We start from the raw sequence: 57671 nt of genomic DNA, 5'->3' as shown, positions 1-57671 counted from the left end.
AGACTTTTCTTCATTAAGTCTTTAAATAAAATATTCACTTCTTGCTCATTTCCATCAGACATAAGAGAATTTACTTTTTCTTTTAATTGTGAAGGAAGTGTATTTAGTACTACTTCGTAAAAATTTGAAAGAATATCATCTGCAATAACACGGTGCACTCGTTTTTCAAATGCAGCAGCTCTTACTGTTAAATAACCACCTAAAGATATTCCTAATAACGTTACATCATCAAGTTCAAAGTAATCCAATATTGATTTTACAGGTTTCTCCCATTCATGAGTCATTGGTATTTTATAATCCTCAAGAGCTGAACCTTGTCCTGGCCCATCGAAAAATACCACATCATATCCAGCTTCTTTAAGAAATAAAGCCATTTTAAACATTTCTTCTACGTAGCTATCGAACCCTCCGAACATTACAATTGTACCCTTTGGAGCTTCTGAAGTAAAACGATAAGCAGGGAGGAATCCATTCTCATAAGGAACTTTATATGGCTGTTCATCACTGATGTTAAAATACTCTTGCATTAGTGAAATAAACTGTTTACGGTAATTTTGCTTTTGAGGATGATCTGCCGTCATATAAAATTCCGCTGTTCTTAGATAATATGCCGCTCTTAATTTATGTCCTTCATTTAATGCTTTATTATATAGCTCTAGGAATTTCTCAATGAATTCTTCATAATTATGAATGCTTGGACTTATTTCTCTCATCTCTTTAAGCATAACATCATCATTTGTCATGGTATAGCAGCGGTTCATCTGAAAATTAACACTAAAATCTGGGTGTATATCATCATAAAATCCAACTGGGAATATATTTTTTCTTATTTCTGTATTTTTCATAAAATTCATCACCTTATCTATTTCTTAATTTATTGAGAGGCGCTCTCGTTTGTATGTTCTTATTTTATTTTTTTTTTGAGTAATTAACAACCAATAAAGTATGAGGAATCATTTGATAATATACAAATCTCATGATTTTTGTTGTTTAACAATATAAAATACATTATTTTAATGATAATTGCCTTTTATTTTGTTAAAATTAATATGTATGATTAATAATAAACCATACTGAAACTTAAAATTTATTTGTTTAAAAGTAATTGATTATAGAATGGAGAAAAAAAGTTATGCAATCTAAAATAGACTTAAGAATAATTAAAACACGCACCAATATTAAAAATACCTTTATCGATTTACTTTTTGAAAAAGAATTCAACGAAATTACCATACAAAATATATTAGATAAGGCCTTAATTAATCGTTCAACTTTTTATAACCACTACTCAGATAAATATGAATTAGCAGAACAACTTGTCGATGAAATTTTAAAAAGTGCCACTTTATTTATTAATGAACGCTTTAGTGATAAAAAAGGAAATGATCTTTTTTCTACTATTTACAAAGCCTATCTGCATTTATATGACCAAAAAAAAGCCATACTAGCTTTATGGAAGATTCGAACAGGCACTCTCCACCTATATGATGATATTGAAAATTTACTAAAGAAGAACTTCATGAAATACTTAATAGTTCATAGTAACTGTACAGACAGCTCTTTATTAGACTACTATTCAACCCTTTACTCCTCTTTAGTACTAACCTCACTAAAGTGGTTCTTAACTTCTGGAAAAGAATCAGATATTAAAAAAATTATTGAACAAATTCAAGATAGATTGGGCAGCGAAATGTTCTTTGAACACTGTAAATTGTGATAGCACAGTTTTTACATTACAATCAGTATAACGAATAATAGACTTCCTAAAATCAAAGCCTTCAATCCGATTTCTATTGCTTCTATAATCTCTACTTTATTAACTTTGTTTCTTTTAATCATATCTATTTTTGTATTTAAAAGAAAAAAGCTATAGACTAATCCACAGCTTCTTATTTATATATATGGGTTATCCACATTTAGTGAACAAAATACACTTTAAATGTGATTAACTTTTTCTTCTAAGTTTAATATTTCTATGCTTTATGAACTTCATTACAGTATAAACCATAAAAATAAAAGTATATAAAATTATCTTTATAAAATTAATCTTACCATTAAGCAGTGCCAAGATAATATGTAAGTATATAAGACAATAAAAAACATATGACCACCTATGAAGCTTCTTCCATCTAAAGCCTCCAAGCCTTTTTCTTACACTCTTAAAAGATGTTATGAATAATGGAATCATAATTATAAAAGCAATTATTCCAATGGATATGTAGATTAAATAGAGAGTAGCATTTGCTTTTCCATTGAGTATTTTAGGAAGTTTTATAATCAAAAATCTAACAAAATATATAATTCCATGTGGTAATATCAATATAGACCCTAAAATAGCAAGTTCAGCTCTTATACTCATTAACTTTTTTCCAATTACTTGTTTTGTACTTAATGCACCTGCAAACATAACTAAAATAAAAAATGCTATAGCTACATTACCTTTCATAAAGGCTTGTTCAATACTTAAAATCACACCATTAAGCTTAGGGTGTGAAACTATTCTCATTACCTCATAAATGCTTACTAATATTGAAATAAAACTCGCTAAAGCATACCATCCCTTGTAATTTTTCTTTATATTAGTTGTAAATACTACGGATAAAATTACTATAAAAATCAGTGACCAAATAAATACCATAAACTATCTCCTTTACTTTATAATTGATACTGAATATCGTTATCAATTATAAAGTAAAGGAAACCTTATGTCAATGTGTCATTATTGTATATCCCCTTCCACCTTTTTGCTGTATGAAATGTAGGCACTATAACTATATTAGTAATCTTCTATATACTTCTTCCCTAGAAATAGCCTGTAACCTAAAGTTCCAAATAATGGCTACTACAAAATTTTAATCTTTGCGTATATAAAAAAAATAATATGGTTATCATATATATTGTCAAAGGATTTAAAGTTGTTGAGCGAAGAGTAACTAGGGTTTGAAAAATAGCTCGAAATTATTCGACCTGCGATGTGTATAGGATTAAATTTAAACTTGATTACTTTTTTAGTAGTTATTTATATGTGAGGTTTTATACATGTTAATGGACGATTATTACAGGTGTCCATAAAGCTTTATATAGACTAAACTATATATGGTTCTAAGATATTTATAATAGTCAAGCGAAGATTTTTTAATGTGCCGTATGTTTTATGTGGCATAGCACCACTAATTCTAAGGGTTATATTAATTGAAATATTAATATAGTTTTTAAGGTATGTTAATAGAGTCGAATGAAGATTTATAAGTGTAATGAGATGCTTAAATAAAAGTATAAAAGGGTTATTTAGGTGTGTAACTATGTTTATGAGTTGTAATAAGATGACTTTAAGTTCTAGACAATAGTGGCTGTTGCATTGTTTTAATGTAACAGCCACTTGATTTATATAATTTTCTTTTTTATGAAACCATACTTTCTTCTTCCTCTAAGTCTTGTCTATCCATAAGTATTTTAGTATTTATAAAACCTAATCCTTTACTCAAAATTCTTGCAATTATACCAACAATTAATGCAGCAACAATAGTGCCTTCTCTTACTCCTGCAACCTTACGGAACATTAGCAATGAAATTATAATAGATAAAACAACTAAAGTTATATCAAAGCAAACTTTAATTGTTCCAAATTCCCTCTTAAATTTAGTTGAAATTGCACTTACAAATGCCTCTCCAGAAAGCATAACTACATTAGCAATTACCTCTATACTTACCCCTAGTGCAAGAATAAAACATCCTATCAATAAAAATACAAGCTTAAAAACATATGTTGTTGGATTTAGCACTGAAAGCAGTGACATAGTAAAATCAATAAAATATCCAAAAACAAGCGAAATAGGTATTTGCATTAGCTGAACTTTTTTAAAATCCTTTCCTAAAAATATTACTTGTCCAACAATTAAAAACATATTTAATATAAAAGTAAAAGTTCCCATTGTAAGTGGAAAGCCCATACTAAGTGTGTAAGGGACACTTGAAATCGGTGATGTTCCAAGCTTTGCTTTTGTTATAAAGCTAACTCCAAGGGCATTAACAAACAGTCCTATAAGAAAAAATATATATCTTTTAAGCAATTCTTTTTTTGACATATGTACAAAAATACCTCCTAATTATTTTTCTTCCGTAAGATTATTATAAATTCTAAAAAACTTTTCAATGAAATCGACTTTCTCATCCTCAGAAAATCCATCAAACGCAATTTTTTCGAGCTCATCAAACACGCTAGTAACTTTCTCTAAAGCTTCCTTACCCTTTTCAGTAAGAAACACATATAATGAGCGCCTATTTCCATTAAGCATCCTTCTCTCAATTAAACCTGACTTCTCCATTCGCAAAAGAAGACTAGTTACCGTAGATGATTCTATCTCACACGCCGCAGCAATATCCTTTTGAACACAGCCATCATGATATTTTAAATAATCAAGCACTTTAGGCTGTCCATGCGTAAGTTCTGTACTGTTTAAATTGGCAAATACCTTTTTATGAAAAGTTGAATTCGTGCTTAGTAACAAATAGTGCAATGTCTTATTCATCCTTACTCCTCTCTTTCAAATAATTCTAATTAAAATTATTAGAATTAAAACTATTTTAATTCTAATATAATTGTCCTAATGTTGTCAATGTTTGAAAAAACATAAAAAGAAGCTAGCTGAACTGCAAAATCTAAATAATTTCACAGCACTACTAGCTTCTTTTTTAAACATTATTTTTTTTAGGCATTATTTCTACTAAAAATAGCTCTTCCTGGACAAGCTTTAGACAAACCAAACCAAGCACACTTTGAACATCTTAAACACTTTCCAGTGTCCTTACCTTCCCTAGCATCATTTGCCCAGTTAGGATTTATAAGTGCTCCTCTAGCTATATCTACTAAATCCACATTTGTTTCATTTAATATTGCTTCTGCCATATCACCTGAATTGATTCCATCAACTGCAAATACAGGAACTGAAACCTCTTTTTTAATTCTTTCAGCTGCATAAACAGCATTAGAATATTTGTAATCTTCTCCTACATTAATTTCCTGTCCATTTGAAAATCCGTAAGAAACATCCAGAAAATCTATACCCTGTTGCTCAAATATTTTTGCATAATGTATTCCATCCTCTATTGCTGGTTCAAAACCACCTAATCTGATTCCAACAATAAATTCCTTTGGTGTTACTTTTCTTATTCCTTCTAATATTTCTATTACAAAGTTTTCAGGATTTTTGCCGTATTCATCATTTCTTTTGTTTACTCTTTTATTTAAAAATTGGCATATTAGATATCCATGACATCCGTGAAGTTCAATACCATCATATCCTGCTTCATAAGCTCTTCTTGCTGCTTCAATGTAGTCATTTTGTACTGACTTTATGTCTTCTAAAGTCATTTCACGTCCAACAACTTTTCTACCATATCCATTGAATTCATAAGGGCTTGGGCATAATGGCTCTTCTGATATTCCAACAACACCAGCATGATGTATTTGAACAAATATTGGACATCCTTCTTCATGAACTGCATCAACGATTTTTCTTAGTCCTTCTACTTGGTCATCGCTCCATATTCCTATTTGTTTTTCTGCCAGCTTTCCATCCTCATTAATACAAGTTGCTTCTTGAATTATTAATCCTGGTCCACCTTTAGCTAATTCCTTATAACGTTCTACATTTGATGATGTTACATATCCATCCTCTGCTACTGGTACAACCATTGGTGGAATACAGACACGATTCTTTATCTTTAAGTTTTTAATATTAATTTCAGTAAATAGCTTCTTCAAAAATACCACTCCTCTTTTACTTTTAATTTACACTTAATGTTTTATATGGTATGTTATTATTATATTTTACAAAGGAACAAAATATCAAGTACGCACATTTTTGTGCCTTAGTTTTGGAGGAATACCAATGAATGAAAACAATAAGAAACAGTCATCTATTTCTTGTGAAATATGCCCCTTAGTTCATACCTTTGATGTTATTGGAGGTAAATGGCGAATACCAATTATTTGGCAACTATCTGTTAATAAAAGTATGCGCTATAACGAGATCAAACGAAGTTTACCTAAAATTACAAATATAATGTTAACTCGTTCCTTGCAATCTTTAGAACAATATGGTCTTGTTAAAAGAGTTGAGTACAACAAAATACCACCCCATGTAGAATATTCCTTAACTGATCGATGTAATGACTTACTTCCTGCCCTTGTAATCATGAATGAGTGGAGCAAAAAGCTGCTTAAGTTACAAAAATAATAAATCACAGTATAAATCTTAAAATATATGTTAGCTATTTGTTAATAACCCTTTATTGCAAATAGCTAAACTTTTATTCCATGCTATTATATATTTAATTTTAATACCATACCTCTCCCCTTTGAAACCATATTCCTTGAGCTTATTTGTAATTAATGTTAAAATTTATAAATACGCATCCATTATTTACATATTATTAATAAATATGAAACTTAACTGACACCTAAATAAAGTAATATTGATCTTATATTACCAACTGCAATAATTAAAAGTAAACAATATCAAATATGAATGGGGTGAGGTAAATTGTATAATACGGTGGTTTATTCTATAGTGGTTCCTTTGTATAACGAAGAACTTGTCATTGATGAAAACTACATGAGATTAAAAAAAATAATGGATTCTCTTAAGGAAAATTATGAAATCATGTATGTAAATGATGGCAGTAAGGACTCCACAATGAATAAAGTTGAAAAAATATGTGAAAAGGATAAAAGAATTAAGCTTGTAAACTTTTCAAGAAATTTTGGACATCAATGCGCAATATCGGCCGGTATGGAACTCTCAGCAGGAGATGCTATTATTGTAATAGATGCAGATCTTCAAGACCCACCTGAGGTAATTCCACAAATGATTGATAAATGGAAAGATGGCTATGATGTGGTATATGGAAAGAGACTCAAAAGAAAAGGCGAATCCTTCCTAAAAAAATTTACGGCTAAAATATTTTACAGATTACTAAGAAGCATTACTAACATAGATATCCCTGTAGATACTGGAGATTTTAGATTAATCGATAGAAAGGTTTGTGACACCTTATCATCTCTTCCTGAAAGAAACAGATATGTACGTGGTCTTGTTAGTTGGGTTGGTTTTAAACAAACCTTTGTTGAATTTACACGGCAAGAAAGATTTGCTGGCGCTTCAAAGTATCCTCTTAAAAAAATGCTAAAGTTGGCCTTTGATGGTATAACTTCATTTTCATATAAGCCTCTTGTAGCTTCCACTTATTTAGGTGGATTAATGTTTTTACTCGGATTACTTGCCTTCATATATGTAACTGCCAAAAACCTTTATAGTCATAAAACAATTTTAACTCTCGGACTTATTCTAGCTATTAATCTTTGCATGTTTGGTCTAATTTTTATTATCCTTGGAATACTCGGTCAATACATTGGAAGAATTTCTGATGAAAGTAAAGCTAGACCTAACTATATAATTGCTAGCACAATAAATTATAAAGAGAACATTAAGGAAGTTGAACCAAGTGAGGTGAAGTTAAATTGAAGGATAAAATAGAATTAAGAACGGATAAGCTCTTATTATCATTAATTTTAGTTTTATCTGCAATATTAAATTTTGCAAACATTGGCATAGAAGGCTATGCCAATACCTTTTATGCCGCCGGTGTTAAGAGTATGATGATGAATTTTAAAAATTTCTTTTTCGCTTCCTACGACCCATCTGGATTTGTAACTATAGATAAGCCTCCCGTAGGCTTTTGGATACAAACCATATTCGCAAAAGTATTTGGCTTCAAAGGGTGGAGTATAATTCTGCCTCAAGCTATTGCAGGAGTCCTTTCTGTTTTGATTATATATTATCTTGTAAAAAGGTCCTTTGGAAAACCCGCAGGATTAATTGCAGCATTATGCCTTGCTATAACTCCAATATTTGTAGCTGCAAGTAGAAATAATACGATAGACAATTTACTTGTTTTATCCTTAGTGCTTTCAGCTTGGGCCTTATCTATAGCGGCTGAAAATGGAAAACTAAAATATCTTTTAATAAGCTTAGCTGTTGTGGGAATAGGTTTTAACATAAAAATGGTAGAGGCATACATGGTGGCTCCTGCCATATACATAACATATCTACTTTCTTCTACTTTACCTTTTAAAAAAAGAATAAAACATTTAGCTCTTGGTACAATTATACTTTTATTAGTATCGCTATCTTGGGCTGTAGTTACTGATTTTGTTCCTGCCAAAAATAGACCTTATATAGGTAGCAGTAACAATAATACAGTTCTTCAGCTCATAATAGGCCATAACGGTTTACAACGAATTGGAGTAAATATAAATAATGCTAGTAATCATGGTAGTAAGAGAAGCTTAAACAGAAATAATCCACCTATAAAATCTTTTAAGAATAAGTCTTTTATGTCGCGTCTATCAAAGAATAACGCTCAAATTTCACAACCTGGAATTTTAAAATTATTTTCCGGCAACAATATGTCTGATCAAATATCATGGCTGCTTCCTTTTGCTTTGATTGGTTTTGTAATAGCTTCTGTTAAAGAAAATTTCAAATTTCCTTTCAACAACAAACGAAAATTAGCATTATTGTTTTGGTTCACATGGTTACTACCTGAGTTTATATACTTTAGCTTTTCAAGGAATGTAACTCATACTTATTATTTAACCACAATGGCACCTTCAATAGCTGCTTTAACTGGAATAGGTTTAGTTACTATGTTAAAGCTATTTAAAGACCTTCCAAGATGGAAATGGATTCTTCCAGTAGCTTTCATTGTAAACGCCCTTACTGAAATCATAATATTAGGCTATAAATTCAACAGTTCAACTGGCTACAAAATTGTTATTTTAATGATTTTACTTTTAGGTATTTTACCTATGGTAATTTTAGTGTTAATTATGATTAGTCAAGGAAAAAATAATATGATATTAAATAGAAATCTTATATATACTGGCTTCGCAGGACTTTTAATTGCTCCAGTTATATGGTCTGCTACTCCAATATTCCATAAAATGAATGGAAGCAGCCCCTCTGCTGGGTTAGAGCTCTTTAATAGTAATTCTAGAAATTATGCTAATATAAGCTCAGCTAATATATCAAGGCTCATAAATTTCTTAAACACCAATAGAAAAAATGAGAAATATCTTGTTGAAGTGCCCTCAGCAACTATTTATGGTTCAGATTTAATACTTAAAACAGGTAAACCTATACTAACCTTAGGCGGTTTTAGTGGCTCAGATCCAATACTTACTCTAAAGAAATTTAAACAATTAGTTAAGAATGGATCTTTAAGATATGCTATGATTACTACTAATAAAGGTAAAGCAACAGGTTTTGCTAATTTAGGCGGTAGTAGTAATTCAAATACTGCTATAATGAATTGGATTAGGAAACATGGGAAGCTTGTTCCTAACAAAGAATGGATGACTTCATCCAAAAGCTCAAAGAAAAATAATTCATTGGGTATTCGTACATCTTCAACTTCTGTTAGATTGTATGACTTAAAATCTAAAAACAGAATTTATAAATAGAATTCAACTTTTAACTCAAATAAAGGTGTTGTCGTGTTAGTATATTCAAAGATATGAACACAACAGCATCTTTTATCTATCACATTAATTATTTATTCCTTCAATTCCAAGTCCAGGCTCATCTACTAACACTATATTACTGTTATCATACATCGCCCCACCTACTACATCGTCTCTACTACAAAGAACTGGACCATCCAAATCAATTTTTGTTATTATTCTTTTAGCTGCAGCTAAATGAACAGCTGCTGTAACACTTACCTTCCCTTCAAGCATACATCCAAGCATACATTCCATTCCGTAAACTTCAGCTAAGGCACATATCTTAAGTGCATTATGTATTCCTCCTGTTTTCATAAGCTTTATATTTATTAAATCACAAGCTCGCATCTCCATCACTCTAGCTGCATCTTTTGGGGAAAATACACTTTCATCAGCCATGACTGGAATATTAACATTATCAGTTACCATCTTAAGACCTTCTAAATTCCATGCCTTAACTGGCTGTTCTACAAGCTCTATTTTCAGACCTTCATTTTCAATTTCATTTAATGCCCTTATAGCTTCCTTAGGCTGCCATCCTTGATTAGCATCTATCCTAAGATTAACCTCATATCCAATAGCCTTTCTTATTTCACGCATTCTCTTTATATCAAGCTTGGGATTCTTGCCAACTTTTATTTTTAAAGTCTTATATCCAAGCTTTACCGCGTCTACACTATCTCTGCTCATTTCCTCTGGAGAATTTACGCTTATTGTAATATCTGTTTCAAGCTTATTTCTAAATCCACCAAGAAGTTTATATAATGGAGCCCCATATCTTTGTCCATATAAATCATAAAGAGCAATATCAACGGCTGCCTTAGCACTTGTATTTCCAACTATGCAGTTATCTAATTTTATTAAAATAGCTTCAAAGTCTTCAATATCCATTCCCACTATACTTCTTTTAATATAATTATTTATTGCTCCTTCTATAGATTCTGTGATATCGCCAGTTACAAGTCCTGTTGATGCAGCACTGCCAAAGCCAACGTTTCCTGTATCCGTTATTATTTTTACTACCACATCATTTACACTATTTACGCTTCTTACCGCAGTTTTAAATGGCTTTTTTAGTGGTACAGATAGGTGTCCTATGACTATATCTTTAATAATCATAATAATACACTTCCTTTTATTTAATTCTCTTCACCCTAGTAGACTTTCTTGTATTTTCAAGGAATTCCTTAACCTCCTCGAACATACGACCTGCAACAGAGGTGAACAGTATATCTATAACATTTAATTGAGCTATTCTTGAAGACATAGCCCCACTTCTAAACGTGATTTCTGGAGACAAGACAAATAAATTTATGTCACATAAATCGCTTATAGAATTACTTCCAAACTTAGTTACACTTATTGTAGTAGCTCCTGCTTCCTTAGCTGCCTTAATGGATTCAAAGGTATCCTTCGTTTCTCCCGTATATGATATAGCAACTGCAACATCCCCTTTTTTTAAGTTTGAGGCAAACTCCACTTGAAGATGCGTATCCGGTGTAGCCCTCACATTTTTATTTATCCTCATAAACTTTTGGAATGCATCCATAGCAACTATATAAGATGCCCCTATGCCGTAAAAATCAACTCTGTATGCCTTTGAAATGGCCTCTGAAGCTTTTTCAACTAATTCCTCTGATAATACCTCCATCGTATTATCTATTGATTTTTTATTATTGTAGCTTATATTCTTTATTATTGTATGTAAATCATCCTTTGGATTTATATCTGTATACCTATTTTCTTCTTTGTCCACATTAACCGTATCCTTAGCTATAGCTATTCTAAACTCCTTATATCCCTTATAGTTTAAAATTTTGCAAAGCCTTACTACAGCTGACTTGGAAGAACCACTTTTACCTGCAAGCTCCTTTATAGATAAATCTGATATTGCCTTAGAATTATTTAAAATGTATTCTGCTATTTTTCTTTCTGATGGATTTAAATCGTTAATTATCTCTTTTATGCGAATCAAACTACCGTACATTAATTTATCCTCACTTTGTTAAAATTATATTTCATATAAATTGTACTTTATTTGGTATTTTTATTCAATATTTACTTAATAAACCATACACGATGTATATTTCTTTACATACTATGTTTGAATTTTATTTACTATTATGGTAAATTATACTTAATGTAGAGGTGGTGATAAATTGTATAATATAAACATTCTAAAGAAGACTATTGAAAATCTTATAACTTCAAATAAGGAAGATATTTCGTTAGTCTTTTTAGATCTTAAAAAACCTTCAAATCATATTTATATAAAAGAAAATGAAGTGTTTCCTTCTGCAAGTACAATAAAAGTTCTCATAATGGCTGAAGCCTTAAATGAAGTTCTAAGCGGAAATCATGCCTTGGAGGAAAAAATCGAAATAAAGTCTTCAGACAAAGTAAACTACAGCATAGTAACCTGTCTAACAAATAAAATATATCCACTTATAGACCTTTTAACTCTCATGATAATATCCAGTGATAACACTGCTTCAAACATATTAATAGATCTTTTAACAATGGATAGCATAAATAACTACGGTAAAAAAATCGGATTAAAAACCACTCTATTAAGAAGAAAAATGATGGATTCCAATGCTGCAAAAGAAGGCAGAGAGAACATAACCACTGCTTTTGACATGTTAACACTATTCAGTAAAATATATAATAAGAAAATATTAAGCCCTGATATGTGTGATTTAATGCTAAAGATTCTAAGTAACAACACTGATTGTGAGGTTTTATTAAGATATTTATGTGACGATATTAGATGTGCTCATAAAACAGGTGATTTACCTCACTTAAACCATGATATTGGAATATTTAGAACAGAAAACGCTGAATATATACTGGGAGTATTTGTTAGGAGTGTACAATTTAATTATGAGGCAAAAGATACTATAGGTAAAATATCCAAAGAAATTCATGATTTCATAGCATAAGTTTAAATTTATTTTAAATTGGTATATACAACATGTCAATATGATGATACAATAGACTTGTAAATAAAAGTTTATTATAGGAAGGACTGAATAATTTGAAGATAGTATCAAAATCAAGTCCTCTTCCTCTTCATTATCAGCTCAAGATGATTTTACAGGAAATGATCGAAAATGAAGAATTGCTTCCTGGAGATACTATTCCTACTGAAAGAGAACTTTGTGAAATCCAGAAAATAAGTAGAATGACTGTAAATAAAGCAATTCTATCATTAGTGTCTGAAGGTATTCTCTATAGGGAGCAAGGTAAGGGAACCTTTGTAGCCAAAAAAAAGGAGAAACAACAACTGACAAAGCTAAAGAGTTTTACTGAAGAAATGAGGGAAAAGGGCCTAAACATAAGTACAAAAATACTATCCTTTGAAATAAAAACTGCCACAAAACATATAAGCACCTTATTGGAACTTCCACATAAGAAAATGAAAGTTATAGAAATAATACGTCTTAGATTAACAGATAATGATCCCTCTGCAATAGAAACTGTTGTACTTCCCTTGTATTTATTTAGTGATATGACAAAAGAAGTTATTGATGGGAAATCTCTATACAATACCTTTAGAGAGAAATATGGCTATGAGCCTACAAAGGCAAAACAAACTATTGAACCTATCATGCTAACAGACTATGAGGCAAAATTCTTAAATCAAGTAGGTAATTCCTTAGCCCTTCTTTTTCGAAGACTCACCTATAGAAAGGATGGAGTTCCTATTGAATACACAAAATCAATATATAGAAGTGAAAAATATAAATATGAAGTAATATTAACTTAGAGGAAGTGAAAGTATGAAAGCTATAATTAACGGAAAAATAATTACCGAAGATAGCATACTTGAAAATAAAGTTTTACTATTTGATGAAAAAATAATAGATATTGTAGATGAAAAAAACCTTGATAGGAAAACAACTTATGTAATAGATGCAGAAGGCAACTACGTTTCTCCTGGTTTTATAGATGTTCATATACATGGTTTCAGTGGTGCAGATACTATGGATGGAACCCTCGATGCTCTTAAAACCATAAGTAGAGATATAACAAAAAATGGTGTTACATCTTTCCTACCAACTACCATGACAATGGACAGACAAAAAATTTATACTGCCTTAGATACTATAAGAGAAGCGAGTACAAAGTGCTTAGGTGGTGCTAATATTCTAGGTGCCCATCTTGAAGGTCCTTTTATAAGCGAAAAATTTAAGGGTGCGCAAGCTAAAACTCACATATTAAAGCCTGATTATGATTTTATTAAGGACTATATAGATATTATAAAGATAATAACTTTAGCACCTGAAGAGGATGAAAATCTCGAATTCATAAAAACTGTTAAAAAGAATTCAGATATAGTTTTATCAATAGGTCACTCAAATGCCTCCTATGACGAAGCTGTAAATGCAATTAAAAATGGAATAAATCATGTTACTCATATGTTTAACGCAATGACACCTTTAACTCACAGAAATTTAGGCGTAATAGGCGCTATATTTAACAATAATATTCCATCTGAAATAATAGCAGATAAAATTCATCTTCATCCTGATATATACAAGATTCTTATAAAAACAATCGGTACTAACAATATAACCCTAATAACTGATTGTATGAGAGCGGGAGGTTTAGGTGATGGAGTTTCAGAACTTGGCGGACAGAAAGTCATAGTTAAAGATGATTCTGCAAGACTTGAGAACGGAACTTTAGCCGGAAGTATATTAACTTTAAATAAAGCCATAAAAAATGTATATGAAAATACAGATTTAAAACTTAACGAAGCAGTAAAACTTGCCACTATAAATCCAGCAAAAAATATAAATGTATTTGATAAAAAGGGAAGTTTAAATAATGGTAAGGATTCAGATATAACTATATTTAATGATGCTTTTGAAATTAAACTTACAATCATAGGAGGAGATATAATTGAAAATAGTAACTGTTAATGATTATGATGAAATGAGTAAATTTGCAGCTAAAATAATTGCAAGTCAGATAATTTTGAAGGAAAATAGTGTTCTTGGATTAGCTACTGGAGGCACTCCTCTAGGAATGTATAAAGAACTGATAAATTTATATAATAAAGAGAATCTAAACTTTTCCAAGGTACAGACCTTTAATCTTGATGAATACTATGGAGTTTCTGATGATAACCCTCAAAGCTATCACTATTACATGAAAAATAATTTCTTTAAATTCACAAATATAAAAAATGAGAACATAAATATACTGGATGGAACTACATCTGACATTGAAAATGAGTGCAAAAGCTATGATAATAAAATTTTATCTTCTGGCGGAATAGATATTCAAGTCCTAGGTATTGGTGAAAATGGCCATATAGGTTTTAATGAACCAGACATTAATTTCGAAGCTAAAACTCATCTTGTAAAATTAGATGAAAAAACTATAGAAGCAAATTCAAGATTCTTTAACTCAAAAAATGAAGTTCCAACCTCTGCTCTAAGTATGGGAATAAAGACAATAATGCAGTCTAAAAAGATATTACTTTTAGCAAACGGCGAAAAAAAGGCTGAAGCAATATTTAAAATGGTTAATGGAAAAATATCACCTGAAGTACCTGCTTCAATTCTCCAACTTCACAATGATACTACAATAATAATTGATAAAGCCGCTGCAAAAATGTTGTAGACTACTTTAAAAAAATCCAACATCACACTATGTTGGATTTTTTATAATATTATGTCTATTTTTATGTAATATTTATGGTTTATGGCAATCCCCTTAGGAATATCATAAAATTAAGACTTTAAATAACATACTTCTTTAAAAGCTTATTTCTAGTGTGAAATATGTTAAATAACTGGTTTTACATATAAATGCATTGGTGCTACAATTACCATAACAACATACTTTGTACCATTAGGAGTGGGTTTTTTATGGAAAGTTATAAAATAATATCCTCCGGCGAAAAACTCAAAACCATTAGAAAGAAATATGGATTAAAACAAGAGGAATTAGCGGGAGCTGAGATAACAAGAAATCTTATAAGTCAAATAGAGCATAATAAAGCCAAATTAACTAAAAAAGCTGCGCAAGTTATTTTTAAGAATTTACAGAAAATTTGCAATACAAGAAATATTTCTGTAGAAGTAGAATTAGCTTATCTTATTGAAGATGAAAAAGATCAAGCTAATAAGATTCTCAATGAGTATATAAAAGAACTTAAGGATTTAACTGTATATAAAGACACAAGCTTCTCAACCAAATTGACAGAAGTCGAAAAGTTTTTATCAACCTGGAACTTCATTGACAAAAAAATTATAATCTTCGAGCTTGCAGGTGATTACTTTTGTAGTATTGACGATTTTTATAACAGCTCTATTTACTATGAAAAAGCTAAGGCTTTAGCTGATTTAGACATACATGACAATCACATGCTTTCTATACTAAGAAAACTCTCCATGGTCTACTTCTATATGGGAAAATACGAGTACAATATAAAATGTTGCGAGTTTGCTATGGATCGATTTGACCATATGAGCGAAGAATATTTTTGCATATTTTTGTTCAATAGTGCTCTCTGTTATACAGAGCTTAAAGAATATGACAAAGCTATTAGAAATTTAAATAAACTTGAAAAAACAATAAAAAATACAAATACGGATAAATACTATCAGGTTTTACTTCAAAAATCTCTTTGTCTCCAATACATTGGCAAATATGAGGAAAGTTTAACTTTATACAATAAGGTCCTTAAATCTATTGACGAGAAAAGCTATGATAAATACGTACTTAGCTTTATTAATATATCTGAAATCTACTTGAATTTAGGTGAATATGATAAAGCACGTGAAACTTCTAATAAGATAATGGAGTATATAGTTTATATTGATGAAAATTATAAGAATATGCCTAGATTTTACTTTGAAATCGGTAAAATCTTTAAAAGACTAAAAGCTTTTGATACTTCAGAAAAATATTTTCTAAAATCACTTGAGCTTTCAAAAAAGTATACACATTATTATTTAATTAAAGACATATTATGTGAGTTAGTAGAGGTCTACAAAACACAAAATAATCTTGATGGAATAGCATATATAAAGAGTCAATTTTTTATACTTACAGGAAAAGATAATTCTATAAACCTTGCCATTATGTATAAGCTATTGGGCTTTTACTTAGAAATAGACGATATTCAATCACTTAAAGAAATATATAGTTTCACTAAAAACTTTGTTTAAGAAAGGATGTGATAACTGTGTTAAAGAAGCATAGGTTTTTAATCTCTGTGTTAACTTTAGGTGTACTGTTCTTATGTATAGTCTTCACTAATAGTTCCTACATTTTATCTGGTGCACCATGCATACCATGGTAATACTTACTCTCCTCATAAAGATATTGCTAAAAGTATTTGGAGTTAATGGACTCCATATTTATAGTCTTCATATCTTAAAAAAGTCCATGAACTCCAACTGTTTTATATAAACGTGAGAATTATGGATACAAGTGATATTTATTTTTTAATTTTTCAAAACCTTCAGCTTCATTTTGCCATTTCATAATTATATTTCTTACACCATGCTCAGTTTTTCTAATAACACTATTACCAATTAAAAAATCAATACCATATTTTATTCTATCGCCATTTACAATAGTGAATTGAAATTTATCTTTACTTTCTCCTTTTATAATTTCATAAAGAAAAAGTCCAGTTTTAACCGGTTTGTATAGCTTTCTGTCTATAACATGGATTTGTACTCCTAAGCAGAGCTCACCTGAGTACTTTGAAAATGTAGGTCTAAAAGCTATTGGTCTGAATTTTACCCCATCTAGTCCAAATGCATTCATTTTATCTGCAATTTTAACTCCATCTAGCCAAGGTGCACCGATAATTTCAAAAGGCTTAGTTGTGCCCCTTCCTTCTGAAATATTTGTCCCCTCAAAAATACATGTACCAGGATATACTAATGCTGTATCAACCGAAGGCATATTAGGCGATGGCATAATCCAACTTAATCCCGTATCTTCGTAATACATATCTCTTTCCCATCCCTTAATAGGAACAACTGTTAGCTTGCATCCTATAGAAAACTCAGAATTAAAAAGTCTTGCTGTTTCTCCTATTGTAAGCCCATACCTCTGAGGTATAGGATAACGTCCAACAAAGGATTTATATCTTAAATCTAAAATATTCCCCTCCACCTCTTCTCCATTAATGGGGTTAGGTCTGTCCAAAACTACAAATTCCTTATCAAATTCTCTACAGCTTTCCATAGCATACGACATGGTATATAGATAGGTATAGCATCTGGCTCCAACATCCTGAATATCAAAAATGATAACATCAATATCTTTAAGCATATTCTTTGATGGTCTTCTACTCTCACCATAAAGACTGTATACAATTATTCCAGTTCTAAAGTCTACATAGTTTGTAACCTTATCCCCTGCTTGAACTTCACCTCTTATTCCATGCTCAGGAGAATATAATGCTCGCAAATCACATTCCTCTCTCAATACATCTATAGTACTTTTAAACTCACTATTATATCCCGTTGTATTAGTAATAAGTCCTACTCTTTTTCCTTTAAAAATGTCCATATATTCTTTTATATTATCTATTCCTGTTTTAACCCTTGCCATCTTTTACCTCTTTGGTTGCTTTTCTATATGCTTTCCAAGGCATAAAATTAAACCTTCCATAAAAATTTATAATATCTTTTTCAGTCCAATCTATAACCATTTTCTTAACTTCTCTTTTTTTCAAAATCTGTAGTGATTCGTATAGCAAAAGCCTCCCAAGCCCTTGTTTTCTATATGTCTTGTCTATCCCTATAGGTCCTAAACCACCGTAGTTATGCCCAAGTAATGCTTTCCAATATATAGGCGGACCTATAAAACTACTTTTGTTATCATATATATGTGAGAACCCAATAACAGAGGTCTTATACTTTATAAGTACAATATCTCTTTCCTTCATTCCTACCTGAAAAAATTCAATAAATTCTTCAAGCCATCTTCCACTAAAGCTTTTTTCTAAAAATTCAAAGAGCCCCTTCCTATCTTCTGGCTTCATTACATTAACCTTAAAACCATCTTTTATAGAAGGTTTTTTAAAATCCACTTTAGATACATCTCCTATTAAATCATAAAAATAGTCTTGCATTTTATAACCTCTAACTAAAAAAAACTCTTCCGAAGGTAAACATTCTAAAGGTATTCCAGGAAAAAAGTGATAGGTGTCACTACCACAACGAAGTATTTTAACTCCCGAATTGATTAATTCCTCTTCAGCAGCATCTAATAACTTAGTTCCTATCCCTTGATGCCTAAAGTTTATATCCACTATGATTGAATTTATATATCCTATCTTATGGTTGGGCTTTAAAGATCCACTTTTATATGTCCACTGTTTATATATAACAAAGCCTATTAGTATTTCACCATTAAAAGCACCCATTATTTTTTTTCTTTGCCTATCATTAATATAGTTTTGCTTAAAAAGTTCTAAATTCATCGGATACACTGTACCTATGTTTTTATTCCACAAATCTACAATGCTACTAAAATCATATGTCTCTTTAATTTCCATTTAATCACACTCACTTCTTGCTATAATTACAGCACCAAAGGCAGAATCGTTTTTCATAGAGATTATCTTTACCTTAGGATAATTCAAATTTAAAAACTTTCTAAACTCATCATATAAGTAGTTAATATTATTAATAACGCCTCCAGCTGTGGTTAATACTACCTTCTTGTTCTGCATACTAAGAACCTCTACTACAGCTTTAACACTTAAAAAAAGCTCTCTTGCTGCCTCTTTAAGTATTCTTTTAGAAACTAAATCACCTTTTATATATGCAGAATTTACTACTCTAGTTAAGCTGGCTATTTCCTTTTTTGTTACGCCACTCCTATATATATAATTTATCAAATCTTCATGGCTTTTTAGCTTTAGAAAGTCTAGAATATCGCCCTCTAAAATCGTTTTTTCTCCTCTTTTGTCAAAGCTTTTAAGGGCTGCTTTTATTGCCTTTATACCTATATCATAACCACTTCCCTCATCTCCTATAATATGTCCCCACCCACCTGAGCGAGCACTTCTTCCTTCTTTATTTCTGCCATAACAGATAGACCCCGTTCCACTTATAACTATAATTCCTTCTCTTTTCTCAATACCTCCTGCAAGGGCTATTTCAGCATCATTAACTACTATAATTTTGCCCATATAGCCTAAAGACCTTATCATATCCTCTATAATACTTTTATCCTCTGTCCTATCCGCTCCTGCAGTTCCAATACATATTGCAGAACATTCTTCTAATGATTGCCCTAATTTACCTAAACCCTCCATTATCAGTTCCTGAAGTACCCTTTTTACTTCTTCCTTTGTTGAAGAATTTATATTCGAAGGCCCCTTAAATACTTCTAAAAGCACTTTGTAATCGAGAGTTGAAATTTTCATATGAGTTTTACTTCCACCACCGTCTATTCCTATAACATACTTCATATAATCTCCCCTTCTAAAGTCTAACTGGTGAAATCCCTTGAGCCTCTACTCTTCCCGATAATACTTTAATTACACTTTTTACTGACAAATTAGTGTATTCATAGGCATTTATATAAGCTGAAACTTCCTTAAAATATAAAAAATCATAGGGATTCCTTAAGGATACCAGTACTATATTAGGATTAACCTTACTTATTTCATTCACAAGTTTTCTTTGACCTTCATGATTGTATGCATTATAAATACCTATTACTATACTATCTGCATCTAGGCATTTTTCTAATATTTTATCTATTATTTCTTTATGGGGATTAATTGGTATTTGAAATTCACTGCCACCAAAGTTCTCTTTTAATTTATGACAAAAAGAATTGTTTAGGCTCATATTATCTTCAGCCCCAGTAAGTGCTACTGCTTTTGTAGATATGGATACAATCCTTCCTTTAAGTGGGATTAAACTTTTATCGTTCTTTAGAAGTGTTATGCTTTTATCACTTATTTCTTCTGCGAAAAGACTATTATTTATATCATAGTTTCTTTTGACTGTATTAAATGAAATGCTATATTTCTCTTTTATTTCTAGAATTCTTTTTACTGATTCATTTATTCTCTCTTCAGAGATTTCTTTATTTATTACTGCTTCTTTAATTCTACGTATACAAGCTTTCTGTACCGCCGCACTATGGGATATACAAATTAAATCTGCTCCTGCTTTAATTGCCATAACTGCTGCCTTATCACTGCCATAGAACTCTGCTATAGCCTTCATCTCCATGCAATCTGTTATTATAATGCCCTTAAAACCCATTTTATTTCTTAATAAATCTGTAAGAACCCTATATGAAAGTGTAGCAGGAAGCCTTTTGGGTTCTATTTCTGGAAAGAGCACATGTGCTGACATTATTGCATCAATTCCATTTTCTATTGCAGTCTTAAATGGAAGAAGCTCGACTTTACGAAGCCTTTTAATAGAATGCTTTACTACAGGCAAACTAAGGTGAGAATCCACATCCGTATCTCCATGTCCCGGGAAATGCTTTGCAACTGGAACTACCTTACTTTCTTTTAAACCTTTTATTAATTCCAAACCCAGTTCTGCTACTTTTTCAGGACTATCACTATAAGACCTAACTCCTATAACTGGGTTACTGGGATTACAGTTCACATCCATAACTGGTGCTAGATTCATATTTACACCCAAACCTCTAAGCTCTTCTCCCTCAATTTTTCCCTGTCTAAAAGTGCTATGTGGATGATTTGCTGCTGCAAAAGCCATATTTCCAGGAAATATTGTAGTCCCTGAATTTATTCTTGTAACCATTCCACCTTCTTGATCAACAGAAATAATTCCTGGAATTTTAATATTGATTTCTAGTCCTTTTTGAATATCCTCTGTAAGCCTTGTGAGCTGATTTTTCTCTTCTATATTTCTCGAAAACAATATGAAATTTCCTATCTTATCATCTGTAATCAGTTTTTCCAAAGAAGAATCGTAATGCTTTGAAGTAAACCCTGCCATTATCATTTGTCCTATTTTTATATCAAGAGGAAGCTTTTTTACATCAATCATAACCATCACCCCTGTTATCTAGTTAATGAAGCCAAAACAGCGTTGCTAAATACCCTTCTAAACCTTATTATTCTTAAATTATCCCTTGTTGGGTGCACCCTGTTTGTCAGAAGAATTGCATATATATTATTTTTAATATCTACCCAAAGGGAGGTTCCCGTGAAACCATTGTGTCCGAAAGTTTCCGGAAAAGCTATATCTCCCATAAAGGAGTTTTTATCGCCCTTAATGCACCAGCCGTAGCCTCTGTTATCTTCAAGTCCAAGAGTATGGTTAGTTGTCATTGCTTTAAAAGAAGCATAGGAAATTATGCCTTTTCCCTCGTTGACAAGCATATTAGAAAACTTACACAAATCGTATATGTCAGAAAACAAACCTGCATGACCTGATATTCCTCCAAAAAATCTTCCATTCTCATCATGACATACTCCAATTAACGGCTTTTTAGTTTTCTTATCTATTTCCGTTGCTGCTATGTTATTCCCCTTAGGCTTAAAGGTTGTGTTTTCCATATAAAGTGGCTTAAAAATATACCTATCACACAAAATATCTAGTGTGTCCCCTCCTATTTTTTCAAGGATGTATGCCAATAAAATATAGCTAAAATCACTATAAACGCATTTTGTACCCGGCTTGTATGAAAGTCCACACCTACATATATAGTCTATAGAGTCCTCATAACCTTTACAGAGCTTATATAGTGGTTTACAAGGTACAAATCCAGCAGTATGCGTTAATAAATTAAATATAGTTACATCATCTTTATTTTTTCCCTTAAACTTTTCTAAATAGTAACTAACATTATCATAAACAGAAATAAGACCTTTCTCTAAAAAAATCATAAAAAGAGTATTTGTAGCTACAACTTTCGTTAGAGATGCAAGATCAAACAATGTGTCTTTATTCATACTAAGCTTTTCTGGATAAAGACATCTATTTCCAAAGCTCTCAAGCCTTATTACTCTTTCTCTTGTTCCTACTGCTGCCACTGCTCCAGGAAAAACTCCCTTAGAGACTCCTTCTTTTATAAGGTCAAATGCTCTATCAAGTCTATTTATATCTATAATCATTACTTTCACTTCCCCTTATTTTACCCACACTTTAACAACTAAAAATGCAAGTATTGAAAAAATCAAAAACACAATTATAAAGATAGGTAACAGAATTTGAAAGGATGCAATACATAATGCTAAAAAATCTTTGAAATAAATTTTCTCTTTATTTTTAGGTAATTTTTCTTTCATAACAAAACCACCTTAACATGAATGACATGCTACAAAATGACCTTTTATAACTTCCTTGTATTCAGGTACCTCCTTTGAACATTTCTCTGTGGCGTAATTGCACCTTGTATGAAATTTACATCCACTCGGTGGATTTGCAGGACTTGGGATATCTCCTTTAAGAATAATCCTATTTCTTTTAAGCGTAGGGTCTGGAATCGGAATTGCTGAAAGAAGAGCTTTTGTATATGGATGCAGTGGATTTGTAAAAAGTTCTTCATTCCCTGCAAGTTCAACCATACTTCCAAGATACATAACACCAATCTTTTGACATATATGCTGAACCACACTCAAATCATGTGATATAAATAAACATGAGAACCCCTTCTTCTTTTGAAGTTCGGCAAGTAGATTTATGACTTGAGCTTGTATAGAAACATCTAAAGCTGATACTGGCTCGTCTGCCACTATAAATTTAGGATTCAATATAAGAGCACGCGCTATACCTATTCTCTGCCTTTGCCCTCCTGAAAATTCGTGAGGGAATCTCCTCATATGATAGGATGCAAGTCCACAGGCAGTTATCATCTCTTCCACCTTATAATTAACCTCTGATTTTGTACACAATTTATGATCCAATAGCGCTTCTCCAACTATTTCCCCTACAGTCATTCTTGGGTTTAACGAGCTATAAGGATCTTGAAATATCATTTGAATCTCTGGTCTTAGATTCCTTAAGCTTTTTTTATTTAAGCTAAAAAGATCCTTACCCCTATATAAAACCTCTCCTTCAGTCTTCTCCATAAGCCTTAATAGAGTTCTTCCTGTTGTTGTCTTGCCACATCCAGATTCACCAACAAGCCCCATTATTTCATTTTCAGCAATGTCAAAGGATACATCATCGACACTTTTTACATACCCTGTAGTCTTTCTAAAAAAACCTGTCTTAATAGGAAAATACTTTTTAAGGTTTCGTACCTTTAAAATAGCTTCTTCCATCTATTTTACCTCCTCACAAAGCCAGCAGGAAACGCTGTGTCCTTCTGAAACCTTTTTTAGATTTGGTTGCTTTTTTCTACATATGTCTTTTGCTTTACTACATCTTGGGTTGAAGTAACAGCCCTCTGGCATATCAAGTGGATTAGGCACTTGCCCCTCAATGGAATAAAGCTTATCTTGAAGCCTATTTATAACAGGTTTTGACTTCAATAATCCTACAGTGTAAGGATGTTTTGGATTTTTGTAAAGCTCGATTACAGGTGCCTTTTCAACTATCTTACCCGCATACATTACAACAACATAATCTGCCATTTCCGCAACAATCCCTAAATCATGTGTTATAAGAATTATAGATGTATTAACCTTTTCCTTAAGCTCTCTCATAATATCAAGTATTTGTGCTTGAATTGTAACATCTAGAGCAGTTGTAGGCTCATCTGCTATAAGAAGTCTCGGACTACAGGATATAGCCATTGCTATAACAACCCTTTGTCTCATTCCACCACTAAGTTCATGTGGATACGCCTTATAAATTTCCTCTGCTCTAGGTATCCTCACCATCGTAAGCATTTTTATAGCTTCTCGTTTAGCTTGCTTTTTATCCATCTTTTTATGTAATATAAGTGCTTCTTCTATTTGTTCTCCTACTGTAAAAACTGGGTTCAAAGATGTCATAGGCTCCTGGAATATTAATGATATTTTATTTCCTCTGATCTCCCTAATATCGCTTTGCCTCATTTTAATAAGGTCTTTTCCGTCAAATAGTATTTCTCCTCCCTCTATTTTTCCTGGAGGATTTGGAATAAGCCTCATTATTGACATGGCAGTAATACTTTTACCGCACCCTGATTCACCAACTATTGCTAATGTTTCTTTTTCTTTGATTTCAAAACTCACATCATCTACAGCTTTTACCGTTCCCTCTTCTGTATGAAAGTATGTTTTAAGATTTTTTACCTGAAGCAAAGTTTCTGACATTTTTATCCCTCCTATTTCTTTAGTTTAGGATCTAATGCATCTCTTAGTCCATCACCCAAAAGATTTATAGCCATAACCGTAAGTAGTATACATATTCCTGCGGGCATCCAAAGCCAAGGGTAGTGTTCAAGCTTATACAGGTCACTTACGGATTGAACCATATTTCCCCAAGATGGAGTTGGAGGAACAACACCAAGACCTAAAAAACTAAGAGATGATTCTGTTAAAATTGCACTTCCTATATTTAAAGTTGCTGATACAATTATAGATGGAATAGTGTTTGGAAGAAGATGCTTAAATATCTTTTTTCTATCCTTAATTCCTAAGGCATTTGCCGCAAGCATAAATTCCTGTTCCCTTAAGGTCAATATTTGTCCTCTTACGATACGACACAGACCTGGCCAGGATAGTATTCCGATTATGAACATTAAAAATGGAACCTTAAACTGCGATTTTATCTTAAGATCACTAAATAGTGCAGCAATTGTAATTAGTATTGGAAAAAAAGGCACACATAAAAAAATATCTGCTATTCTCATAATTATGCCGTCTATTATTCCACCATAAAATCCAGCGATAGCGCCAAATGCACTTCCAACAATTATTTCAACAACAACAGCTGCTACCCCTACTGCCAAAGATATTCTTCCTGCATACATAAGCCTTGTAAGTATATCTCTCCCAAGTTCATCTGTACCCATTAAATGATGGAGGCTTGGTCCTATAGTTGGATTACTATAATCCATAGTATCAGTGCTATAACACGATACTACGGGTCCTAAAACTGCAAATATAATCATAAATAATACTATGAATAGTCCCGCCAAGGCTAGTTTATCCTTTTTCAATCTATGCCACGCCATTTTTGTAGGGCTTATAATTTTTTTATTATCTATAGCTTTTACTTTATTTCCCATTATATCACCCCTTAATGTTCAAGTCTAATTCTAGGATCAACAACAGCGTAAGCAACATCTGCAACTAGATTTCCGAGAAGCGTAAGTACTGCAATTAGCATGGTAAATCCCATAAGCAGTGGGTAATCTCTATGACTAACGGCCTGAAGAGTTACCCTTCCAATTCCGGGCCATGAAAATATTTGCTCTGTTATTATAGCCCCACAGAAAAGTCCTGGAAGCCACATACCTAATATTGTTATTACAGGAATTAGACTATTTCTCAAAGCATGCTTATATATAACAACCTTCTCCTTAAGCCCTTTTGCTCTAGCTGTTCTTATATAATCCTGTCTTATGACCTCAAGCATACTGGTTCTCATATATCTCATAAGGCTTGCAACACTTTCAAAGGTTAAAACTAAAAACGGCAAAAACATGTGGTATAATATATCTCCAAATTTTTTTATACCTGCTGCATTGCTTCCTGATGTAGTCATTCCAGACACCGGAAATATCTTAAAATCTATACAAAACCATTTTATAAGCAGTAACCCCATAAAAAACGCTGGTATTGATATTCCAATTAAAGCTATTACCGTAAAAATAGAATCAAAAGCTGAATATTGTTTTGTAGCAGATACAATTCCTATTGGTATTGCAAGAACTATTGCTGCTATAAAAGACATAAATGACAGAATAAACGAATTCCATATGTAGCTTTTTATAACAGTACTTACTGGCTGCCTGTACTCAAGAGAATATCCAAAATTACCCGAAGCGGCATCCTTTATCCAATACAAATACTGAAGTGGCTTAGATTTATCTAGATGATATAGGTGTCTTAATTGAGAGGCCTTAGCTGTTGTCATATGACTATTTACCCCCATATTATCAACTATATCTCCTGGTGCCAGTGAAAATATTATAAATATAACAATTGATACACCTATTAATATTGGAATCATTTGCAGCAATCTTTTCACTATATATCTTAACATCTATAGTCCTCCTTTTTAACTTCATGCCTTATCTAATATGCATACTTTAAAACAAAGTCTAACTATGTAAACTAAAAATGTAGGCTTATACATGTGCCTCTATCTTTAGCTTATGACACATGTATAAGTTAATAAATAGGTTACTTTATTTCTGCTTTATAAATATTGTGGCAAAAAGAATTATATGGTAAAAACTTAATTCCTGTCACTCTTGAATTATTTACCCATATTGTTTCTGGCTGATAAGTGAATATAAATGGTAAGTCTTCATTTATATCTTTATATACCTTTTGCTCTAAAGCCGTCCTTTTATCCTTATCCGATTCTTTATAAGCCTTATCTATTAAATCATCTACGTTTGAGTTTGAGTAAGACATATTATTACTTGGAGCACCTGTTTTAAAGTTTGCCGCTAAGTTTGATGATAATGCATCCGCACCTAAGGAAGTTCCCATTAAATATGCTTCAAAATCTTTTTTATCCGTTTTACTTAAAAGAGTATTGAGATCCATAAGCTCAGGTTCAACATCTATACCAAGCTTTTTATAATTCTCTTTAATTATAGGTATTTCAAGCTTATGGGCAGAGTTAGTAGACGAAGACATTAAATGAATTACAAACTTTTGTCCATTCTTTTCTCTTATCCCGTCAGTACCTTTCTTCCATCCAGCTTCATCGAGCATTTTATTTGCCTTGGACACATTGTATTTATATTCATTAACATCCTTAAGATAAGATGCATGTGCCTTAGACTGTGGTTCATTTATTATATAAGCATTGCCCTTAAAAACTGTTTTTGCCATCTCTTGCCTGTTTAAACCATACTCTAGAGCTTGTCGAACTTTTCTGTCACTAAACTTTGAATCCTTGCAATTTACTCCTATATAGAAAATACTTGAAGAAGGAAATGAGGTTAGATCAAGAAATCCCATTGATTTTAATTGTTCTATATTTTCAGGTGTACCATCAAAAGTGTCTATATCCGTTTCTCCAGAGCTTAAATTCTGCATTTTATTTTCTTCAGTAGTGGCTTTAAATATCAAATTTTTAATCTTTGGTGTGCCCTTCCAGTAGTATTCATTAGCTGTAAGATCTACTTCCTGACCTGGAACATACTTAGTAACCTTATACTGCCCACATCCTACAGGAGTTTGAAGCTTTGCCTCCACCCCTTTCGTATTTCCAGGGACATAATCCTTGCCAAAGTAATCTTTTGAAATAATAGTTGTACCTATAAGATATAATATTGACGAGTTAGGCTTATTTAGCGTAACTGATATAGTATGTGGATCTTTAACATTTATTCCCTCAATATCCTTTACTGTTCCCTTATTAAAGGCATCTCCACCCTTAATCGGTATTGCCGAATGATCTACTGCACCGGAGAAGCTAGGATCAAATACTAGCTCTAGTGAAAACTTAACGTCATCAGCTGTAAGAGGCTTTCCATCACTAAACTTAACGTCATCTCTCAAATGAAAAGTATATGTCAATCCATCATCTGATATATCCCACTTTTTAGCTATCCCCGGAATTGGCTCTCCAGAATCATCCCAATCCACTAACCCATCTGTAACAACATCACTAATATACGCATCTGTAAGTGTTTGGGCATAATAGCTTATAAAATTTCCACCAGGAACACCTGTACCTATTATTAATGTATCTTTTCTATTTTTAGCTTCATCAGGTAATTTAGTCTTATCTACAGCTCTAGTCACTTTTATAACGTTTTCTATTTTAGGCTCTGCGGTATCTTTTACATTAGCTGTTTCTGAACCACATCCCGTAAATAGTATTGTAGAAAACATAGCAGTGATTACGAATATAGCAAGTACTTTCCTTTTCATTTACTTCCCTCCATAATTTTTAATTGTTAATTACATATTTATAGAGAAATTTATTATTTAGAACCCAATTTTATAGCCTTTGTTACAAACCCATCTGCCATATTTAACAATCTTTCTGCCTCATAGCTCTTTGTATTTGTCTTTATCATTACTATTGCAACCTTAGGCTTAAGGTTCGCTCTCTTTAAATACTCCATAGCCTTTTCTTTTTCTACCTTTGTTGCATGTTCTATTATTCTGACTGCTCTATCAATTAGTTTTTTATTACTCAGACTAAGGTCAATCATAAGATTTCCATACACTTTTCCAAGCTTTATCATTACTGCAGTAGTTATCATATTAAGAACAAGCTTTTGTGCTGTTCCCGCCTTCATTCTAGTAGAACCCATTATTACCTCTGGTCCCACAATAGGTGTTATCTTAATATCCACATTTTTATTTATTAAAGAATTCTTATTATTGCTGATTCCTATTGCTATAATTTCATTCTTTCTCGCTTCTTTCATAGCACCAATTACAAAAGGAGTTCTACCACTCGCCGTTATTCCTATTACAACATCCTTTGAAGTCATATTTCTTTCTTTTATAATACTTCTTCCCATGTCCTCATCATCTTCAGCACCCTCAACAGCTTTAAGAATTGCCTCATTTCCTCCGGCTATAATACCTTGCACTAATTCAGGATTAGTACCATAGGTTGGTGGACATTCTGATGCATCTAATACCCCAAGCCTCCCACTTGTGCCTGCTCCAATATAAAAAAGTCTTCCATTATTCTTTAATTTTTCACTTACAATATCTACAGCTTTGACTATATTGTGAATTTCCTTTTGAACCGCATAGGCCACCTTTATATCCTCATTATTTATAGCTTTAAGCATATCTTCTGTATTCATAACATCAATGTTTACAGTGTCATCATTTACTTTTTCTGTAGTAAGGTCTTCCAAATGTGAATTCATTTTACACCTCAAAATATTCATGTATAGAATTTTTAAAACTTTATTTCATACTTATACTAACATTTATGGAATAAATTATCAACACTTTTCTTAAAATATCTGTGCTGTTTTTATTCTTATGCTAATATAAGCAGGCTTTTATTGATAATTTATTATTAAAGCTTATTTATTTACCTATATACAAGATATAAAACTCTCTTTTTATAATATTACAATTGTAATAAAACTATTATATAAAATATACTTTAATAATCTATAATGCGAAAATAATCTAGATAAAAAACAAACACTATTAAGTCATCTTAAGTATGCTTTAACATTAGTGTATTATAATGGTATAATTATAACTAAAATACTATTTATTCTACAGTACTATAATATGGATATTCTATCATCAACAAGATAGAATATTTAGGTCTTATTTTTGTTATTTATTTAAATTCTAGATATCCACTTATTAAACTAAACTTGTAACAAATTGAAATTTGGAGGTAACATTATGATAGACGTTATAATTGTTGATGATCAAGAAATTGTAAGAGAAGGTCTTAAAATGATATTAGGTCTTAATAACGAATTTAATGTTATAGGTGAAGCATCTAATGGTGCAGAACTATTAACCTTACTTGAACATCAATCCCCTAATGTTATATTAATGGATATAAGAATGCCTGTAATGGACGGTATAGAAGCAACTAGACTTGTTAAAGAGAATTATCCCGATTTAAAAGTAATAATTCTCACAACCTTTAATGAAGATGAATTTATATTTGATGTTCTTAAGAATGGAGCTGATGGATATGTTCTGAAAGATGCAGGTTCAAAGGAGATTTTCAATTCAATAAAAGCAGCTTGTGAAGGAAGCGTTCTTTTAAATCCTCAAGTAACTTTAAAACTTGTAAATGCACTAAATACTCTAGATAAAAAGAAACCATTACAAGAAAAAAACCTTCTTCATTTACTTACACCTAGAGAAATGGACGTTGCAAATCACGTTCTAAAAGGAAAAAGTAATAGAGCTATTGCAGAAGCTTTATTTTTAACCGAAGGTACTATAAAAAATTATGTTTCTAAAATACTTGAAAAGCTTGAATTAGGTAATCGAAGTGAACTTATTTTATATCTGCAGAATTATTTATAAGCTACAAGGTGATATAAACACTATACTTTAATACTTACGAATTTAATTTGTGTTGACCCCCTTCATCACTTGGTATTTTTTACTTTTACAGTAAATCCACATGTACTATTTGGAATAAATGATATTTCACCTTTAAGTAAATGCACCCTATTTTTCATGCCTATGATTCCATTTGAAGGAACTATTTCCTCACATTTTTCCCCGTTATTTTCTATATTCATAATTACATTGCCAAACTCCCTGAAAATATCCACCTTGAAATAAGTTGCCTTCCCATGCTTTATACCATTAGTAATTGACTCCCTTAAAGTTTTAAAAACACAACTTTTAATTTCGGCAGAAATACTTTCAATATCTTCACTAAGATTTAAACTCAATTTGCATTTTTGTGTATTTTCAAACTTAGAAAACATTTTTTCGATATCTTCTTTAAGATTAATAATAGTAATATCAATATCTCTAAGAATAGTAACTGCTTCTCTTAAAGTCTTAATGCAATCCTTAGATAACATATAACAATTTTTAATAGTAGTACTGGCTTTTTTAGAATCAACATCAATAATATTTTCTGCATATTCTAAATTCATATTCAAAGCAACTAAGGAATGTCCTATAGAATCGTGTAACTCTTCTGCTATTTTGGTTCTTTCGTTTTTTATAGCTAGCTCTCTTATTTTATCTAGATAGTTTTCTTTAGTGGCATTAAGCTTTTGATTAAGCTTTTTTGAATTTGATTTTTCTATAATAATAATCCTGATTAAAAAATAAATTACCACGTTAACTCCGTAATCGAATATCACATTTAAAACAGAATGATAATTTAACAATTTTGAAGAAAATAATCTATTTGCAAAAAGATATGTGACGAAATTTAGTATAAGCAAACCTTTAAATTTTTTATCTTTCACTGCAACAATGTATATTATTAGTGTATAATAGTACACCATTATTCCCTTGGAATTGCTACCAAAATAAAGATATCCTACTATTAAATTATTTATAGAAAAGATAATATATTTTAGCTTATTGTTATACATTATCATTAAGCAATTATCTATTATCAAAAAAAGCACTAGTATAATATTTATTATTTGCGAAGACTCTCTTATAAAATTATCAAGAATTATTAAAGCTAAAATATTTTGCATTAATACAAAATTTGAAAGCTTATCCCTCTTGTGTAAATTAAACTTCATAAAGACTCCTCCCTTGTACACATTTTTCTTTATTATACCAAATATGTTCACTGACTTACATTAAATTTTGTCATATTCCCATCAAGCACAAAAACTTCTTCTTTGAAATATATCTAACTATAACAGAGAAGAAGTTAAAATTCCTTTGTACTTTAAAAAATTAATTTATTCTTATAAATGAACCATGTTTCCTACTCCATTAAGAATAAGAGTTATCCCAATAAATCTTACAGGTACTCTTGGTAGCGTACCATCCTTTTTAAATACAATCTTTACTATCTTGCCTATAAATACATTCAACAATATACCCAAAAATATTTCTCCAATGCCTGTAAGTAAGGTAATACTCATAACAACCACTCCCCCTATTTCTCAAAAATTTTTTTCAGTTCTGTCTATAATTTTTACTATTATTGTAGATATCAATAGTCCAACTATACCTGCAATCCCTAAAACAAGTATAGTTTGACTTTGAGATCCCAAAGACAAATTATTAAATACAACCTCTTTAAGTGACTTTATTCCCCAAGTCTCTGGCATAAACTTTGATATAATTTCAATTGCTTTAGGCAATTGCAGCTCATCCATAGAAAAAAAGCTACCTCCTAGCAATCCTGTTAAAACCATTATTGCTGCCCCTATTATAGTAAATGTCTGATGCTTTTTTACAAAAGGAACAAATATCATTACTAGTCCAACTATGCTAAATAAATATATAGATAGTATGGCTATTTCTGGACCAACATTGTTAATTATTTTAGATTTTAATCCATACTTTCCCACTATCAGTATTATAGCTATAATTATCATTCCAAATATATAATTTGCTATGATTTTGCTTAACAAATACTTGCTGTAATTTGTTGGTGTCCCTTTTATTCTATTGAACGTGTTATTTTCTTTTTCTTCTATTAGAGTTCTAAATCCCTGAATTACAATAAACCATAAAAACATCAGTAGGAATCCAATTAAATTTTGTGCATTTTTATCCTCTACATTCTGACTACTTTTTAAATTTTTATATAAGAGCTTAACACCGCTTCCATTATTTATTTTTTTTATAATCTTATTTGATATACTACTCTCATTGCTACTCAGTACCCTTGAAATACTTTTAGAATCCAAATTAACTTTTTGTAGTGTATTCTCAGTAGATAAAATAATATCTGAAAGCTTTTCTCCATCGACACTATCATAGTCCTCAATAAGAGTGATATCTAAAGCTTTATTATTTTGTAATTTATAACCGAATCCTTTATTTATTAAAACTCCGACTGTAATATTGTCATCATCGACCTTATTTTTTATCTCACTTTCAGATGAACTTATTAAATTTAAGTCATGATTATTTTTTAGCATATTCACTAATTGTCTTGAGGCTTCAGTATTGTCTTGATCTGCAAAATAGACATTTGTTTTACTATTACTACTACTTGAATATGACACTAAAAACGTAAGCAAAATTGGGGCTAATATTATAGCAAAAACAGCTAGTCTATTATTAAATAAAAGTTTTAATTGACTCTTTATCATACTTAATATATGCATTTTTACCGTCCTCTCAATATTATTTAATTAACGTACTATTTACCAAAGTATTTCTATTATTATTTACAAGCCTAATCCTTTTATCTTTACTTGATAACATTAAAGCTATGAGTACAAAGACCACTGATATCCCTAATAATTCAAGAAGATCTTTATATATAAAACCAATACTATTCCCCTCACAAACTTCAAGATAACAATTAATTGCTTTTCCATTTGGAATTATTCTTTGAATGCATGCAAGAACATCAGGAAAATTATTTTTATCAAATAAGCTTCCACCAAGAAAACTAAATCCCCATACAATTGGCGACATAACACTTGAAACTGCCATATGATCTTTCGCAAATAATCCAGCACAGACTACTATACTCCCTATTGCAAAACCATAAACAACAGTTATTAATATAATTCCTGGTATATTATCATACTTCACTCTAAAAACCACACTACTTATCACCATCACTGTAACCATTTGTACTATTATCGCTATTACCATACCAATTATCTTACTTAATATATATTGAAAATTTGATGTTGATGTAGATTTTATTCTATTCATAGTATTATTTAGCTTATCACTTACTATATTCTGTGTAAGCTCAAATGCTGTTATTATAGAGAACATTACTACCATTGCAAAAATTTCATATTGCATTATATTTAAAGGTTTAACGCCACTTTTTGAAGCGACCTTAGAAATCTTAGCCGATATGCCATTAGTATTCTCTATAGATTTTATCAATTTATCAATATCTACTTGCTTTAAAAAAGCCTTATTTTTCACTTCAGCTTCAACTTCATTTTGTTCTGCTCTAATTGTAGATATATTCTCATTGAAACTATTTACAATTGTTTTTACTATTGAAACATCATTAATCTTATTGTTATCTCCAACAACACTAATTTCAACATTATTACCATTTAAATAGTCTTTTGTAAAATTTGTTGGAACATATACAAGAGCAGAAGCTGTTCCATTGCTTACAAGTTCTTTAGCTTCAGCATAGCTTCTAACTTTTTTCAAATTTATTATCTTTTTAATATCCTTATTTTCAAATACATTATCACTTAAATTTTTAGATACATTTAAACTTTGATAACCTGTATCTGCACTGTAATATGCTACATTGAACACCTTTAATGTATTTTCATTCTTACCATTAATCGCCCCAATTATTAAAATAATAGCAATTGGAAACAGTACTAATTTAAGATAAAATACTTTTGATTTTAGTAAGAGTTTTGTATCTAATAAAAATAGGTGTAACAACTTATTCATAACCTTTATCCTCCATTCCCAATTAGTCTCTTAGCGATTTACCTGTAATTTGTAAAAAAATACTTTCCAAATTAACCTCTTCATACTTAAAGCTTGTTAATTTAACACCTAAATTTCTTACATCTTCAACAATATCTATAATATTTCTTTTATGCTGATCAACTAACATCGATATCTGATTATTACTTATTGAAACATTTTCTATTCCATTAATACTTTTAATTTTGTCCAAAGCTCCTTTATCTCCGTTACTATATATAACTGTAAGTGTATCCTTTGCTTTTGATTTTTCCTTTAATTCATCTTTAGTTCCTAGTGCTATTAGTTTTCCATGGTCTACAATAGCGATTCTTTTGCAAAGATACTCGACTTCCTCCATATAATGACTTGTATAAATTACTGTCATTCCTCTTTCCTTATTCAATTTCTTAACTGTTTCTAATATATGATTTCTTGATTGTGGATCTATCCCAACTGTTGGTTCGTCTAGAATTAGAAGTTTGGGATTATTCATCAATGCAACACCTATATTAACTCTCCTTTTCATTCCACCTGAAAATTCTTCAACAGCTTGATCTTTTTTGTCTTCAAGTTCTATTATTTTTAAAACTTCATTAACTCTTTCTTTTAGCTCTTTTCCATTCAATCCATATAGACACCCAAAGAATTCTAAGTTATCTTTTGCACTTAGAGATTCGTATAAAGCTATATCTTGAGGGACTATACCCATTACTTTCTTTATTTCCGTAGGCTTTTGTCTTAATAATTTATTATCAACTGTAATATCTCCACTTGTTGGTGATATCACAGTACTTATCATTGATACTATAGTGGATTTTCCTGCGCCATTAGGCCCTAAAAGTCCAAATACTTCACCATCTTCAATTTTAAAAGAAATATTATTTACAGCTGTAAAATCTCCATACTTTTTTGTTATATTAGTTAATTCTAGCATCTTAACGCCTCCCATTCTCTATAGTTATATAATACTTCTTAGAAATTTGTTTTAATATTCACTTTAGTACTAACTTTATATGTTACTTTAGTAATAACTTTCAATGTGTAGTAAAAAAGAGAGTGTGGCAAAATGATTAAAATTTAATCATTTTGCCACACTCTCTTTTTTGTATATCAATTCTCTCTATCAATGTTTATATCTTGAGATAATACCGCATTTATTTCTCCTCCAAGTATCACAATAACGGCCACTAAAAATAGCCAGGTTAACAGAATTATTATTGCTCCTATGCTGCCGTAGATAACTGAGTAATTCGCAAAGTTATTTACATAGTATGCAAATCCAAATGATGCTAATATTAAATTTAAAGTTGAAAATAAAGAACCTGGAAGTACTTCTATCCACATGAGCTTTTTGCATGGGGCATACCTGTAAAGTGCTGTAAAAATAAATATAGCCGTAGATACGAATATCAAATACCTAACAGCTTCCCATACGGCGATTACTTTATGTGAGAAACCTAATTTATATGCTAAGTAGTTCAATATAATACGTCCTAGTATCAATAAAAACATCATGGTTAGTATTATAAACGCCACTCCAATAGTACAAAGTATTGAAACAAATCTAACCTTAATAAAGTTTCTTGCCTCTTGAACTCCATAAGCTTTATTCAATCCTTTTATGACAGCTGTAAATCCTGCAGAAGCAGACCATATAGTGAGTACTAAACTTAAGGACATAAGCTGACTATGCTTTGTACTAATCACCTCCGCAACTGCAGCATGTATAAGATTAAATGCACTTTCCGGCATTATCCTACTCAAAACCATTAGTATTTCCTTATTATTTAAAGAGGTATATCCTATAAGTGTCATAATAAAAATTATAAATGGGAAAAATGACAAGACCAGGTAATACGCCAATTGAGATCCCAGTGCTGGAACATCATCCTCATTAAATCTTGAAATTAAATCTAATAATAGCCTTTTCATTTTACAGAAGTCCTTTTCATTACTCCCTCTATATATATTTTTCATTATTGCATTATATGTTTAATTAAAATTACATTTCCTTTCCCCTTCTTTTATAGCTATTATCATTTATAGATAAAATTCTAAATTTCCCCTCTTGATATTGAACAGTAGAAATACTACAGTTCTCCATATTATGTATATGTTGCTTGTACCCTAAATTTCTAAGTAAAACCCTAAGCATTCCCCCATGTACTACTACTAAGACATTTCCTCCTCCATTTTTTGAAGTCTCTTCTCCTATATCGGTAATAGCTTTATTGATTCTTTTAGACAAAATATCATAATCCTCTGCTTCATTAGTCTCGTCCATTGCGGCACAACTATCTACATAAGCTCTTTCAAAATTAGGAACTTTTCTTAGTGCTTCTTCAATAGACTCTACCTTTAAATACTTCAGTATGTCACTAAACATTACCTTCTCAAATTCCCCCTCATACTTTCCACAATATACCTCCCTCAATTCAGGTACTTCCTTTAATTCAGCATTTTCACTTCTTTTATTTTTGCCAAGTACAATTCTTGCAGTTTTTATAGCCCTCCCTAAATCACTACTGTAAAATGCTTTAAATTCAATATCACTAAGTCCCTCTCCCGCATATTCTGCTACTCTAATTCCTTCATCTGTAAGTACTCCATCACACCATCCTTGTACTCTTCCAGCCCTATTTATTATTGTCTCACCATGTCTCATAAAATAAAAAGTAACTTTACTCATTTTAACTTCTCCTTAACTTATATTAATTTCTTTATATAATATATATTATATATTAAAACCCAGTCAATTTTAATGTAAAAGATACCATATAAACACTCTGATATTTAAACTATCATACTATAAAAGTATAGGGAAATATAATAATTTTATGAGAATTGCTTAAAATAAACTATAATGATTTACTCTTAGTCTAGGAGGTAAAATTATGCATAGTAAAACTTTTGGTGATGTTTCTATAGACGAAATGGTATCGCGCATAAAGGAGTTTATACTAAAAGACAATAATTGCAATTATAAAATCACCATAGGAACCGATTCTCAAAATAAAAACCTAACAAAAGTCGTAGTGGTAGTTGCTATCCATAGAATCGGAAGTGGTGGAATTTTCTTCTATGATATTAAACATGTTCACAAAATCTCAAATGTAAGACAAAAGATATACTATGAAACAGCATTAAGTCTTGAGTTAGCCTCTAAGGTGTCTCATGCTTTTGCAGAAGCTAATATACAGGAGGACATCGAGATTCATGCTGACATAGGAAGTAACAGAAAAGGCAAAACCTATCCTCTTATTAATGAAATTACAGGTTGGATAACTGGTGAAGGATATAAATATCAAATTAAACCTTATTCTTATGCTGCGTCTTGCATTGCTGATAAAATAAGTAAATAATAACCGCTAAGGAGAGCTTAGCCTCTTCTTAGCGGTTATTATTTAAAAGAATTCTTATATCATAAAAATCTAAATATATTTTTCCTAAGTATTAGCTTTCTGTATAAATAATAGCAACCAATACCCGTAATAAAGAATATCCCTAGATATATAAAGAGCATTATTAAAAGAGTATCAAAAGATACCATGCCAATCTTTAAAAGTAAAATAAAAAATATTATTACGTGAAATAAAGGAAGCGTTATAATTATTCCATAATATATTCTAAATTCTTGCTTTACTATTTCCCTAATTTGCTCCGTTGTATATCCTATCAGCGCCAATTGATTGAATATATGATTTTTAGTATCTGCCTCCATAATAATCTTGTAAAAGATACTTATATCTATAAGTACTATTACTGTAACATATGAAAATAAACAAATTGTTTTTACCCTTAGAGAATTAAACATCGTTATAGCTAATAAAATTCCCTCTATACTAATAACTAACGTTATGAGCAAAAACTTTAAATTTTTTAAAGACACATAAACATTACTCAACGCTATTAACTTTATTTTATCATCCGAATACTTCTCCTTCTTTAGTTTTAATATTTTTTCCGGAATTGAATGTCTTAGAATTCCCTCTATACTGTAAACGCTAAGAAGAATAATAAATATCTGAGCAATAGACATAGGAATATACCTTGGACATATAAATAAAAATATAACAGGGATAAAATAACTAATTAAACATAAATCTATGTCTTCATTTAAAATTTTAATTTTGTAATGTGAAGTTTTCTTCTTCATACCTATTATTTCAATAATTTCTGCAATGGATAAATACCTTTTTTCCTTAGGGCGAGATCTTTTTTCTGATTCTAACAAATCAATAACTTCTCGAGTTGATGTGTAGCTGTAATCACCAATAGTGACATACACAAGCTGCAAAAATAAAATAGCTATAGTTCCCCCAATTGAATAATTGGATATTACCCACAAACCACCTGTCTTACCCATTATGGTATACATTATTGAAAGAAAAATAGGCATTAGTAACATACCAATTAATATTCCCAGAGCACATCCTATTATCTCAATAATGGCATTTTGAAAGAGAAGCATTCTGGATAGTTTCCCAGGCCATATACCACTTAGTTCAGCTATCGCCATCTCCTTTGACTTTCCCATAATAAAATATGAATTTGCATAGAAGGTAAATATACACATAAGCAATACCAGTAAAAATATTATATCTGCTGCTATATCATTCTTTCCACCAGTTACCTCCGCAGCGAAAAAATTAGTATTATTAATCACATTTAAAAGATTAAATACAATTGCCATGGTAAATATTATAGATATTAAATATATTAGATTCTTTTTAGTGTTCTTTTTTAGCATTTTGAAAGCAAAAATATACGCACCCATCTTAAATCCACCTTTACTATTACATTTTATCAAATAAGCTTTGAGACTCCTTAGAGGTTATGTCGACAATTTTATAAAAAAATTCTTTTTGACTTAAACTTCCTCTTTCAAGCTGCTCATCAATTTTGCCGTCTCTTAAAAATATAAGTTTTTTTGCATAGCTTGCAATCATTGCATCATGCGTAACCATTAAAATAGCAGTTCCTCTTTCTTTATTGCGCTCTTCAAAAATCTTTAATAGCTCATGTGAATTCTTTGTATCCAAACTTCCTGTTGGTTCATCTGCAACAATTATCTTTGGATTTGTAATTAACGCCCTTGCCGCTGCAGCTCTCTGTTTTTGTCCACCTGAACATTCATTTGGAAATTTCTCTAGTGTGTCAAAGATAGATAGCTTCGTTGCAATTTCATCTGTTTTTTCTTTAATCTCCTTTGCCTTAATACTTGCTAAAACTAACGGTATTGATATATTTTCTCTTATCGTCATAGAATCTATAAGATTAAAATCTTGGAATACAAATCCTATATTTTCATACCTGAGCTGTCCTAACCTCAACTCTACCATTCCATACACATTTTGATTATTAATCTTGACCACTCCTTTTGTAGGCCTATCCACTGTTGATAATATATTTAAGAATGTGGATTTTCCTGATCCTGATGGACCCATTATACATATAAAATCCCCTTCATTAACCTCAAGATTAACATTATTCAAAACTCTTGCCTTATCCTTATCGCCATATACTTTAATAATATTTTTCGCAGTTATTATATTTTTCACCCTAAATCCCCCGTTCATGTAAACTCTTCTTCAATACTTAATGATAGCGTTTTCAATTATTGTCATTCTTCCCCTACTTCCATTATTAAATTTGCTCTATATCTAATTATATAACAAAATTACTATTTAAGTATATATTTTACTCTAATAAAAAACATACATTTATATTTATACTTTTATACATGCCGTAATAGAGTTTTATTGCCACTAATTGTATACATCATTTTAGAGTTCTCTATACTAAATCTACAGTGCAGAATAAAGTACATAAACATTGCTAGCCATATAGATTTTTTATTGTCCCCTCACCAGATTAATCTTTAAAATTAAAAGTACTTGTCGTATTATTTTGTTTAATAATTCTTTGTGCTTCTTTTAAATATAAATTTCCTCTACCTTTCAATTATAAATAAAAAATATAAGCAACCTCCTCTAGTTCGGTTTTATCCTTAAAAATCTTCTTTTTATCAACTAAGCTTCCTCCTAATCGCTCATAAAAACCTCGAGACTTATTTTCATTAAAAGTCCAAACCACCATATTTTCTGCACCTTCACTCCTGAGCCTATCTGCTACAACCTTAAATAGCCTTTTGCCTACCCCTTGCCTTTGATAATTCTTTAAAATATAGATTGTGTACAAAATACTGTCATACTTTTCTTCTATTTTATTTGTCTCACCTGAAGCAAAGCCTATTATCTCTCCTTGACTGTTTTCTGCTACATACATAAATTCTTTGGTAATATTATTAAACATTCTATCCATCCATTTGTTAGCTTGCCACTCATAAGTACGGCATTTGAGCTCCTCCTTTGGAATGAAATCAGAATAGGTTGTATTCCATGTGTCAACATGAACCTTAGCAATATTATTAACGTCTTTAATTTTTGCCTCTCTAATAATTATAATTTTTCACCTTCTTTTATTTAACACCCGCATAAAATTTTATATACTCCTCAATATTATGCTTTATATATTCACCACTTTGATTACCCTTAAACACATAATTTTGTGATCTTATGCTTTTTTTAATCACTTTATTTAATAATTTATACAATAATAATTATACGAGTATTCATATTTTTTGTTAATTATGTACTAAAAGAATTAAATTTAAAATAATTAAATCTTCTAAGCATAATTATGTTAATAGTACACTTCATAAAATGGCAACTGTTCCGAAATAAAACGGTGTCAGAAAATATTGAACAACAACTCCATTTTCCAAGGCTGTTTTCATATGCTTTAAATAAAGAGAGTGTTACTTTGCAAAAGCAGTTTTTTAACCTTTCCCCCCACTATAATATCTCTCATCACTATATAAGAAAATTGATTTAATAATGACTTGACAAAAGCGTATAGCAACCATATACTATTGACATGGATAAAATTATAAATAATAAACATGAAATTGCATATAATTCTCTGAATTTAGCATTTGCCTTGACTGACCTTGATAAAAAGACTCGCTACTTCGGAACGGATGTACCGATTTTTCACTCTGAAATACATGTAATAAAGGCCATTGCCGAGCATCCTGGCATTCATGTTGGTGGACTGGCCGATATTTTAGGAGTAACAAAAGGGGCTGTTTCCGAAATTCTCAAAAAGCTAGAGAGAAAGGCTCTGGTTATAAAAGAAATTGATAGTCTTAATTTATCTAGATATTCATTAAGTCTAACTGAAAAAGGTAAAAAAGCTCATAGCAACCATATGCTCTATCATTCTATTATAAATAATATGGTTGAAGAGGAACTACAAAATGCCTCCGAACATGAATTGGAGTTTTTATCAAACTTTTTGTCGACCCTGATAAACAAAGTTGAATTTTTCAATAAAAATTTTGATGAATAAAAATTTTACGCAAGTGTATGGTTGCTATACACATTTTTAGTATAATTAGGTTAGGAGGTGTTAATATCAAAAGAAAAAAATCATCAAAGCCATATATGTCTTCTGATAATAGTAAAGTGAGTGAGCGAAGGTATAAACAAATACTTGAAGCTAATGAAAGGGCTTTATGGGTTATCTATAATTCTTTAGCCTCATTCGTTCCATTTGGTTTTTATCCATATGAATACCTAATATCTCCGCCAGCCAATTCTTTTAATAAATAATAAAATTGATGAACTCTTAAAAAAGCAAGATGAATACACAATTGTATCCAAGTGTATGGTTGCTATACACATTTTTAGTATAATTAAATTAGGAGGTACTATCATCAAAAGTAAAAAATCATCAAAGCTATATATGAGTTCTGATAATATTGAAGTGAGTGAGCAAAATTATAAACGTAAAATACTATTAATAAACTCTTAAAGAGGCAGAATGAATAACCAATTGTATTCAAGTGTATAGCATCCATACATCTTTTGCCTATAATTTATGTAAAAAAGAGCGTATTACATTTTAAGGAGAGACTATACAAATGAATCAATTATATAACGAACACAAAAAGAACCTGTATTCAAAAAGAAATGCGCCTATAATGCTGATAATCGGAATTGCATTTATTGCAGCAAATTTGCGCTCACCTTTAACAGCGGTTGGCCCGTTGGTCAATGAAATTCGTGGTAGCTTACATATTTCAAATACATTAGCAGGTATGATTACAACCCTTCCATTATTCGCTTTTGCAGGATTCTCACCTTTCGCTCCACGACTGGCGCGAAAATTTGGCACTAAATTGGTGCTGTTTTGGTCACTTATTTTTCTGACTTTCGGAATTATATTACGTTCATTGTTTGGAGGGGTGGGACTATTTCTTGGAACATTGATCCTGGGATTATCAATTTCTGTCGGCAATGTGCTAATACCCAGTCTAATCAAACATGAATTTTCTAAACGGGTCGGCGTGATAACTGGCATCTATACTGCTTCTATGGGCCTTTTAGGGGCGATAGCCTCCGGTATCAGTGTCCCTGTTGCAGAAGAATCAAGATTGGGATGGAGCGGAGCGTTAAGCATTTGGGCTGCACTTAGTTTCTTATCAATTATCATCTGGATACCTCAAATAATACGTAGAAAGCAAGAAATGTCTATTGTTAAAAAAACGATCGATAATGACATTAAAACAAAAGTAAAAGACATCCATGAAGGAAAAAATGAAATAGAGAGTATTAACGGAAATGCGATTAACAAGGTTAATCTATGGAAATCTACTTTGGCATGGCAGGTAACAGTATATATGGGATTACAGTCTATGCTACTCTATTGCATGGTTGCATGGTTACCGGCTATTTTAATCCAGCAGGGTATGAATTCAAACAAAGCAGGATGGATGCTCTCCCTTTATCAATTGGTATCGCTCCCTACATCGTTTTTAGGCTCTGTCCTTGCTGAACGCAAAGCCAATCAACGTCCATTAGTTATTACTGCCTCTCTATGTGTTTTGGTGGGACTTTTGGGCATATCCTTAGAATGGACAGAGCTTACATTCCTATGGATGATTATGTTGGGCATTGGAGGAACACTTACTTTTTGCCTAGCTATGATATTTTTTAGTTCTCGTACAAGAAATGCAGATGAAGCGGCAAGACTGTCCGGCATGGCACAGTCAGTCGGCTACCTACTCGCTGCTTTTGGTCCGATGCTTTTTGGTTTTCTACATGATGCAGCCAACAACTGGCATTTACCACTTATTGTCTTAATCGGTGCTTCCGGATTATGCTTGTTTGCTGGGTTAGGTGCATCACGCAATCTGTATATTAAATACAACTACTTATAATAACATCACACATTTAGTGTTTGTTTTGAAAAAAAGTTTGATCAAAACTACAGATTTTTAAAATTTAACACATTAAATTTTTATAATAAAGTTTGATCAAACTTTTAAAAAATCACACGACATTATGCTTGAGTTACAAACTAAAAACACCACAAAATTTATTTCTGAATAATGCAGTGTTCAAATAAATGTTTAGTTTTTATACTAGTTGTGACGTTTTATAAGAATACTATTCACTTTTTAAATTGGAATTTACACTTATAAATTCAATTCCAACCATTCATCTGTATCTTGAAATCCATATTTTTTATAGACAGGTCTTCCAAGTTTTGATGCTACTAAACAAATCTTATGAATGTTTCGTTCCTTTGCTTCATTTACTAATCTATCTAACATTCCTGTAGCTATACCATTACCACGAGAAGTCGGTTCTGTATACATATTAGTTATATAACCTTTTCTTCCAGTTTTATTAGTATATGTTGGTGGAAAATCAATAAATGCAATAGCAGCTGTAGCTATAATTTGGTTATTCTCTTCTGCAATCCATTCAACCAATAAATTATTAGCCAGTTTGTTATTAAAATATCTCGTCAATTCCTTATCAATATCAATATTAGGCTCTATACCTTCATCAATGAGTTGCCTCTTTCTAATACTCACAAGTAAAGATATGTCTTTCATATCTGCTTTTCTATAATTCATCATATTTCCTCCTGTAAATTACAATTTATCTTCCAGTTAATTATATTATATTTTGTAAATATCACAGTATTAAATTTTCAAACATTTGCTAATAAAGCAGGATAGCTACTCTTAAAAAAATATTGATTTTATATTTTGGTTCTTTATATAAAAAGATTCGACATAATTGAAGTTAAGATTATGTTACTGTAACTTTACAAATTATTATTTATGGTGCCAAATTAGAATTTGTACATTTGGACTTATCTTAATCTGAATGAAATAAGAATCATACTACTCAAAAAACTTTCCCTTATAAAAATTCTCATTTCCAAGTTTTTTTGCCGTAAGCCTAAATATAACACAACCATCTGGGCATACAATATCCTTGCTATATTTACTAGTTCCACCGATATTCTCTAAATCACCGCCACTTCTGACTGCCTCCATTATTGGAAACATAATCATCATAGCTTTAGAACAAATACCTTGTCCATCAGCATTTACAGGACAGCCATAGGTGCAGGTATACTTATCTCCAATTTCCTCACCATTTCGGCAATATCTCTCAGTATGGTCACTACGAAGAAATCCTATAACCTCGATTTCCCATTCATACTCCTCATCATACCATTTTTTCATAATAGACCTCCATATTCTAACTTTTTTAATCTTTCTAATATCCATACAAATTACTATTTATCTATATACTATACAAACATCCCTTACTCTACAATATCTTACAAGTCCGAATTAACCTCATAATATAATAGTATCATTTACTTGCAAATATTGGAAGAGCATTTTGTCAAAAGTCTAGCATTATCTATACAAATAAATAGAAAGTCGCATACTCTCATTAAATCAAGAATATGCGACTTCGCCATATTATTTATTAAATTTTGTCATATAATACACTTATCATGTATAATATTCCTTTTATTTTTTATTCAAACTTTATTCTAAACGATACAACTTTGTTATAAAACTACATATCTTTTCTATATAAGTTGCTCTTATTCAACAGTAACTGATTTTGCTAAATTTCTTGGCTTATCAACGTCACAGCCTTTTTCCACTGAAACATAGTATGCTAATAATTGTAATTGCATTACTGAAAGTACAGGTAAAAGCATATCATTCACTTCAGGTACATATATTACTGAATCAACAACTTCTTCCATTCCTTTTCTGCCTTCTGCAGCAATTCCAAGAACTTTAGCACCTCTTGTTGTTACTTCCTTAATATTACTTACCATTTTATCATATATATCACTTTGAGTTCCAAGAGCTACTACAACAGTACCTTCCTCGATTAGAGCTATAGTACCATGCTTTAATTCTCCTCCTGCATAAGCCTCAGCGTGTATATAAGAAATTTCTTTAAGCTTTAATGCACCTTCCATAGCTACTGCATAATCAATTCCTCTACCTAAGTAGAACATATCTTTATGCATATAAGTGTTTGCTGCAAATTTTTGAACTTTCTCCTTGCTTGCTAATACCTCTTCTGCCTTTTCTGGAAGTGTAAGCATATCTGCCTTAATTTTCTCTATCTCTTCATTAGTTAAAGTGTTTTTGTTTTGTGCAAAGAACAATCCTAAAATATACATTGTTATAAGCTGTGTAGTATATGCCTTTGTAGATGCAACTGCAATTTCTGGTCCTGCCCAAGTATATAATATATCATCGGCTGCTCTAGCAACTGAGCTTCCAACTACATTTGTCACGGCAATAACTCTTGCTCCTATTGACTTAGCTTCTCTTAAAGCCGCTAAAGTATCAGCAGTTTCTCCAGATTGACTTAATACTATCATCAAAGTGTTTTTCGTAATTATTGGATCTCTGTATCTAAATTCAGATGCTATATCAACCTCAACAGGTATTCTTGCAAATTTTTCTATAACGTATTTACCAACTACTCCTGCATGATAAGCCGTTCCACAAGCTACTATATATATTTTATCAATATTCTCTATTTGCTCCTTTGTTATGCTGATATCGTCCAATTTTATTGGTTGACCTGCTATAATTCTAGAAGTCATAGTATCTCTTATTGCTTTAGGTTGTTCATATATTTCTTTTAACATGAAGTGCTCATATCCGCCTTTTTCAGCAGCATTAGCATCCCATTCTATATGATTAAGTTCTTTTTCTATTTTTTCTCCCTCATTAGAGTAGAATTCTACTCCTTCAGAAGTTAAAACTACGAACTCTTTATCTTTTATATAATATATATCTCTAGTATGATTTAATATAGCTGGAACATCTGATGCTATGAAGTTTCCATCTTCACTAATACCAACTATAAGCGGGCTATCTTTTCTTACTGCTACTACCTTATCAGGTTCTTTTGATGAAACTATTCCAAGTGCATAGCTTCCTTCTACCTTAGATATTGCCTTTATAACTGCATCTAATAAGTTACCTTCATAAAAATAGTCCACAAGATTAGGTATAACCTCTGTATCAGTTTCAGATTTGAATTCATATCCCTTTGATTTAAGCCATGTTCTTAATTGCATGTAATTTTCTATTATTCCATTGTGAACAACGCTTATTGTATTATCTTTATTACTATGAGGATGTGCATTTAAATCTGATGGTTCTCCATGTGTTGCCCATCTTGTATGTCCAATTCCAATATTTCCCGCGATAGGATTCTCTTCTAATTTATTTTCAAGATTTACAAGTCTTCCTTTACATTTTGAAACATTAATTTTTCCATCGTTTAATATGGCAACTCCTGCTGAGTCGTAACCTCTATACTCAAGTTTACTTAATCCCTCAACTAAAATTGAAGATGCCTCTTTCTTACCACTATATCCAACTATTCCGCACATAAAAATCTTCCCTTCTTATTTTTAAATTAACTTTAATACACCTAAAACGACCTCTTTTTTAAAGGATTTTAGGCTTTTAACAAAATAGGTTTTAACACCAGATTGGCTTTGTGACAGAAATCACTTTCTGCTTTTACCAACCGCTAACGGTAGTGCGGTACCGTGGGGCATCCGCCGAAGATTCGATTCTCCCCATCCTCGTCAACTTAAATGAACTATATCACTCAAGTTCGGGCGCTTTAACTATAATTTTAACACTACTTTCCTCCTCTACAATTTACTTGTCTATAAGACATTGTCATTATACTATTACTTTTATTAGCCTGTCAATGATTATAAAAACACATTTATTGATTTTTTTTACTTTTATACATAAAATATATTATGCAAGTATATGTATTAAGTTTAATAAAATGAGGAAAATATTTTTAATATATTTACATAATTATACCAAATAGCAAATTATATAAATTATTTTAATAAATATTTCCCCCCCTAAAATAAATCGAATTCAATTCTTAAAAAACAATTAGAGCAATAATATTTTGAAGATTATGAATATTCCAAATTTTAATTTTGCTTTTTTAGCTCCTCATACTTGTACGCTATCATATTATTCAAATAATCTCCTTCTTTTATTTGAGATACATTTGAAATAGCTTTTTTAATTCCCTCTTTAGTTATTATGTTTTGAATTCCTTGAGCTTTTTCATCCTCTTTATAATTAAATAGATATCCAGAAGCAACTCCAAATAATATATTAGTAAAATCTATTTTCAAATCGCAACATAATTTTAAAGGAGTTATCAATCTATCATTAGACGATAATTTTCTCATCGGATCTCTACCTACACGACTTACATCGTCCTTTAAGTATTCATTTTCAAATCTCTTTAGAAGTTTATTAGAATATTCCTTTAAGATTTGTATATCTATTTTATGCTTTTCACTAAGAGCTTGTACCGCTTCGCTATGAAAACCAACTATAATCTTATTAATTTCCTTATCTTTTATAGCTTCATGTATATATTTATATCCTTTAAGATATCCTAAATATGCAATTGTAGCATGTGCACCATTTAAAAGGAATAACTTTCTTTCAAGATAAGGGTCTAATTTTTCAACATATTCTGCACCAATTATCTTGTTATTAATTTTAACCTTATTTTTTTCTATATCCCATTCATAAAAATCTTCTACTGCTACATCTATAGGCAATTCTTTTTCTATGTCCACATTTGGCACAATCCTATCAACTGTACAATTTGGAAATCCAACACTTTTTTCCAAGTATTTTTTCAACTCTTCATCTGCACCATCAAGTATAGCTTTTTTTAGTACATCACTTGCAAATAGTGCATTTTCACATGCTATTATATCAAGTGGCTTGTCATTGATTTCTGATCTCTTTTTAAGGAATCCTCTTAAAAGCTCTCCTGTACTTTTTAAATTGTTTAATCCTAATGATGTAGTTATTAAATCAGCTTCTAAAACTTCTTTTTCAAGAGCAACACTATCTTTCAAATTGACTGCTCGTACATTCTCAACTTTCTCCTTATTCTTAGATGTACTCAAAGTTATTACTGTATATCTTTTATATTTATTGATATCATCCACTACTTTATCAAATATATCAACGAAGGTAGTTTCGTAATTAGACTTATACAGTAAATAACCTATAAAACCTCTTCCTATGTTTCCTGCTCCAAAATGAAGTGCTTTCATTCTAGTCATCACCTTCCTCTATTATCTTAATAATTTCCTCTTTATTTTTAGCATTTCTAAGTCTTTCAACATTTTCTTCATATTGAACCGTAAGGGCTATTTGAGATAGTATTTGCATATGTTCTTCTCCTCTACCTGCAATTCCTATAACTATATAAGCTATATTTCCTTCACCAAAGTCAACGCCTTCAGGATATTGAGCTATAACTATACCCGAATCCATAATATCTTTTTTATATTCATTCATACCATGAGGTATAGCGACACCATTCCCCATATATGTTGTAACTTCTTCTTCTCTGGCTTTCATTCCATTTATATAGTTTTCCTTAACATAACCTCTAGAAACTAAAAGTTTTCCAGCTCTTTCTATTGCAGCATCCTTAGATTCTGATTTCAACTCTAATAAAATGTTATCTCCTGATAAAATCTGTCTATTCATAAATAACTTCCTCCTTATTGGCAATATCTATTAAGCAGTTCCTAATATCCTGCGAATTACTATATCTCAACATTTGAACAAATCCTTTTCTTTCCATTAATGAAATACTTACTTTCCCTAAGAACTGTAACACATAGTTACTCTCATCATTTCTAGCTAAAAGCACTAAAAAAGTATTTATGTCCTCTGTTGAAAAACCTTCACTTGACATCGAAAAATATTTATTATTACGATACACTCTTATAACTGGATTCATAAGTTCATTACTTCTAGTATGAAGTAATGCTATTCCACTTTTAGGAACTACAACATTACCTTTTTCCTCTCTTTTTAGTATTAGCTTTTTAATTGCTTCTTTGCTTTTGCTTAAATTACTATCATAAATGTCTGTTACAATATAATCTATCAATTCATCAAAAGTATTAACTTTTACCTCCCTTACATCAAAACTTTTCAATATGGAACTAATAGTTTCATACTCCATATTTGTAGCATCGATTTTAAGTCTATCTGAAAAATCTATAGCTATATTCTGCTTCTCCATTTTTATTTTAAAGATAAAATTTCTTACTTCTTCAATGTCCTCATTTGTCATAAAAGGTGAAACGACTATTACATTGCTTATTTGTAAACTTATTGGCACTGTTGATAAAATTAAATCATACTCATTATTAACCATCTTTTCATAAGCATCATGTATAGAACTAATAGTTATACTTTCTATATCTGAAAAAAGTGATTTAACCTTATTACCTAATATGTTTCCACTACTCATACCATTAGGACATACAATAAGCAGATTTATCTTTTTACTGAATATCTGTTGTCTTTGAATGGCTACATCTATATGCATTGTTATATATCCAATTTCTTCTTCCAATATTTTTATATTATATCTAGAAAAAATAAGTTTACACTCATTGTTTATTATGGCAAACAATTGAGAATAGTGTTCTTTAATTTCATTTAATAGAGGATTTATAATATCAAGTCCTACACTAAGCATATGGAAGGTTTGTTTTAAATGATTAGATAAATCCTCTACCAATTTTTTATCTTTAGTAATATTTATTCCTATTTTTTTTGATACCCCTGTAACCAATTCATTGCTTATCTCTGTATAATTAATGTCTGCCTCAATGTTATTTTCTTCGGCATCATTATAGTATTTGTAATCATTTAAATGTAAACATAAATAACTTAACTCATCTTCAGGTAATATTATATTATTTTCCATCAATTTTTCTTGCAGTGATCTTAGTGTGTTATATATAATGCTACTTTTCATATCCTGCTTTACTTTATTCGGTAGATTTATATTTTTTTTGCTTTCTGTCTTTTTTATAGCAAGAAGTGTTAGTAAAAATAAGCTAAAATACTTAATATCATTAACATTAGTACTACCAAAATGAAGTTTTTTGAAAATTTCCTTAACAATATCTATTGTTTTTGCATCAAATATATCTTTAAAAAAAGCTTCCACTGTTTCATCTGTCTTATGTCCATAAAGGAATGATAACAAATATTCAAAAGGTTTAAATCTGAAAAATAACTCAACAAAAGCATTTCTTTTATTCCATTCGGAACCATCTATCATTATTCCATAGGTTCTTTTTCTTATAAGATGTAGGTTCTTGTTTACAAGTAATGTCTGAATATTATCCAAATCCTGACTTATGCTTCCCATTACTACATTAAATTTGTAGCTAAAATATGATGCTTTTAAATATTCTTCTTCGGATAACAATTTACATGTAATTGCTATCTGCCTTTGATCTTTATTGCATAGCCATAAAATGGGGATATAATTAATTGAATTTTCCAAATTTTTAATACTATCTCTATCCCCAGATATAACCAAATTCATATTTTCATAATCATAGATAGTTATTTTATCTTTTTTTAAAACCTTATTTATAGATGCAACCTCTCTTAAAATAGTTCTTATACTTACTGCAAGCTCTTTATGAAGAACATCTACATTAGACACCTTTTTTTTTATTAACTCACTTAGTATATACTGCTGTCTAGGAGTTAAAGAATTCATACTCACTCACCTAGTTACTATTTATTTTTTAATTTTTTTCATAAACCCTTCATAAGTTGAACGATCTAAGAAATTTTTTATTGTTACTATATTAGCATCTGGAGCACTTTTTCTTGCTCTTTCGCTTAAATTTTCTTGCACAAATACTACATCTGCTTCTTTTGGAATACTATCTACTGAATAATGTTGAACTTTTATTCCATCGATATTTGCATTTTTTAGTTCTTTCTTTAATATAGATTCTCCCATTGCTGATGATCCCATACCTGCATCACATGCAAAAACTATTAATTTAATATCAGAACTTACTAATTCATCATTATTTTTAACATTTTCACTATTAGCAGTTGTTTGATTTTTGCTTTCTTTTTTCATTTCTTTCATCTTGTTTTGAGCTTCTTCAAAATTATCTTTTGATTTTTCTTTACTTCCTTTTAGGATAATTGATGCTACTACGAAAGATACTATTGCTCCTACCGCAACTCCTGCTAATACTGGAAGTTGCCCACCTTTAGGACTCATTGCCAGTATAGCTATGATACTTCCTGGTGAAGCTGCTGCAACTAAACCTGCTTTTAATAAAACAAACGTTAAATCTGCACAAATTCCACCAGCTATTACTGCTAAAAGTAAAAACGGTTTCATTAAAACATAAGGGAAGTAAATTTCATGTATTCCGCCAAGAAAATGTATTATAACTGCCCCTGGAGCTGAATTTTTTGCTGAACCCTTGCCATATAAAGAGTAAGCTAAAAGAATTCCTAGTCCCGGACCTGGATCTGCTTCAAGTAAGAAGAATACTGATTTACCAAGATGTTGTACTTGTTCAATTCCAAGTGGTGAGAATACACCGTGGTTAATAGCATTGTTTAAAAATAATATCTTAGCTGGCTCTACTACTACCGCTATTAGTGGAAGTAATCCTTGATTTGTAATAGCTAATGCTATCGAACCTAATCCTGTTGATGCTCCTGCAACTACAGGACCAACTGCAACATATGAGATTATTGCAAGAGCCGCACCTAAAATTCCAGCTGAAAAGTTATTAACTAACATCTCAAAGCCTGTTGGAATTTTATTTTCAATAGCCTTATCGAACTTCTTTATAACATATCCGCCTAAAGGACCTATTATCATTCCTCCAAGGAACATTGGTATTGAAGCTCCTACTATCATACCCATGGTAGCTATTGCTCCTACTACACCACCTCTTGTATCATATACAAGCTTACCACCTTGATATCCTATAAGCATAGGAAGCATATAATGTATCATTGGATCTACAAGTTTGGAAAGATTATCGTTGGGTAACCACCCTGTTTTAATAAATAATGCCGTTATTAAACCCCAAGCTATAAAGGCTCCTATATTGGGCATTACCATGCCACTTAAAAAACCACCAAAACCTTGAATCTTTTTCTTTAATGATGATTTTGATACTTGTGTAGAATCTTTATAAGTTTCCATATCGTATCCTCCATATTATTTTATATTATTATTATTCCTTACAATTAACATGATAAAACAAAATGCGATCGTTTTCAACGTGGACAAGTTCATTTTTGGTATACGTTTTCAATGACACTTTTAAAGTTATTAAAATTACTAGGATTTAGGCCACATTGCAACATCTTATTACAACTTAAAAAAGAAAAAAATAAGTTCTTGAAAACAAAACAGAGGTTAGGATTTTAATTAAAATCCTAACCTCTGTTAATAAAAAATCACTATTTTAAAACTAAATTTATAATTCTACTTATGCTTTCATCACCGAAATTATCTACAATAATATCCGCACTGCTAATATTTTGAGTTCCCGAATTTGGATTACTAAACCCTACACATTTCATTTTTGCACTCTTTGCAGCTCTAACACCATTATTTGTATCTTCAATTACAGTAAAATTTAAGATATTGTCATCAAACATAGATGCTGCTCTTAAGAATATTTCCGGATGTGGTTTTCCCTTCTCTACATCGCTGCCACTTACTATATACTCAAAATAGCTAATAAGTCCTACCCTTTTAAGAATAATTTCTATATTTTTTCTACGAGATGACGATGCAACACACATCATAATTCCTCTACTCTTTAGGCTTAAAATAAGTTTGTCAACACCTTCAATTAATGGTATTTCATTTTCCTCATTAGCTAAATAATCATATTTAATTCCTGAAGACATCTTCATTAACTCTTCAATAGGATACTTGAGATTGAATTGCTTCTTTAAAAGTGTCCATTTATCTTGTGATACACTTCCTGCAAGTGCATATTGATCTTCCTTTGTGAGATTTATTCCTAAACTCTCATACAATCTATCACTTAATTTTCTATATATGGGCTCCGTATCAACTATTACTCCATCCATATCAAATATTACTATCTTATCGCTCATATATTCTTCTCCTATCGTAAAATAAATATGTAAAAAAACGCTTTAAAATTAAATTTCAAAGCGTTTATGGTGGCTTATCGGGGAGTCGAACCCCGGACACCATGATTAAAAGTCATGTGCTCTACCAACTGAGCTAATAAACCAAATTACCCGGCAATGACCTACTCTCCCACAGGGCTGCCCCTGCAGTACCATCGGCGCTTTGGTTCTTAACCTTCGTGTTCGGTATGGGAACGGGTGTTACAACCAAGCTATAGTCACCGGATTAATTTATTTAGTTTTCAAAAGTACTTTGTACTTTCAAAATTGCATAGTAATCTTAATATATTTACCTTTATATTGGTCAAGCCCTCGACCTATTAGTATCAGTCAGCTTAAAATGTTACCATTCTTACACCTCTGACCTATCACCTGTTGTTCTTACAGGGGTCTTACTAACTTATGTTATGGGAAATCTAATCTTGAGGTGGGCTTCACGCTTAGATGCCTTCAGCGTTTATCCCTTCCCGACATAGCTACCCAGCCGTGCCTTTGGTAAGACAACTGGTACACCAGAGGTCAGTCCATCCCGGTCCTCTCGTACTAAGGACAGCTCCTCTCAAATTTCCTTCGCCCGCGACGGATAGGGACCGAACTGTCTCACGACGTTCTGAACCCAGCTCGCGTGCCGCTTTAATGGGCGAACAGCCCAACCCTTGGGACCTACTTCAGCCCCAGGATGCGACGAGCCGACATCGAGGTGCCAAACCTCCCCGTCGATGTGGACTCTTGGGGGAGATCAGCCTGTTATCCCCGAGGTAGCTTTTATCCGTTGAGCGATGACCCTCCCACGAGGTGTCACCGGATCACTAAGCCCGACTTTCGTCTCTGCTCCACTTGTTTGTGTCGCAGTCAGGCTCCCTTCTGCCTTTGCACTCTACGCGCGGTTTCCAACCGCGCTGAGGGAACCTTTGGGCGCCTCCGTTACTTTTTAGGAGGCGACCGCCCCAGTCAAACTGCCCTCCTAGCTATGTCCCGTGACCAGTTTCATGGCCTCCGGTTAGAACCCCAGTACTGTCAGGGTGGTATCCCAAAGACGACTCCACAATCCCTGACGGAACTGCTTCCAAGTCTCCCACCTATTCTGTACAGACAATACCGAGATTCAATGCTAAGATACAGTAAAGCTCTACGGGGTCTTTCCGTCCAATCGCGGGTAGCAAGCATCTTCACTTGCACTACAATTTCGCCGGATTTGCTGTTGAGACAGTGCCCAAATCATTACGCCATTCGTGCGGGTCGGAACTTACCCGACAAGGAATTTCGCTACCTTAGGACCGTTATAGTTACGGCCGCCGTTTACTGGGGCTTAAGTTCATGCCTTCGCTTGCGCTAAGCATTCCCCTTAACCTTCCAGCACCGGGCAGGCGTCAGCTCCTATACTTCAGCTTTCGCTTTAGCAGAAACCTGTGTTTTTGATAAACAGTTGCTTGGGCCTATTCTCTGCGACCTACTCTCGTAGGCACCCCTTCTCCCGAAGTTACGGGGTCAATTTGCCGAGTTCCTTAACAGCAATTCTTCCGATGGTCTTAGGATTCTCTCCTCACCTACCTGTGTCGGTTTGCGGTACGGGCACAGAGCTCCTGGATAGAGACTTTTCTTGGCAGCATGAAATCAGATATTTCGGTAGTAAACTACCTCACCATTACACCCCAGACTTAACGAAAGACGGATTTTCCTATCTTTCATCCTCAGTGCTTAGACGTACTTCCAATAACGTACGCATATCCTATCCTCCTGCGTCATCCCATTTCTCATAACGTTACTCTGCGGTATCGGAATATCAACCGATTGTCCATCACCTACGCCTTTCGGCCTCGGCTTAGGTCCCGACTTACCCTGGGCGGACGAACCTTCCCCAGGAAACCTTAGGTTTTCGACCACTAAGATTCTCACTTAGTTCTCGCTACTTATGCCAGCATACTCTCTCCTGTACAGTCCACCGCTCCTTTCGGTACGACTTCAGCCCATACAGGATGCTCCTCTACCACTTGTACGAAGTACAAGTTCACAGCTTCGGTGTTAGATTTTAGCCCCGGACATTTTCGGCGCAGGATCTCTTGACTAGTGAGCTATTACGCACTCTTTTAATGTATGGCTGCTTCTGAGCCAACATCCTAGTTGTCTTAGAAATCCCACATCCTTTACCACTTAATCTATACTTTGGGACCTTAGCTGGTGATCTGGGCTGTTTCCCTTTTGACTACGGATCTTATCATTCGCAGTCTGACTACCATGATTCAAGTATCCAGCATTCGGAGTTTGATAAAGTTCGGTAACTGTTGTCAGCCCCTACCTCATTCAGTGCTCTACCTCCGGTACTCATTCATGGCGCTAGCCCTAAAGCTATTTCGAGGAGAACCAGCTATATCCGAGTTCGATTGGAATTTCTCCCCTATCCACAGCTCATCCCATGGTTTTTCAACACCATTGTGGTTCGGGCCTCCACGGAATTTTACTTCCGCTTCACCCTGGCCATGGATAGGTCACCCGGTTTCGGGTCTACAGCATGCAACTATACGCCCTATTTAGACTTGGTTTCCCTTCGGCTGCGCACCTTAAGTGCTTAACCTTGCTGCATACCGTAACTCGCTGGCTCGTTCTACAAAAAGCACATCATCACACATTAACGTGTTTTGATCGGTTGTGGACACACGGTTTCAGGTTCTATTTCACTCCCCTCCTGGGGTTCTTTTCACCTTTCCCTCACGGTACTTCTTCACTATCGGTCACTAGGTAGTATTTAGCCTTGGGAGGTGGTCCTCCCAGCTTCCCACAAGGTTTCACGTGTCTCGTGGTACTCTGGTACAGATCGGGCTTTTTTCTCTTTTTACCTACAGGACTATTACCTTCTATGGTTTAACTTTCCAGAAATCTTCGGTTAAGATATAAAGCTTTAATGATCTAACCGCAACCCCGGAAACAAGTTTCCGGTTTGGGCTCTTTCCGTTTCGCTCGCCGCTACTAAGGAAATCGATTTTTCTTTCTCTTCCTCCAGGTACTTAGATGTTTCAGTTCCCCGGGTTTACCTCTATATACCTATGAATTCAGTATACAGTTCATGGGGTTACCCATGAGAGTTTCCTCATTCGGAAATCTTCGGTTCACAGGCTATTTGCGCCTACCCGAAGCTTATCGCAGCTTATCACGTCCTTCATCGGCTCCTAGTGCCAAGGCATTCACCATGCGCCCTTTGTAGCTTGACCTTAAGTAAATATATTTAAATTCAAACAACAAAGAATTAACTTTGCCTTGCTTTAGAGTATTACTCTATATTGATTACTATGCAATTTTCAAAGTACAAATTAGAGAGAATTAAACTCTCAAAATTAAACAGAGAACAAAGAACCTTCATGGAAATTACATTTCCATGTCGACTCCTTAGAAAGGAGGTGATCCAGCCGCAGGTTCTCCTACGGCTACCTTGTTACGACTTCACCCCAATTATCAACCCCACCTTCGACCGCTGGTTCCAAAAGGTTACCTCAGGTTACCTCACGGGCTTCGGGTGTTGC

Annotated in this window: 50 protein-coding genes, 1 tRNA gene and 3 rRNA genes (2 of these 54 cut by a window edge); 13 read left to right on the top strand and 41 right to left on the bottom strand. The window is 31.9% G+C overall.

The features are described 5' to 3' along the window. A protein-coding gene (locus CA_RS01140; RefSeq protein ID WP_010963526.1) for an alpha/beta hydrolase crosses the window boundary here: on the bottom strand, positions 1–845 show its 5' portion. 322 nt of this gene lie to the left of the window's left edge; the window shows 845 of its 1167 coding nt (coding positions 1–845); its start codon is at positions 843–845; its stop codon lies beyond the left edge, outside the window. 287 nt (positions 846–1132) lie between these two features. Between CA_RS01140 and CA_RS01135 the strand changes: the two genes are divergently transcribed. After that, positions 1133–1717: a TetR/AcrR family transcriptional regulator gene (locus tag CA_RS01135; RefSeq protein ID WP_010963525.1), complete on the top strand. Its 585-nt coding sequence runs from the start codon at positions 1133–1135 to the stop codon at positions 1715–1717. A 228-nt stretch (positions 1718–1945) separates the two neighbouring features. Here the strand turns inward: CA_RS01135 and CA_RS01130 are convergent, their stop codons facing one another. From CA_RS01130 to CA_RS01110, 4 genes are all read right to left on the bottom strand, one after another. Continuing rightward, positions 1946–2638 (bottom strand): sulfite oxidase heme-binding subunit YedZ, encoded by a 693-nt coding sequence (locus tag CA_RS01130; RefSeq protein WP_010963524.1) that lies wholly within the window; start codon positions 2636–2638, stop codon positions 1946–1948. A 763-nt stretch (positions 2639–3401) separates the two neighbouring features. Continuing rightward, positions 3402–4085 (bottom strand): YczE/YyaS/YitT family protein, encoded by a 684-nt coding sequence (locus CA_RS01120; RefSeq protein ID WP_010963522.1) that lies wholly within the window; start codon positions 4083–4085, stop codon positions 3402–3404. A gap of 21 nt (positions 4086–4106) precedes the next feature. After that, entirely contained in the window at positions 4107–4529 is a 423-nt protein-coding gene (locus CA_RS01115) for a MarR family winged helix-turn-helix transcriptional regulator (RefSeq protein WP_010963521.1), read from the bottom strand. Positions 4530–4708: 179 nt separating this feature from the next. Beyond that, positions 4709–5773 (bottom strand): NADH:flavin oxidoreductase, encoded by a 1065-nt coding sequence (locus CA_RS01110; RefSeq protein WP_242663040.1) that lies wholly within the window; start codon positions 5771–5773, stop codon positions 4709–4711. Between the two features lie 118 nt (positions 5774–5891). Here CA_RS01110 and CA_RS01105 point away from each other — a divergent pair, with 118 nt between their 5' ends. The 3 genes from CA_RS01105 (at position 5892) to CA_RS01095 (ending at position 9526) form a co-directional block, all read left to right on the top strand. Further along, complete coding sequence (locus CA_RS01105) at positions 5892–6239, top strand: winged helix-turn-helix transcriptional regulator (RefSeq protein ID WP_010963519.1); 348 nt, start codon at positions 5892–5894, stop codon at positions 6237–6239. 306 nt (positions 6240–6545) lie between these two features. Next, positions 6546–7526, top strand: coding sequence for a glycosyltransferase family 2 protein (locus CA_RS01100; RefSeq protein WP_010963518.1), 981 nt, complete (start codon positions 6546–6548; stop codon positions 7524–7526). Beyond that, on the top strand, positions 7523–9526 hold the full coding sequence (locus tag CA_RS01095) for an ArnT family glycosyltransferase (RefSeq protein ID WP_010963517.1): 2004 nt from the start codon (positions 7523–7525) through the stop codon (positions 9524–9526). The genes CA_RS01100 and CA_RS01095 overlap by 4 nt, the downstream gene beginning before the upstream one ends. 84 nt (positions 9527–9610) lie before the next feature. Here CA_RS01095 and CA_RS01090 read toward each other — a convergent pair whose 3' ends face one another. After that, the gene (locus tag CA_RS01090) at positions 9611–10687 is read right to left on the bottom strand and encodes a dipeptide epimerase (RefSeq protein WP_010963516.1); all 1077 of its coding nucleotides are present in this window, start codon (positions 10685–10687) and stop codon (positions 9611–9613) included. 16 nt (positions 10688–10703) lie between these two features. Next, positions 10704–11555, bottom strand: coding sequence for a MurR/RpiR family transcriptional regulator (locus CA_RS01085; protein WP_010963515.1), 852 nt, complete (start codon positions 11553–11555; stop codon positions 10704–10706). A gap of 172 nt (positions 11556–11727) precedes the next feature. Here CA_RS01085 and CA_RS01080 point away from each other — a divergent pair, with 172 nt between their 5' ends. From CA_RS01080 to CA_RS01060, 5 genes are all read left to right on the top strand, one after another. Beyond that, the gene (locus CA_RS01080) at positions 11728–12510 is read left to right on the top strand and encodes a serine hydrolase (protein ID WP_010963514.1); all 783 of its coding nucleotides are present in this window, start codon (positions 11728–11730) and stop codon (positions 12508–12510) included. Positions 12511–12605: 95 nt separating this feature from the next. Then, positions 12606–13337 (top strand): GntR family transcriptional regulator, encoded by a 732-nt coding sequence (locus CA_RS01075; protein ID WP_010963513.1) that lies wholly within the window; start codon positions 12606–12608, stop codon positions 13335–13337. A 13-nt stretch (positions 13338–13350) separates the two neighbouring features. Further along, positions 13351–14496, top strand: a complete 1146-nt coding sequence (nagA, locus tag CA_RS01070; protein ID WP_010963512.1) for an N-acetylglucosamine-6-phosphate deacetylase — start codon at positions 13351–13353, stop codon at positions 14494–14496. Continuing rightward, positions 14477–15202, top strand: a complete 726-nt coding sequence (gene nagB / locus CA_RS01065) for a glucosamine-6-phosphate deaminase (RefSeq protein WP_010963511.1) — start codon at positions 14477–14479, stop codon at positions 15200–15202. The genes nagA and nagB overlap by 20 nt, the downstream gene beginning before the upstream one ends. Before the next feature lie 248 nt (positions 15203–15450). Continuing rightward, on the top strand, positions 15451–16755 hold the full coding sequence (locus CA_RS01060) for a helix-turn-helix domain-containing protein (protein ID WP_010963510.1): 1305 nt from the start codon (positions 15451–15453) through the stop codon (positions 16753–16755). Positions 16756–17008: 253 nt separating this feature from the next. Here the strand turns inward: CA_RS01060 and CA_RS01055 are convergent, their stop codons facing one another. The 12 genes from CA_RS01055 to murQ all read right to left on the bottom strand — a co-directional run bounded on the left by CA_RS01055 (position 17009) and on the right by murQ (position 29506). Further along, positions 17009–18157, bottom strand: a complete 1149-nt coding sequence (locus CA_RS01055) for an exo-beta-N-acetylmuramidase NamZ family protein (protein WP_010963509.1) — start codon at positions 18155–18157, stop codon at positions 17009–17011. Further along, positions 18144–19106 carry a GNAT family N-acetyltransferase gene (locus CA_RS01050; protein ID WP_010963508.1) on the bottom strand — a complete coding sequence of 321 codons (963 nt, stop codon included), beginning with the start codon at positions 19104–19106 and terminating at the stop codon, positions 18144–18146. The genes CA_RS01055 and CA_RS01050 overlap by 14 nt, the downstream gene beginning before the upstream one ends. Continuing rightward, positions 19107–20027: an N-acetylglucosamine kinase gene (locus CA_RS01045; RefSeq protein ID WP_010963507.1), complete on the bottom strand. Its 921-nt coding sequence runs from the start codon at positions 20025–20027 to the stop codon at positions 19107–19109. Positions 20028–20040: 13 nt separating this feature from the next. After that, positions 20041–21597 carry a beta-N-acetylhexosaminidase gene (gene nagZ, locus CA_RS01040; protein ID WP_014518816.1) on the bottom strand — a complete coding sequence of 519 codons (1557 nt, stop codon included), beginning with the start codon at positions 21595–21597 and terminating at the stop codon, positions 20041–20043. A 14-nt stretch (positions 21598–21611) separates the two neighbouring features. Next, entirely contained in the window at positions 21612–22667 is a 1056-nt protein-coding gene (locus tag CA_RS01035; RefSeq protein ID WP_010963505.1) for a serine hydrolase domain-containing protein, read from the bottom strand. A 15-nt stretch (positions 22668–22682) separates the two neighbouring features. Next, positions 22683–22841: a hypothetical protein gene (locus CA_RS01030; RefSeq protein WP_013913507.1), complete on the bottom strand. Its 159-nt coding sequence runs from the start codon at positions 22839–22841 to the stop codon at positions 22683–22685. Between the two features lie 12 nt (positions 22842–22853). After that, a complete protein-coding gene (locus CA_RS01025; RefSeq protein ID WP_010963504.1) occupies positions 22854–23819 on the bottom strand; it encodes an ABC transporter ATP-binding protein in 966 nt (321 codons plus the stop codon). After that, positions 23820–24797 (bottom strand): ABC transporter ATP-binding protein, encoded by a 978-nt coding sequence (locus CA_RS01020; protein ID WP_010963503.1) that lies wholly within the window; start codon positions 24795–24797, stop codon positions 23820–23822. An 11-nt stretch (positions 24798–24808) separates the two neighbouring features. Then, positions 24809–25714, bottom strand: coding sequence for an oligopeptide ABC transporter permease (gene opp4C, locus CA_RS01015; RefSeq protein ID WP_010963502.1), 906 nt, complete (start codon positions 25712–25714; stop codon positions 24809–24811). Between the two features lie 11 nt (positions 25715–25725). Then, positions 25726–26694, bottom strand: a complete 969-nt coding sequence (locus tag CA_RS01010; RefSeq protein WP_010963501.1) for an ABC transporter permease — start codon at positions 26692–26694, stop codon at positions 25726–25728. 140 nt (positions 26695–26834) lie between these two features. After that, positions 26835–28544: an ABC transporter substrate-binding protein gene (locus tag CA_RS01005; RefSeq protein WP_010963500.1), complete on the bottom strand. Its 1710-nt coding sequence runs from the start codon at positions 28542–28544 to the stop codon at positions 26835–26837. A gap of 53 nt (positions 28545–28597) precedes the next feature. Next, positions 28598–29506: an N-acetylmuramic acid 6-phosphate etherase gene (gene murQ, locus CA_RS01000; protein WP_010963499.1), complete on the bottom strand. Its 909-nt coding sequence runs from the start codon at positions 29504–29506 to the stop codon at positions 28598–28600. A 499-nt stretch (positions 29507–30005) separates the two neighbouring features. On the opposite strand from murQ, the gene CA_RS00995 reads away from it, so the two are divergent. Next, on the top strand, positions 30006–30647 hold the full coding sequence (locus CA_RS00995; protein WP_010963498.1) for a response regulator transcription factor: 642 nt from the start codon (positions 30006–30008) through the stop codon (positions 30645–30647). Between the two features lie 65 nt (positions 30648–30712). Here the strand turns inward: CA_RS00995 and CA_RS00990 are convergent, their stop codons facing one another. The 7 genes from CA_RS00990 to CA_RS00960 form a co-directional block, all read right to left on the bottom strand. Continuing rightward, positions 30713–31843 (bottom strand): sensor histidine kinase, encoded by a 1131-nt coding sequence (locus CA_RS00990; RefSeq protein WP_024026197.1) that lies wholly within the window; start codon positions 31841–31843, stop codon positions 30713–30715. A gap of 171 nt (positions 31844–32014) precedes the next feature. Continuing rightward, positions 32015–32194, bottom strand: a complete 180-nt coding sequence (locus tag CA_RS00985; protein ID WP_010963497.1) for a hypothetical protein — start codon at positions 32192–32194, stop codon at positions 32015–32017. Between the two features lie 21 nt (positions 32195–32215). Next, complete coding sequence (locus CA_RS00980) at positions 32216–33391, bottom strand: ABC transporter permease (RefSeq protein ID WP_010963496.1); 1176 nt, start codon at positions 33389–33391, stop codon at positions 32216–32218. Positions 33392–33410: 19 nt separating this feature from the next. Beyond that, positions 33411–34673, bottom strand: a complete 1263-nt coding sequence (locus CA_RS00975; RefSeq protein WP_010963495.1) for an ABC transporter permease — start codon at positions 34671–34673, stop codon at positions 33411–33413. Positions 34674–34695: 22 nt separating this feature from the next. Further along, positions 34696–35628, bottom strand: a complete 933-nt coding sequence (locus CA_RS00970) for an ABC transporter ATP-binding protein (RefSeq protein WP_010963494.1) — start codon at positions 35626–35628, stop codon at positions 34696–34698. 176 nt (positions 35629–35804) lie between these two features. Next, entirely contained in the window at positions 35805–36626 is an 822-nt protein-coding gene (locus CA_RS00965; protein WP_010963493.1) for a YihY/virulence factor BrkB family protein, read from the bottom strand. Between the two features lie 70 nt (positions 36627–36696). Then, positions 36697–37383: a histidine phosphatase family protein gene (locus CA_RS00960; RefSeq protein WP_010963492.1), complete on the bottom strand. Its 687-nt coding sequence runs from the start codon at positions 37381–37383 to the stop codon at positions 36697–36699. Between the two features lie 205 nt (positions 37384–37588). On the opposite strand from CA_RS00960, the gene CA_RS00955 reads away from it, so the two are divergent. Continuing rightward, positions 37589–38056, top strand: coding sequence for a ribonuclease H-like YkuK family protein (locus CA_RS00955; protein ID WP_010963491.1), 468 nt, complete (start codon positions 37589–37591; stop codon positions 38054–38056). A 59-nt stretch (positions 38057–38115) separates the two neighbouring features. Here the strand turns inward: CA_RS00955 and CA_RS00950 are convergent, their stop codons facing one another. The 3 genes from CA_RS00950 to CA_RS00940 all read right to left on the bottom strand — a co-directional run bounded on the left by CA_RS00950 (position 38116) and on the right by CA_RS00940 (position 41072). Beyond that, positions 38116–39471 (bottom strand): ABC transporter permease, encoded by a 1356-nt coding sequence (locus CA_RS00950; protein WP_010963490.1) that lies wholly within the window; start codon positions 39469–39471, stop codon positions 38116–38118. Positions 39472–39490: 19 nt separating this feature from the next. After that, on the bottom strand, positions 39491–40273 hold the full coding sequence (locus tag CA_RS00945; protein WP_010963489.1) for an ABC transporter ATP-binding protein: 783 nt from the start codon (positions 40271–40273) through the stop codon (positions 39491–39493). 385 nt (positions 40274–40658) lie between these two features. After that, the gene (locus tag CA_RS00940; protein ID WP_275541660.1) at positions 40659–41072 is read right to left on the bottom strand and encodes a GNAT family N-acetyltransferase; all 414 of its coding nucleotides are present in this window, start codon (positions 41070–41072) and stop codon (positions 40659–40661) included. A 561-nt stretch (positions 41073–41633) separates the two neighbouring features. Between CA_RS00940 and CA_RS00935 the strand changes: the two genes are divergently transcribed. Beyond that, positions 41634–42107 carry a MarR family winged helix-turn-helix transcriptional regulator gene (locus tag CA_RS00935; RefSeq protein ID WP_010963488.1) on the top strand — a complete coding sequence of 158 codons (474 nt, stop codon included), beginning with the start codon at positions 41634–41636 and terminating at the stop codon, positions 42105–42107. Between the two features lie 574 nt (positions 42108–42681). Beyond that, complete coding sequence (locus CA_RS00925; protein ID WP_010963487.1) at positions 42682–43980, top strand: CynX/NimT family MFS transporter; 1299 nt, start codon at positions 42682–42684, stop codon at positions 43978–43980. 258 nt (positions 43981–44238) lie between these two features. Here the strand turns inward: CA_RS00925 and CA_RS00920 are convergent, their stop codons facing one another. The 12 genes from CA_RS00920 to CA_RS00865 all read right to left on the bottom strand — a co-directional run. Beyond that, entirely contained in the window at positions 44239–44685 is a 447-nt protein-coding gene (locus CA_RS00920; protein ID WP_043943533.1) for a GNAT family N-acetyltransferase, read from the bottom strand. Between the two features lie 273 nt (positions 44686–44958). Beyond that, positions 44959–45306 (bottom strand): TIGR04076 family protein, encoded by a 348-nt coding sequence (locus tag CA_RS00915; protein WP_010963485.1) that lies wholly within the window; start codon positions 45304–45306, stop codon positions 44959–44961. 374 nt (positions 45307–45680) lie between these two features. Next, a complete protein-coding gene (glmS, locus tag CA_RS00910) occupies positions 45681–47507 on the bottom strand; it encodes a glutamine--fructose-6-phosphate transaminase (isomerizing) (protein WP_010963484.1) in 1827 nt (608 codons plus the stop codon). A gap of 570 nt (positions 47508–48077) precedes the next feature. Next, on the bottom strand, positions 48078–49232 hold the full coding sequence (locus tag CA_RS00905; RefSeq protein ID WP_010963483.1) for a mannitol-1-phosphate 5-dehydrogenase: 1155 nt from the start codon (positions 49230–49232) through the stop codon (positions 48078–48080). A 1-nt stretch (position 49233) separates the two neighbouring features. Continuing rightward, positions 49234–49674 (bottom strand): PTS sugar transporter subunit IIA, encoded by a 441-nt coding sequence (locus tag CA_RS00900; protein ID WP_010963482.1) that lies wholly within the window; start codon positions 49672–49674, stop codon positions 49234–49236. Then, a complete protein-coding gene (locus CA_RS00895; protein ID WP_010963481.1) occupies positions 49667–51721 on the bottom strand; it encodes a BglG family transcription antiterminator in 2055 nt (684 codons plus the stop codon). Before CA_RS00895 ends, CA_RS00900 begins: the two co-directional genes overlap by 8 nt. 21 nt (positions 51722–51742) lie before the next feature. Continuing rightward, on the bottom strand, positions 51743–53188 hold the full coding sequence (locus CA_RS00890) for a PTS mannitol transporter subunit IICB (protein WP_010963480.1): 1446 nt from the start codon (positions 53186–53188) through the stop codon (positions 51743–51745). Positions 53189–53448: 260 nt separating this feature from the next. Next, entirely contained in the window at positions 53449–54117 is a 669-nt protein-coding gene (locus tag CA_RS00885) for an HAD family hydrolase (protein WP_010963479.1), read from the bottom strand. Between the two features lie 67 nt (positions 54118–54184). Then, positions 54185–54260, bottom strand: a tRNA-Lys gene (locus CA_RS00880). 5 nt (positions 54261–54265) lie between these two features. Beyond that, positions 54266–54382: ribosomal RNA gene (gene rrf / locus CA_RS00875) — 5S ribosomal RNA — on the bottom strand. Between the two features lie 74 nt (positions 54383–54456). Beyond that, positions 54457–57362, bottom strand: a 23S ribosomal RNA gene (locus CA_RS00870). 179 nt (positions 57363–57541) lie between these two features. After that, positions 57542–57671, bottom strand: a 16S ribosomal RNA gene (locus tag CA_RS00865); it runs 1386 nt beyond the window's last position. The 16S, 23S and 5S rRNA genes sit together here with 1 tRNA gene alongside, the layout of an rRNA operon.

Origin of the sequence: Clostridium acetobutylicum ATCC 824, assembly GCF_000008765.1 — a bacterium.
Taxonomy (GTDB): Bacteria; Bacillota; Clostridia; order Clostridiales; family Clostridiaceae; genus Clostridium_S; species Clostridium_S acetobutylicum.
The sequence above is the reverse complement of the archived record's forward strand: the minus strand, read 5'-3'. Positions and strand labels throughout refer to the sequence as shown.

Coding starts and splice junctions, on each gene's coding strand:
- CA_RS01135 (WP_010963525.1), top strand. CDS start 1,133: ATGCAATCTAAAATAGACTTAAGAATAATTAAAACACGCACCAATATT.
- CA_RS01130 (WP_010963524.1), bottom strand. CDS start 2,638: ATGGTATTTATTTGGTCACTGATTTTTATAGTAATTTTATCCGTAGTA.
- CA_RS01120 (WP_010963522.1), bottom strand. CDS start 4,085: ATGTCAAAAAAAGAATTGCTTAAAAGATATATATTTTTTCTTATAGGA.
- CA_RS01115 (WP_010963521.1), bottom strand. CDS start 4,529: ATGAATAAGACATTGCACTATTTGTTACTAAGCACGAATTCAACTTTT.
- CA_RS01105 (WP_010963519.1), top strand. CDS start 5,892: ATGAATGAAAACAATAAGAAACAGTCATCTATTTCTTGTGAAATATGC.
- CA_RS01090 (WP_010963516.1), bottom strand. CDS start 10,687: ATGATTATTAAAGATATAGTCATAGGACACCTATCTGTACCACTAAAA.
- CA_RS01085 (WP_010963515.1), bottom strand. CDS start 11,555: ATGTACGGTAGTTTGATTCGCATAAAAGAGATAATTAACGATTTAAAT.
- nagA (WP_010963512.1), top strand. CDS start 13,351: ATGAAAGCTATAATTAACGGAAAAATAATTACCGAAGATAGCATACTT.
- CA_RS01060 (WP_010963510.1), top strand. CDS start 15,451: ATGGAAAGTTATAAAATAATATCCTCCGGCGAAAAACTCAAAACCATT.
- CA_RS01055 (WP_010963509.1), bottom strand. CDS start 18,157: ATGGCAAGGGTTAAAACAGGAATAGATAATATAAAAGAATATATGGAC.
- CA_RS01050 (WP_010963508.1), bottom strand. CDS start 19,106: ATGGAAATTAAAGAGACATATGATTTTAGTAGCATTGTAGATTTGTGG.
- CA_RS01045 (WP_010963507.1), bottom strand. CDS start 20,027: ATGAAGTATGTTATAGGAATAGACGGTGGTGGAAGTAAAACTCATATG.
- nagZ (WP_014518816.1), bottom strand. CDS start 21,597: ATGATTGATGTAAAAAAGCTTCCTCTTGATATAAAAATAGGACAAATG.
- CA_RS01035 (WP_010963505.1), bottom strand. CDS start 22,667: ATGATTATAGATATAAATAGACTTGATAGAGCATTTGACCTTATAAAA.
- CA_RS01030 (WP_013913507.1), bottom strand. CDS start 22,841: ATGAAAGAAAAATTACCTAAAAATAAAGAGAAAATTTATTTCAAAGAT.
- CA_RS01025 (WP_010963504.1), bottom strand. CDS start 23,819: ATGGAAGAAGCTATTTTAAAGGTACGAAACCTTAAAAAGTATTTTCCT.
- CA_RS01020 (WP_010963503.1), bottom strand. CDS start 24,797: ATGTCAGAAACTTTGCTTCAGGTAAAAAATCTTAAAACATACTTTCAT.
- opp4C (WP_010963502.1), bottom strand. CDS start 25,714: ATGGGAAATAAAGTAAAAGCTATAGATAATAAAAAAATTATAAGCCCT.
- CA_RS01010 (WP_010963501.1), bottom strand. CDS start 26,694: ATGTTAAGATATATAGTGAAAAGATTGCTGCAAATGATTCCAATATTA.
- CA_RS01005 (WP_010963500.1), bottom strand. CDS start 28,544: ATGAAAAGGAAAGTACTTGCTATATTCGTAATCACTGCTATGTTTTCT.
- murQ (WP_010963499.1), bottom strand. CDS start 29,506: ATGAATTCACATTTGGAAGACCTTACTACAGAAAAAGTAAATGATGAC.
- CA_RS00995 (WP_010963498.1), top strand. CDS start 30,006: ATGATAGACGTTATAATTGTTGATGATCAAGAAATTGTAAGAGAAGGT.
- CA_RS00990 (WP_024026197.1), bottom strand. CDS start 31,843: ATGAAGTTTAATTTACACAAGAGGGATAAGCTTTCAAATTTTGTATTA.
- CA_RS00985 (WP_010963497.1), bottom strand. CDS start 32,194: ATGAGTATTACCTTACTTACAGGCATTGGAGAAATATTTTTGGGTATA.
- CA_RS00980 (WP_010963496.1), bottom strand. CDS start 33,391: ATGCATATATTAAGTATGATAAAGAGTCAATTAAAACTTTTATTTAAT.
- CA_RS00975 (WP_010963495.1), bottom strand. CDS start 34,673: ATGAATAAGTTGTTACACCTATTTTTATTAGATACAAAACTCTTACTA.
- CA_RS00970 (WP_010963494.1), bottom strand. CDS start 35,628: ATGCTAGAATTAACTAATATAACAAAAAAGTATGGAGATTTTACAGCT.
- CA_RS00965 (WP_010963493.1), bottom strand. CDS start 36,626: ATGAAAAGGCTATTATTAGATTTAATTTCAAGATTTAATGAGGATGAT.
- CA_RS00960 (WP_010963492.1), bottom strand. CDS start 37,383: ATGAGTAAAGTTACTTTTTATTTTATGAGACATGGTGAGACAATAATA.
- CA_RS00955 (WP_010963491.1), top strand. CDS start 37,589: ATGCATAGTAAAACTTTTGGTGATGTTTCTATAGACGAAATGGTATCG.
- CA_RS00950 (WP_010963490.1), bottom strand. CDS start 39,471: ATGGGTGCGTATATTTTTGCTTTCAAAATGCTAAAAAAGAACACTAAA.
- CA_RS00945 (WP_010963489.1), bottom strand. CDS start 40,273: ATGAACGGGGGATTTAGGGTGAAAAATATAATAACTGCGAAAAATATT.
- CA_RS00935 (WP_010963488.1), top strand. CDS start 41,634: ATGGATAAAATTATAAATAATAAACATGAAATTGCATATAATTCTCTG.
- CA_RS00925 (WP_010963487.1), top strand. CDS start 42,682: ATGAATCAATTATATAACGAACACAAAAAGAACCTGTATTCAAAAAGA.
- CA_RS00920 (WP_043943533.1), bottom strand. CDS start 44,685: ATGAATTATAGAAAAGCAGATATGAAAGACATATCTTTACTTGTGAGT.
- CA_RS00915 (WP_010963485.1), bottom strand. CDS start 45,306: ATGAAAAAATGGTATGATGAGGAGTATGAATGGGAAATCGAGGTTATA.
- glmS (WP_010963484.1), bottom strand. CDS start 47,507: ATGTGCGGAATAGTTGGATATAGTGGTAAGAAAGAGGCATCTTCAATT.
- CA_RS00905 (WP_010963483.1), bottom strand. CDS start 49,232: ATGAAAGCACTTCATTTTGGAGCAGGAAACATAGGAAGAGGTTTTATA.
- CA_RS00900 (WP_010963482.1), bottom strand. CDS start 49,674: ATGAATAGACAGATTTTATCAGGAGATAACATTTTATTAGAGTTGAAA.
- CA_RS00895 (WP_010963481.1), bottom strand. CDS start 51,721: ATGAATTCTTTAACTCCTAGACAGCAGTATATACTAAGTGAGTTAATA.
- CA_RS00890 (WP_010963480.1), bottom strand. CDS start 53,188: ATGGAAACTTATAAAGATTCTACACAAGTATCAAAATCATCATTAAAG.
- CA_RS00885 (WP_010963479.1), bottom strand. CDS start 54,117: ATGAGCGATAAGATAGTAATATTTGATATGGATGGAGTAATAGTTGAT.